The sequence below is a fragment of the Streptomyces sp. RKAG337 genome, assembly GCF_023701715.1.
Lineage (GTDB): Bacteria > Actinomycetota > Actinomycetes > Streptomycetales > Streptomycetaceae > Actinacidiphila.
On record NZ_JAJOZA010000001.1, the window covers coordinates 5,217,893 to 5,273,023 of the forward strand.

A 55,131-nucleotide genomic window follows, 5' to 3' on the forward strand; every position below is an offset into this window, starting at 1 on the left:
CGCCCAACGCCAGGTGAGGCGTCAGGTGTCTCCCCTCGCAGATGTTCCACGCCGGGTACCGCAATGCGGTCTTCGAGCCCCGTTTCGTCCCCGATCCGGGGGGTGTCTGCTGACTCGAATTCCAGAGCAATCTGTTGAGGAAGCGCAGCTTGGTGGGTCTTCTGTCCTGCGTGGAACGTAGCCATCTGAGGTCACCTCCCGTATAGGTGATGGCTGGTGCTGGTAACGGCGGCCCTCAGCTGTGCGGCTGAAAGCCCCCTCGCTCAGGAGGGAGATCCCGTTACGTGTTGGTTCACCTCTGGAACAAGACGCTAGTTTTCGCACTTCCGGACGATCAGCGCGAGTTGGTGCAGTTCACACGTAAGGGTGGCGCTTCTTCCGTTTACCGGAGGATTGGGCACCGGTTGTGATCCGTGAGCGGAACAACACCTTCCGGACTTGGTGGATGTCTCATTGCGGGGTAAAAGGTAAGAATCACCCAGTTGTCCCTCGGGTTCCTCTCTGCCCCAGGAGTCCCTTCACGTTTCTTCGGCGCCGCAGTACTGCCGCGGTCGCTCTTGCAGTCGCCGCCGCGCTCTCGCTGCAGACCGACGCACCCGGCCGGTCGGGTAGCCCGGCCCGCGGGCCGGCGGCCCGTCCGGTACCTGCCGGACAAGGGTCCGGCGCGTGTCCGGCGGGTGTCCGGTACTCGTCCGGTACCGGTCTCCGGGCCGCCCGCGATTCCGGTCGGCGCGGGGGAGGGCGGTAACCTTCCTCCCGTGCCCTCACTGTCCGACGTCATCGCCGCGCTCGAAACCCTCTGGCCCCCTCACCAGGCCGAGGAGTGGGATGCCGTGGGCCTCGTCTGCGGTGATCCCGAGGCGGAGGTCACGCGGGTGCTGTTCGCCGTCGACCCCGTCCAGGAGGTCGCCGACGAGGCCGTACGGATCGGCGCCGACCTGCTGGTCACCCACCATCCGCTGTACCTGCGCGGTACGACGACGGTCGCGGCCACCGGCTTCAAGGGCCGTGTCGTGCACAAGCTGATCAAGAACGATGTGGCCCTGCACGTCGCGCACACCAACGCCGACCGCGCCGACCCCGGAGTCTCCGACGCCCTCGCCGGCGCCGTCGGGCTGCGGATCACCGGGCCCCTCGTACCGGACGCGACCGATCCGTCCGGCCGCCGCGGCCTCGGCCGGATCGGCGAGCTGGACATCCCGCTCACCCTGGCCGAATTCGCCGCCCGCACCGCCCGCGGCCTGCCGCGTACCGCGGCCGGGCTGCGCGTCGCCGGGGACCCGGAGCAGCTGGTCCGTACCGTCGCCGTCTGCGGCGGTTCGGGCGACGGCCTCTTCGGCGACGTCCGCGCGGCGGGCGTCGACGTCTACCTCACCGCGGACCTCCGCCACCACCCGGCCTCCGAGGCCCAGCAGCAGGGACTTCTCTCGGACGGTAGGCCCGCGCTGGTCGATGCCGCACACTGGGCAACCGAGTGGCCGTGGTGCGAGCAGGCCGCGGGCCAGCTCGACGAGATCTCGGACCGGCACGGCTGGGCCCTGCGGACGTATGTGTCGCACCAGGTCACCGACCCGTGGACGGCCCACGCCCCGGCCCCGGAAGCTCTGTCCAGCACCTCTTCCGCCCGTTCTTCCCGCCAGTCGCCCGAAGCCACCCTTCCAACGAGCGCCTCGCGCCCGCAGTCTCACCCAGGAGCCCCCCGCTGAACGCCGCCCCCGCCGACCAGATCCGCCTCCTCGAAGTCCAGGCGCTCGACTCGCGTATCCAGCAGCTGGACCACAAGCGGCACCACCTCCCCGAGCACGCCGAGCTCGACCGTCTGAACGCCGACCTCACCCAGCTGCGCGACCTGCTCGTCGCCGCGCAGACCGAGGAGAGCGACACCGCCCGAGAGCAGACCAAGTCCGAGCAGGACGTGGACCAGGTGCGCCAGCGCGCCGCCCGCGACCAGCAGCGGCTCGACTCCGGTGCGGCGGCCTCCCCGAAGGACCTGGAGAACCTGCAGCGCGAGATCGTCTCGCTCGCCAAGCGGCAGAGCGACCTCGAGGACGTCGTCCTGGAGGTCATGGAGCGCCGCGAGACCATGCAGGAGCGGGTCCAGGAGCTCTCCCACCGGCTGGAGTCCGTGCAGGCCAAGGCCGTTGAGGCCGAGACCCGCAAGTCCACCGCGCTCAACGAGCTCGACGCCGAGGGCTCCAAGGCGGTCAAGGAGCGCGAGATCGTCGCCGGCTCCGTGCCTGCCGACCTCCTGAAGCTCTACGACAAGCTGCGCTCCCAGCAGGGTGGCGTCGGCGCCGCCCGGCTCTACCAGAAGCGCTGCGAGGGCTGCCGTCTGGAGCTCAACATCACCGAACTGGGCGAGGTGCGGGCGGCTCCCGCCGACACCGTCGTCCGCTGCGAGAACTGCATGCGCATCCTGGTCCGCACCGCGGACTCCGGCCTCTGATGGCTCGTGGTTTCGTCGTCGAGGCCGACGGCGGGTCCCGGGGCAACCCGGGGCCCGCGGGCTACGGCGCCGTGGTCCTCGACCCGGCCACCGGCGAGACCCTCGCCGAGGCCGCCGAGTACATCGGTCACGCCACGAACAACGTCGCCGAGTACCGGGGTCTGATCGCGGGACTGCGGGCCGCCAAGGCCCTCGATCCCGAGGCCTCGGTCCGGGTCCGGATGGACTCCAAGCTCGTCGTCGAGCAGATGTCGGGGCGCTGGAAGATCAAGCACCCGGACATGCGCCCGCTCGCCGCCGAGGCCAAGTCCGTGCTGCCGGCCGGCCAGGTGACGTACGAGTGGATCCCGCGCGAGAAGAACAAGCACGCGGACCGGCTCGCGAACGAGGCGATGGACGCGGGCAAGAAGGGCCGGCAGTGGGAGCCCGGGGCTCCCGTCGTGCGCAGCGAACTCGGGCTGGGCGGCGGCGCCGGGATCGCGGCCCAGGGGTCGGACCGGTTGTCCGAACGGGGGTCGGGCCGGTTGTCCGAACGGGGGTCGGGGCCGGCTCAGCGGCCGGCCCAGGGGCCGGTTCAGGACGCGCTTCCGGAGACCGCTCCGAGCGCGGGCTGGTCGGCCGCGGCCGACCTCGGGACGCCCACCACCTTCGTCCTGCTCCGGCACGGCGAGACCGCCCTCACGCCCGAGAAGCGGTTCTCGGGCAGCGGCGGCACCGACCCCGACCTGTCGGAGAAGGGCCGTTGGCAGGCCCAGCAGGCCGCGATCTCGTTCGCGGCCGGCGGCACCGTGCAGGCGATCGTCAGCTCCCCGCTGGCCCGCTGCCGGCAGACCGCGGAAGCCGTCGCGACCCGCCTCGGCCTCGACGTGCGGATCGACGAGGGTCTGCGCGAGACCGACTTCGGGGTCTTCGAGGGGCTCACCTTCGCCGAGGTGCGGGAGCGGTATCCGGCCGAACTGGACGACTGGCTGGCATCGGCCGAGACCGCCCCGCCGGGCGGGGAGAGCTTCGCGGCGGTCGCCCGCCGGGTGGCGCTGTCCCGCGACAAGCTCCTCGCGCGCTACGCGGGGAAGACGGTGCTGCTCGTCACGCACGTCACCCCGGTCAAGACGCTGGTCCGGCTCGCGCTGGGCGCGCCGCCCGAGTCCGTGTTCCGCATGGAGCTCTCGGCGGCGTCCGTGTCGGAGGTGGCCTACTACGCCGACGGCAACGCCTCGCTGCGCCTGCTGAACGACACGTCGCACTTGAGGTAGTCCGCGGGTGGGGTCCGGTCAGGTGTGTTCACGGCACCACGTGTCCTACGTTTCCTGCCTGCCTGCCTGCCTGCCTGCCTGCCTTGCCGCCGCCCGGCGCGTCCGGCCCTCCGGGGTTCAGCCGCGCAGGGCGGCGGCTTCGCGGGCGAGGGCCTCGACGCGACCCCAGTCCTTGGCGCGGAGCGCCTCGGCGGGCAGCATCCAGGTGCCGCCGACGCAGCCGACGTTGGGCAGCGCCAGATAGCGGGGCGCGGCGGCCGCGTCGATCCCGCCCGTGGGGCAGAACCGCGCGAGCGGCAGCGGTGAGGCGAGCGAGGTCAGATACGCGGTGCCGCCGGCGGCCTCGGCCGGGAAGAACTTCATCTCCGTTATGCCGCGTTCCAGCAGCGCGACCACTTCCGACGTCGTCGAGACGCCGGGCAGGAAGGGCAGCCCCGAGGCGCGCATCGCTTCCAGCAGCAGGTCGGTCCACCCCGGGCTGACCAGGAAGCGGGCCCCGGCGGCGACCGCGGCGCCGACGTGTTCGGGCGTCAGCACCGTCCCCGCTCCGACGACCGCGTCCGGAACCTCGCGCGCGATGGCGGCGATGGCGTCCAGCGCGGCGGCCGTCCGCAGGGTGACCTCGATCGCGGGCAGCCCGCCCGCGACGAGGGCGCGGGCCAGCGGCACGGCGTCGGCGGCGTCCTCCAGGACGACGACGGGGACGACGGGGGCGAGGTCGAGGACGGAAGTCATGCCCGTCATCCTGCCTGCGGCCCGGCATCCTGCGCAACGAGCGTTGCGCAGGGTGCAATGGCAGCGTCGTGCAGGGTTCCGCCGCGGGGTTCGCCCCGGGCTCAGTGGATCTGGGTCACCAGCACGTCGAGCTTCCCCGGCGCCTGCTCCTCGATCACGAAGCCCAGGTCCCGCAGCGTCGCGGCGAGCTTCGCCGGTGTCTTCGGCTTCGCGCCCGACTCCAGGAGGGCGCGCACCAGCCGGCCCTTGGTGGCCTTGTTGAAGTGGCTCACCACGGACCGCTTCTCGACGCCGTCGACGACCGTCACCTGCAGCACCCGCACGGTCGCCGTCCGCGCCGCGAGCTCGCTGCGCGGCTTCGGCTTCCACGCGCTCGCGTACGCCGACGAGCGCAGGTCCAGCACCAGGCCCCCGCCCGCCGCCTCCGGAACGACGCCGGCCATCGGCTCCCGCCAGTACGCCCCGAGCGCGCCCAGCGCGGGCAGCTTCACCCCCATCGAGCAGCGGTACGACGGGATCCGGTCGGTGATCCGCACCGCGCCCCACAGCCCCGAGAAGACCAGTAGGGAATCCTTCGCGCGCCTGCGGGCGGCGGAGCTGAGCGTCGCGAGCCCCAGGGCGTCGTAGAGCACGCCGGTGTACAGCTCCCCGGCCGGCAGCGTCGGCGCGGTGAGCAGCCCGGCGTCCTTGGCGACCTCGCCGCGCAGCCCCGGGCTCAGCCCGAGCGCGTCCGCGGCCTTCTCCTCGTCGCCCGAGCACAGCTCCACCAGCTCCGCCAGCACCGTCGACCGCGTTCCGGTCAGCCCGGGGAGCGAGAGCGACGCCAGGTCGACGGCGGGACCGGCACCCACGGTGGCCTTGCCCTCGGACGGCGGAAGCAGGACGAGCACAGCAGTTCTCCCTCGGACGGACCAACACGAACCGGGAGCAGCCTACGGCCCGTCATACGCTCACTTCATGCCCCGCCGCCACCTGCTCGTCCCGGCCGCCGACGGAACCCTGCTGCGCGACGCGCTGCGTGCGCTGCGCGTCCGGCTCGAGGTGCCGGAGGAGTTCCCGGCCGCCGTGCTCGCCGAGGCCCGGCGGGCCGCCGACCGTCCCCGGATGCCGGAGCTCGACGCCACCGACATCCCGCTCTTCACGATCGACCCGCCGACGTCCACCGATCTCGACCAGGCCATGCACCTGGCCCGCCGGACGGGGACGGGGGCCGGGACCGCGCCCGGCGGCTACCGGGTGCACTACGCCATCGCCGACGTCGCGGCCTTCGTGACGCCCGGCGGCGCGCTCGACGCCGAGGCGCACCGCCGCGTCACGACCCTCTACTTCCCCGACGAGCGCGTCCCCCTCCACCCGCAGCTCCTCAGCGAGGGCGCCGCCAGCCTGCTCCCCGGCCAGGACCGCCCGGCCCTGCTGTGGCGGATCGACCTCGACGCGACCGGCCGGGTCACCGCGACCGACGTCCGCCGGGCCCGGGTCCGCAGCCGCGCCAAGCTCGACTACGCGGGCGTCCAGCGCTCCATCGACGACGGCACCGCGGAGGAGCCCGTCGCCCTCCTCAAGGAGATCGGGCTGCTCCGGGAGGGGCTCGAACGGGACCGCGGCGGCATCTCCCTCAACGTTCCCGAGCAGGAGATCGAGCAGCGCCCCGACGGCGACGGCTACGTACTCGAATACCGCGCCCCGCTGCCCGCCGACGGCTGGAACGCCCAGATCTCCCTGCTCACCGGCATGGCCGCCGCCGACCTCATGATCCGGTCCGGCACCGGCATCCTCCGTACGCTCCCCGCCGCCCCTCAGGGCGCCGCCGACCGGCTCAGGCGCGTAGCCGAAGCCCTCCAGGTCGACTGGCCGGCCGGCACCCCGTACGCCGACGTCATCCGCTCCCTCGATCCGCGGCGCCCCGACCACGCCGCCTTCCTGCAGGAGTGCACCTCCCTGCTGCGCGGCGCCGGCTACACGGTCTTCGACGGCGCCGCCCCCGAGCACGCGGAACACGCCGCCGTCGCCGCCCCCTACACCCACTGCACGGCCCCGCTGCGCCGCCTCGTCGACCGCTACGCCGGCGAGCTCTGCCTCGCCGCCGTCGCGGGCGAGCAGCCCCCGGACTGGGTCCGCGCCGCCCTCCCCGGCCTCCCCAAGGAGATGACCGCGGGCACCCAGCACGCCAACCGAGCCGAACGCGAATGCGTCGACCTGATCGAGGCCGCCCTCCTCAAGGACCGCGTCGGCGAGATCTTCGACGCCTTCGTCATCGACCTCGACGACCGCGAACCCGGCACCGGCACGATCCATCTCGACGACCCCGCCGTCGTGGCCCGCATCCAGTCCCCACCGTCCGCCCCCGCTCTCCACCTCGGCCACCACCTCCGAGTCCGCCTCACCGAAGCCGACCCCAGCACGTCAAAGGTCCTCTTCGCCCCGGCATAGCCGCCCAGGCGCGTCGACTAGGATGGGCGGCACGGCGGACGAGCCGGCCGGGCGGTCGCGGCGGGATCCTTGTGATCCTTCCGAGGAACGTCCGGGCTCCACAGGGCAAGGTGGTGGGTAACGCCCACCCGGGGTGACCCGCGTGCCAGTGCCACAGAAAACAGACCGCCGGGAGCCGCAAGGCCCCCGGTAAGGGTGAAACGGTGGTGTAAGAGACCACCAGCGTCCAGGGTGACCTGGACGGCTAGGTAAACCACACCTGGAGCAAGGTCAAGAATGGGCCGCCGTAAGGCGGCTCTGCGCGGATGACTGAGGGCTGCCCGCCCGAGTCCGCGGGTAGACCGCACGAGGCCGGCGGCAACGCCGGTCCCAGATGGATGGCCGCCTCCCCATGGCCCGCAAGGACCACGGGAGACAGAACCCGGCGTACAGGCCGACTCGTCCGCCGCCTTATATCGCCGCAGGTCAGAGCACGTTTTGCAGGGCGGACATTCCGACCGGGTCGAATCTGGGTCGAATTCGCTGTCGAGAGTGTCCTCCTCCACACGCGGCTTCGATGCGCAACCGTGGAAACCCTGACCAGGGGCGATGCTCGGATGAAGACCCGGCAGACGCTACTCCCCGTACATCCGTGTTTTGTCCGGAGGAGTCGGAGAGGACGCGATCACCGCACGACGGCTTCTTGGCTTTGCCGCGACCCAGACCCATCCGCTGCTGGTGTCAGTTCCGAATAAGGGGTGTGAGTTGATCCCGGCGTCCTTGGCGAAGCCTCGGTCGCTGTTCCTCCCAATGGCACAGGAGCCCCTCCTCCCATACGGCACCGGACTGCCGCGGGGCTCCGTTTGGAGCAAGCCATGAACAAGACTCTCCTGCCCCTGGTGGGTATAGCCGCGTTCGCCGTACCGTTGGCGCTGCCCGCGATGGCGTCCGCACAGGACTCCAGCGGCGGTGCGAACTATCAGGCCACCCTCGACCCGGTGGCCACCAACATGGTCGACGGATCCGGCACCGCCACCGTCACCCTGTCGGGCAACCAGGCCACGGTCTCGGTGACCGCCAACCAGCTGCTCGACGCCTCCCCGCACGCCCAGCACATCCACATCAAGGGCTCGGGCGAATGCCCGAAGGCAGACGCGGCCCATGACCACAACGGGCACAAGGCGATCAGTACCACCGACGGTCTGCCCGCCTACGGCAAGATCGGCACGTCCCTGACCACCAAGGGCGACACCAGCCCGAACAGCGCGCTGGCCATCGACCGCTTCCCGGCGACCGGCTCGTTCCACTACACCCGCACGATCACCGTGACACCGGACGTGGCGGCCGCAGTGCGGGCCAACAACGCCGTGATCGTGGTGCACGGCATCGACTACAACCACAACGGCAAGTACGACAACGTCCTGGGCGCCAGCGAGCTGGACCCGAAGCTCCCCCAGGAAGCCACCGCGCCCGCCATCTGCGGCGCCCTGAACTCCATGCCCACCGGCGGAGCGGGAACCGGTGACGGAGCCACCCAGGCATCTCAGGCGTCCAACGGCAGCAACAGCGCCGATCTGATCGCCACCGGCCTGGGCGCCGCAGCGGTCGCGGCACTGGCCGGCACTCTGATCCTGCGGCGCAGGAACGCCGCAGCCCAGCGATGACCGACGGGACCGGGCCCGGCACCAGGCCCGAGCCGGATCCAGAAGCAGCCGCCCCCCGTCCGGCGGGGGGCGGCACCCGCCGCCGCACCATCATCGGACTCACCGCGGCACTGGCCCTGGCAGCAGCCGGTGCCGCCGTCGCCCTTACCGGCGCACCCAGCAGCAGCGCCCCGCCACCCCAGCCCCCAGCCGTGGCGGCCCCGGCCACCACGGCGCACCCCACACCACTCCAGCCACCCGGCACACCGGTGCCGCACTCCTCAGCCGGACACGTCCTCCCGGCTTCCGTGCCGGTGTCCCTGGACATCCCCGCCATCGGCGTCCACACCACGCTGCTGTCCCTGGGCCGCAACACCGACGGAACCGTCCAGGTCCCCTGGAAGCCGCTGAAGGCCGGCTGGTACAAGGACTCACCCACTCCCGGACAGCTCGGCGCATCCGTCATTCTCGGCCACGTCGACTCCAAGGAGACCGGGCCAGCCGTCTTCTACCGGCTGGGCGCCCTCACCGCAGGCACCCGCATCAGCGTCACCCGGAGCGACGGCACCACCGCCGCCTTCACCACCGACTCCGTGCGGGCCTACCCCAAGGACGACTTCCCCACCCTCGACGTCTACGCCACAAACGCCGACCGACCCCAGCTCCGCCTCATCACCTGCGGCAACTGGGACCCCGAAACCCACACCTATCTCGGCAACATCGTCGCCTTCGCCACCCTCACCGACGCCGCCTAAGATCACCTTGTCCGGGAGCCAAGCGGCCAACCGCCGTCCTGACTCACCTGCTCAGAGGGCGACTGCACGAAACACCTGTCAAGGCGGGGGACCGTTCGGACAGGTCGGCGTCATCGAGTGGGCAGATCCCCTGGATGCGTTGGGCGGCGTCACCGACGCCCCTTAAAGGAGACGAAATGTTCGGTTATCGCGTTCCCGCCCCCGACGAGGCGATGCTGATTTCAGGCGGCAGGCGGGGACTGGAAGGTGCGCCGTTCCGCGTGGTGACCGGGCACGGAAAGTTCGTGCTCCCTGTCTTCCGCAAGACCCGCTTCCTCACTCTGGCGATGTGCGAGGCCGAGGTCGCCGAGACCTGTGTGACCAAGCAGGGCATCGCCCTGTCTGTGACGGCCGTGATCGCCTTCAAGGTGGGCAACGACCGGGAGAGCATCGTCAACGCCGGTCAGCGGTTCCTTTCCGACCAGGACCAGATGTCGGTACTGACCGGCCGGATCTTCGCCGGTCATCTGCGCTCCATCATCGGCTCGATGACGGTCGAGGAGATCGTCACCGAACGGCAGAAGCTCGCCACCGAGGTCCTGGAGACCTCCAAGACGGAGATGGCGAAGATCGGTCTGACCGTCGACTCACTGCAGATCCAGTCGATCGACGACGGCAACACCGGATACATCGCCGCGATGGCCGCACCGCACAAGGCCGCCATCCAGCGGCAGGCCCAGATCGCCCAGGCGCAGGCCACCCAGGCCTCGGTGGAGGCCGAGCAGGTGGCCGCACGGAACCAGGCCGAGTACGCCCGGCAGACCGCCGTGGTGAAGGCCGAGTACTCCGCCCAGGTGGACCGCGCGCAGGCGGAGTCCGCGCAGGCCGGCCCGCTGGCGATGGCCCACGCACAGCAGGAAGTGCTCATCGCCCAGACCGAACTGGCCCAGCGCCAGGCCGAGCTCCGGCAGCAGCAGCTGCGGGCCGAGATCGTGAAGCCCGCCGAGGCCGAGGCCGAACGGATCAAGGTGCTGGCGATCGCCGAGGCCGAGCGGATGAAGATCCAGGCCGAGGCCGCGGCCTCGTACGACCGGGTGGCACTGGACCGGATGCTGATCGACCAGCTGCCGCTGATCGTCAAGGAGGCCGCCGGCGGCCTCGCCGGGGCCAACGTCAACGTCCTCAACGGCGCCGACGGCCTCAGTGAGATCGCGGCGGGACTGGTCGGCCAGGGGCTGACCATCCTGGACTCGGTCCGGAAGAACCTGAGCGGCTCCACCGAGTACCCCCGTCCGGGCAAGGACAACGGCCTGCTCGAACTGCAGGGTTACCTGAAGCCGGCCGGCGGCCCCGCGGAGCCCGCGAAGCCGAAGCGCACCGGCAAGGACACCGAGAAGGACAAGCCCACCGACGGCCCCAACGCCATCGACTAGACCAGTGGCCCCTTGCAAAGACGGGGACACCTGCCTATGGCGCGCAGCCGTGCCGACGCCTGAATGCGTCACCTCGGCATGAGCAGCGTGGCGAGGCTCAGCTGCCTGTCGTGGGTCGTCCTAGTTCGACATCGTCGCTGGCGTGGGCTGTGACACAGCCGCTTCTTGTCGTTTCTGTTTCCCGTGCGCCCGCAGTGTCGCTCCGGCCAGCACCGCCATTGCTGCGGTCCCGTAGGACCAGGATTGGAGTAGTTCGCTGGGGAGCGCCATGGCAGTGCCGATGTAGAGCACGGTGCCCGCGAGGGGGACGGCGAGCCATTCCCAGCGGCCGTCGAGGGCGACCAGCGCGATCATCAGCAGGGCGTACCAGTAGTAGGAGGGCGAGGTCAGGAGCAGTGCGGTGCCGGTGACGAGCAGTGCGCCGCTCCACGGCCGGTCGGGGTCGCCGCGGCGCATGACGTAGAGGGCCGTCAGCGCGATCAGGGCCACCGCGACCGGGGCGGCGACGTCGTCCGGCAGGAACAGCCGCAGCAGCGCGAACCGGCGGACGCTGCCTGATTCGTACCCTTCCTCCTGCAGATAGCCGGGCAGGTAGCCGAGGACGCCGAAGCCGGAGGTCAGGATGTACGGCAGATAGGTGAGCGCGATCACCAGGACGGCGGGCAGCAGGACGCGCGCGGCGTCGCGGGGGCCCCGGCGGGCGAGGGCGCCCGGCAGGACGACCGCGGGCAGCAGCTTGACGGCGATGGCCGCGCCGAGCAGCGCGCCGCGGCGCGGCAGGACGGACGTTCCGAGCGCGAGCACGGTCAGCAGTACGCCGAGCGTGTCGACGTGCGCGTCGTTGACGGCTGCGAAGGACACCGCGGGACACCAGGCCCACAGCGCCGCGCGCCGTGGATCGCCGCGCCGCCGCAGGACGAGGAGCAGGGCGGCGCTGGTCCCGACGGCCAGCAGCGCGCCCGCGATCTGGGTCGGCTTGTGGCGGGCGCCGTCGGGCGACAGCGCGTGGACGGCGAGGAACCAGCCCTCCGCCACCGGCGGGTAGATGGTGTTCACACCAGGCCGGTTCATCAGCGTGCAGAAGCCGCCGCCCAGCGGGTGGAGATCCGGGGCTACGCAGACCTGTCCAGCTGGGAAGAGCCAGCGGTCGCGCAGCCCGGCCAGTTCCGGTGCGGCGGGCGGATGGGCGTACGGGGAGATGCCCGCGGCCTGCACCCGGCCGTCCCAGGCGTAGCGGTACATGTCGCTGCTGGTGCGCGGCGGCCCGCTCAGCGCGGCGAGCGACAGCGCGGCGCTGCCGGCGAGCACCAGGATCACGGCGGCGCGCACGGGCACCTTACGGACCGCCCACACGGCTCCGGCGAACAGCACCCAGGCCGCCGCGTACCAGTACAGAAGGTGCCGCGGGTGCGCTTCAGAACCTCCGATGCGGATGGTGATGGCGACGACGGCGGTCAGCGCGGCGACGAGGACTGAGGTGCATACGGTGCGGACTCCCACACCGCCCACCGTGGCAGGCGGAGCCGCCCTGTGCGGACTGCGACATGGCGGTGTCCTTAATCCGTAAGGGCCGATCAAGGGTGGTCTTCAGCCTGTGGGAGCGCATGGCTCAGCTTCGGGCCAGTTCCGCGAAGTGGCGGCCGGCCACGGACCACTCCTCGACCGTCGTCCAGCAGGTGCTGTCGGCGGCGGATCGCAGCGCGGCCGCGCCCAGGCGCGCCCAGGGGAAGTCGCGGCCGTACCGTCCCCGGCCGTCCTCCACCCGTACGGTGAAGCGCTCGTCGACGTCGTAGGCAGCCGCCTCGACGAGCAACCGGCCACCAGGGGCGACCAGTTCGCCGACCCGGGCGAGCAGCGCCCGCGCGTCGCCGCCGATGCCGACATTGCCGTCGATCAGCAGCGCCGTACCCCAGCGGCCTTCGGCGGGCAGCCGGTCGAAGACCGACCGGCACAGCACCGCACCCCCGATGCCGCGGGTGCGGGCCACGGCCGCCGGGCTGACGTCCACGCCCAGGACCGGGACCCCGGTGGCCGCGATCGCCGCCACCAGCCGGCCGGGCCCGCAGCCGATGTCGAGCACCGGGCCGCGCCGGCACCGATACAGCAGCGCGGTGTCGGCGGCGTCCGGCGCCGCGCACCACCGCTCCACGTCCAGCGGCAGCAGCCAGCCGTCGGCCCTGCGCAGGAACAGCGGGCCTCGTCCCGAACGGATCGCGTGCGCGTACGGGTCGTCAATCCAGGGGGCGGGGGTCAGGGGGCGCTCAGTGATCGTCGCGCTCGCGACGTCCACAGCCGTCACCGGGCCGCCGTCCGGCCGGCTCCGGCGAAGCCCGGGGGCGTCAGCACGCCCTCCGGGCGGAGCTCGGCCGCCCGCAGGGCTGCGGTGAAGCGCGAACCGGGTGCGCGGGCGGCGACCTCGGTGGCGTCGGCGGCGGTGTCCACATCGCGCAGCACCGGCAGGTCACGGACGCGCAGCCCGGCGTCGGTGAGGCGGCGGCGCTGGATCTCGCCCGTCCGGTCCGTCGACATCGGCACCCCGGGGAACAGTGAAGGGTCCGGTTCGGCGAGGCCGATCGCCCAGAAGCCGCCGTCCTCCGCCGGGCCGAACCATGCGTCGCAGCCGTGCCAGGCGTCCGGCCGCAGCGCCGGCTCCAGCAGGGCCGGGGTGAGCTGCGGGGTGTCCATGCCGACCAGGAGCGTGGGCCCGGCGCAGTCGGCGAAGGCCGCCGCCAGCCGTTCGTCCAGGCCGCCGGACGCCTGCGGAACGACGTCGAAGCCCGGCGGCAGCCAGGGACCGGGCGCGCCGTCGAGCACCAGCACCCGGCGGCGGGCCGGGGCGCGCAGCACGGCGTCGAGGGTGTCGGCGAGCGCCGCCTCGGCCAGCGCGGCGGCCTGCCGGGGCGAGTACGGCGGGGTGAGCCGGGTCTTGACCCGTCCCGGTACCGGTTCCTTGGCGATCACCAGCAGCGTCGTCCCGCCGGGAGCGCCGGTCATCGGGCGGCCTGACCGGCGGGAACGGCCCGGGTGGGCTGCGCGGGCGCGGGAACCTCGGCGGTCCGGCCGTCCGCCGCCGGGCCGACCGCCGGCTGCCGCAGTACGGCGCTCATGTCCTGGACCGCCTGCCAGGTCCCGCGCCAGGTGCCGGTCACCTTGGAGCGGCCGGTCCTGGGCGCGTACGGGACGTCGGTCTCGGCGATCCGCCAGCCGGCGTCGGCCGCCCGGACCAGCATTTCGAGCGGATAGCCGGACCGGCGGTCGGCCAGTTCCAGACCGAGCAGCGCGGTACGCCGCGCGGCCCGCATCGGGCCGAGGTCGTGCAACCGCAGGCCGGTGCGGCGGCGGATCCGCCGGGCCAGTTCGAGATTGGCGACCCGGGCGTGCGGCGGCCAGGCGCCACGGGAGGTCGGCCTGCGGCGGCCGAGCACCAGGTCGAGATCACCCCGCAGCACCGGGTCCGCGACGGACGGCAGCAGGGCGGGGTCGAGCGAGGCGTCGCAGTCGCAGAAGCAGACGATGTCGGCGGTCGCGGCGAGCAGTCCGGCGTGGCAGGCGGCGCCGAAGCCCCGCACCGGCTCGCACACCACCGTCGCTCCGAGGGAGGCGGCGAGGTCGGCGGAGCCGTCGGTCGAGCCGTTGTCGACGACGATCGCGCGCCAGCCGGACGGAAGGCGCTCCAGCACCCAGGGCAGGGCACCGGCCTCGTCCAGGCACGGCAGTACGACGTCGACGGGCGGTGTCGTTGGGTTGGTCACGCTCCTCACCCTACGAAGCAGAACCCGACATCTAGCCCATTTAACCCTTACGAAAATCGGACGTCCGCATTCCCAGTTTCATAGGCCTGCTCCGGTCACGTTGTTGTCGCAGGTCCGGTTCAGTCAGACGTGCTCACACCGTTTCAGGCGTCGTCATCCGGCGCCTTGTGCCCAGGTGGAGGTTGAGGACCTGGTCCGGCAGATGGAGAGTCAGTTGGCGGTGAGTTTGGATCCGGCTGCGTGGGTGGCTGGGGGCGCGGGGTGCGTTGGCGCCACATGGAGGTGATCAGGCAGAGGGCTGAGGCGGCGAAGAGGGCGGCGGTGATGAGCAGCCAGCGGCCGAGGAACACGTCGGAGGGCAGGCTCGTTGCCGCGTGGTAGCCGGGGACCTTGTTGAGGATCAGGGGGTACCAGGTGATCAGCAAGAGCAGGGCGACGAAGGTTGGCACACGCAGGTAGTTGATCCACTGCTTTGTGGTGCGGTGTTTCCCGGTGCCGCCGCGGGAGCCGAGAAGGGCTTGTGTCGCGCGGTCGGTGAGGGTGTAGAGGGGGAGCAGGACCAGGTCGTGGATGAGGGCGGCGCCCACGAACCAGATCGCGATGCGGAGCGTGTCGCCTTGGAGCAGCCGCGTCCCGGCGTAGGCGGTGAGGGCGAAGGAGCACAGGATGATCAACAGGTGCAGGGGGGATGCGCCGTAGCGCTCGCCGACGCTTTTCACAGCGTGCTCCCGAAGGTGAGTCGGGTGACCCATTTGGTGTTGTGCACGCCGGGGTTGGCGGGGACGATGATGCGGGCGGGGTAGCCGTGGTCCGGGGTGAGGTCTGCGCCGTTGACCCGAAGCGCCAGCAGCGACCGGGTGTCGCGGACCTGGTTGTCCCGCAGCACCGTTGACCGGAAGGCGCCGCCGCGCTGTACGGATTCCACCGCGACGCCCGGTGGGCTGGTGTGCAGGCCGACGAGCGCGGCCAGGTCGGCGAGCCGCACGCCGGACCACTCCTGGTCGTCGGTGGACCACCCCTCCACGCACGCGATCGGCAGCGAGGCTCCGTGCTGTGGCAAAGCCAGGACCTGGGCGCGGGTGAGGACGATCTGCCGGGCGCCGGCGCGCACGGTCAGTCGCCAGTCCGGCCCGATGTCACGGGCCTGGATGCCCACGTCGGCCGCCGTCTTGTTGATCTGGAAGCCGCCCGGCCCCGAGCCCGGGTTCGGGCCGCCGTGCGGTGCAAGCAGCGCGGTGCGGCGCAGTGGCCCGCCGATGCTCTGCCCGGCCGTGACGACGAGCAGGGTCGCGGATCCCAGGCCCACCATGCCCAGCGCGCCGCGTCGCGACATCGTCGGCGCGGCCGGCCGCGGTGAGACCAGACCCGTCTCGTCCGCGGGTTCGGGCTCGGTCCGCTCCAGCGGGGTGCGCAACTCGGTACGCAGCCGGCGGCTGCGCAGGGCGCGGACCATGGTCGGAATGCGGAAGGCGATGTGGACGACGAACGCGCCGATGAAGACCCACGCCCCGTAGAAGTGCAGGGTGTAGAAGGAGCCGGGGAAGATGTAGTGCAGCTGGATGTTGAGAATGCCCGTGATGAACTCGAACAGCACGCCGCCCACCAGGAGCAGCAGCGACAGGCGCTCCAGCGCGTGGCTGACCGAGCGCACCGGAGGCCACGAGAACAGCTTGGGGATCACCGACCACAGCTTGGCCAGCAGGATCGGGATCAGTACCACCCCCAGCGTGACGTGCACGCCTTGCAAGAGCCGGTAGAGCCAGTACGGATGGGTCGGCCAGGAGAACAGGTAGAACCCCAAAATCCCCTTGTCCGGGGTCTGGTCATTGACCGGAGACAGATCCGGGTTGTACGCGGCGTAGGACAGCAGCCCGGTCACGAACAGCACCGAGATACCCACGAGCAGAATCAACCCGAACACCGATGTCAGCCACGGACCGCGCAACGGGCTGCGCCAGAACCCCGGCCGGGCAGGACCCGGCGGCGGTCCCGCAGCCAACAACGCACGCACCCGACCGGGCCGCTCAGGCTTCGCCACCGGGTTGGCACTGGCGGGGGAGGTATCGGGCTGCTTCGTAGCTTTGGGTGAGGGTTCCGCCGCTGGCTGCCCGGGGCCGCTGTCTGTCGGTGTGCTCGCCCCGTCCGCCGGAGGCTGCGGCTGCGGTTTGGGGGGTGGGCGGCGGGCGTCCTGTCCGTCGTCAGGGGCGTCCATCTCGGTTCCTTCCCAGTTACACACAGTGTCCGAGAAGACCGTATGTCGTAACCATTGACGCACGGCGGCAGCGACTCCTTACGATTCGCGCCGTTCTGCCCGCAAGGGGCACCGGGTGCGTCACTGGCTGGAGCGCACTGCGGCGCCGATCGCCTGCAGGACACAGAAGTGGGTTGTCGGGCACCGACCAGCGGCGGAGACTTACCCCGGCCTGTCGGGGAGCCACAAGAGCAGGGCACCGTCTGCTATCTCTGCGAGCTGCCTTCTGCTTCGTGGATGGCGCGGGCTGCGTTGACCAGGCCAATGTGGCTGAGGGCCTGCGGGTAGTTCCCAAGAGCTTCGCCCGTGGCACTGGAGACTTCCTCAGCGAGTAGGCCCACATCGTTGGCTTGGGCCAGAGCTCTTCCGAACACCTGCCGTGCTCCGGAGACATCACCGCTTATTGCCAGGGCGTGGGCGAGCCAGAAAGTACACAGCAGGAAGGTGTCCTCCTGCGTCGGCATGTCGTCTTTGAGGTAGCGCTGTACCAGCCCCCGCGCGTCCGTGAGTTGCGATCGGATTGCTTGGACGGTTGACCGCACGCGGGGTCGTTGCCGGGAAGGAATCCCACCAGGGCCAGCACGAGGGCGGAGGCGTCCAGTTCCTCGCTGCCGAAAGTCAGGACCTGCCGGCGCAGGTAGTCCGTGCTGCCGTCGGTGGCCCTGGGGAGAGGTCCGGCCGCCCTCCAGTCCGGTGCGATACCGGACAGTTCACGGGTGGCAGTTCTGCACAACGTGGATGCGCGCGACAGCACTGACGCCATGCGGCGGGTGGGTCGACGAACGGTGGTGCTTCTCCGCCACCCACAACAGCGGGGTGGCGGCCGGCCGGTCCCCGGGGCGGCGGACGTGCGGAGTCTGTCAGGTCCCGCAGGCGTCGGTGCTTATCGCGGGCCACCTTTTCGGGCGGTGGTGGCCCCGGCACCCATTTCGGCTTCGGCCTGTGCGGCGATTGCCTCCTGGCGGGCCCGGTCCTGCGGGTCGAGATAGTCCAGGTGGTTCCAGCGCGTGGTGTCGTAGCCGGTGTCGGCGTTCCACGGGTAGACCGCGCTCCACAGCCGGTTCCACGCGCGTTGCAGGTCCTGCCGGGAGCTCAGGCGGTCCCGGCTGTCGAGGAAGATGTCTTTGGCCAGCTTGTCCAGGTGCCAGCGCGCGGTGTTGGCCGCGTCCTGCACGAGGCTGTCCAGGGCGAAGGCCATCTTGTAGCCGGGCGTGCCGTAGTGATCGTCGCGCTGCTCGGCCAGCCGGGGCGCGAGGAAAGCGTCGATGGCCTCGATGTCACCGCCGGTGATGTCGTCGGTGTAGTGCAAGGTGCGGTCCAGAGCGGCGGGGTCGGTCACGGGCGGAGGATTCCCCTCGGTCGCGGCGCCGGACCGACGGGGCGTCATGTCCGGTCTGCTGCATCGAAGAGGGAATGTTATCCGAGGCGATGGACCAGGAGAGGTCGCGACGAACTCGCGTCACGGTTTAGCGGACAAGCGGCATCCGGACGCCGGCTGCCCCGGCGAACAGGGAGAACTGGATGATCGCTGACGCGCTCCGGGAGGTGCCCGGCCCTGAGGACGGGCGATTCCGCCGACCGGTTGTACTCGATGGCATCGCGTCCGGCACGCTGGAACGGTCTGCCTGGCTGAATCAAGCTCTGGACCGGTGTGGTTATCCTTCCGGGCCTGCGGGGGTGTGAGAGACCGGGGCATGGAACCGGTCCCGAAGGCGTTGCCGCGACGATTCATCCTGGCCACCTGCGTCGGCCTCCTGATGGCCGGCTGCGCCCGATCCGCCGAACCGGCCAAGGGAGAACCCGGCGCTACTCGTACGGGCCGGACGCCCATCACACCGACCACGAACGCCGTGCCACTTCCACCAGCAGCCGCGGCGGCACCCCCCGCGGCAGTGCCCGTTCCCACTGAGCCAGCTGAACCCGCTCTACGTACGCCACCGTTGTACGAACTGTCGAACCCGGATCGCACGGCCATCGCGCTGACCTTCGATGATGGGCCGAACACGGAGTACACCCCAAGGATCCTGGCGCTTCTGGCCCACTACGACATCCGCGCCACGTTCGTGGTGGTGGGTCAGAACACCGCCGACAACCCGAGTGTCCTCGCACGGATCTATGAAGCCGGGCATCAGATCGCCAACCACACCTGGTCCCATCCCGACCTGCGCCGTCTGTCGTCCGGGGGCGTCCGCGATGAACTGGAGCGCACCAGCGACGTCGTCGAGTGGGCCACCGGTGGATGCCGTACCCGTTGGTTCCGTGCTCCTGGTGGTGACTTCTCTCCCAAGGCGCTGGATGCGTGTTTCCAGCTGGGGATGAGTCCTCTGGCGTGGAGCGTGGATCCTCAGGATTGGCGATGCCCTGGCCAGAATTACATCACCTCGACCGTGTTGAGCACGGTCAAGCCGGGGGCCATCATCCTCAATCATGACGGTGGCGGAAACCGGGCCCAGACCCTTGCCGCTCTCCATGACTACATCCCACGCCTGTTGGACGCCGGTTACACCTTCACCACGCCGTGACCGCGCGCGACCGACCCAGCACAGCGGAGGCCAGGAGACAGGTCCCGGGGTTAAGGCCCTCCTAGGCGACCGCGCCGTCAGGGCTTGGTGAGGTTGGTGTAGAGCTTGGCCCAGGCGGTGTCCTGTGCGGTGGCGGGCTTGGTGTCGCAGAAGGGCAGCGTTCCCTTGGAGGTGTAGTACTTCATCATCGCCAGGACGGCCAGGGTCTTGGCATCACTTCCCCCGGTGTAGTCCTGGCTGGGCAGCACGTTCTGGTGGGTTCGGCAGGTGGGTTTCTTGCTGTCGGAGGTGGTGTCGAGTGTCCCGGTGCGTGCTGCGGAGGAGCCGCAGCCGGTGAGCGCGAGCGCGCCGAGCACGAACAGGGTGGACCAGCGGGTGCGAGCAGTCGATGCCATGGTGGTCTTCCTGTTTTCTGGAGTGATGGCGAGGCCGAGGTGCCTGTTCACAGCGGCATGGCGCGCAGTGCGGTGCCCATCCCGACGGCCAGGATGAGTAGTGCGGTGCCCAGCGGGGTGATGCGTGCGCCCCACGTCGCGAGTCGGCCGGCACGTCCGCCGTTCAGGGCCGGGATTCGGTCACGCAGTTTGAGCAGGACCAGGCCGGCGACGGCCAGGGTGGCGGCCATGCCCAGGCCGTAGCAGAGGACGAGGACGACGCCGAAGGCGGTTCTGCCCAGGGCGATGGAGCCCAGCAGGACGACCAGGGCGGAGGGGCTGGGTACGAGGCCGCCGGCGATGCCGATCCCGATGAGGCCGCCCTTCCTGCGGCCGCTCGACCCACCGTGATGACGGTGACCGAACAGCCCATGGCTGTGCCCGTGCCCCCCATGGCTGTGGCCGTGTGGGTGATCGTGGCCACTGTGGCTTTGGTGGCGCTGGTGAGCAGTAGCGCTCGATGCCGCATGGCCGTGGTGTGCCTCGGATCCCGTGGCGATTGCCGCCTCTGTCGTCGTGCCGGCCACGGCGACAGCCGGGTTTCCGACAGAAGCCGTGACGAGTTCGCCGGCTCCGACGGGCTCGGCGACGGCGGCGACCGCCACATCATGGCTGTGCGGATGATCGTGGCCGTGCTCGTGCTCGTAGTTTCCGTGGGTGTGGCCGTCGTGTGCGGGGGCCTGGTCTGCGGACCGCGCCCCAGCCCGGGTGCGCGCGGTGCGCAGGGCGGCGGGTAGGAGCCAGATTCCGGCGGCGATGATGACGAGGCCGCTGATGGTCCCCAGCCAGGCGAGTGCCTGTTCGCCGACGAGTGCGGAGGACACGCTCAGCGCGGTGCCCAGGACCAGGACCGACGCGGTGTGGGTGAGAGTGACGGTCGTGGCAACGGTCACCGCGTCGCGCGGCCGGCCCTGCCGGCCCGCGAGGTAGGCCGCCATGATGGTCTTGCCGTGTCCGGGCAGTGCCGCGTGCCCCGCACCCAGTACGAGAGCCAGCAGCACGGCGAGCAGTCCGACGGGAAGGGTGAGCCGGTCCCGGTCGGTGAGGGACCCCAACCGTGCGTCCAGAGTCGCGTACCAGCCGCCCAGCAGTCCCGAGCCCGGCGCGTTCGCCGCGACGGCCCCCGGGCCGTTGCCGAGGGTGACGCGGGTGTGGCGGGCGTCGGGCGGGTTGGACAGCAGGTCGGCGGGGTACTTCCGCAGCTCGTTGGAGATGGAGGCGGCGGGGACGTCCGAGGAGCCGATCCGCGTCCCGGCGCTCTGGGCGGTGATCTCGTGCCAGCCGATGTGGGACGGATCGACCCCGGTGGTGAGTTCCAGGGTTCCGGTGGCGCCCAGGTCCGCGGGCGCGCTCAACCGGCATTCGAGCCGGCCGGTGTCGAGACCGGCCTGTCCGCGCACGAGCCGGTAGTCGGTCGTCATGACCTGGAGGTGCAACGAGGCGGCGCGTGAGGACCTGGTCCCCTGGGGTTGGGCGGTCGCACGGATCGCGCGGGCGACCGTGGCGCAGGCGGTCCGGGCGTGCGCGGCAGCTTCGGCGGCGCTGAGCCGGCCGTCGCCATCGCTGTCCAGGGCGGGCATGGCCTGGAGGGTGGGGATCTCGGCCGTGTCCACCACTACCAGGTCATCGACCCGGTCGGAGTGGACCGTCAGACCGTCGTACCGGTTGACGGTGAAGTTCCCCAACGGGTGTGCCGACGCGGCGGGTGCGGCCAGGGACAGCAGCACCGGAATCCCGGCGAGCAGAAGTGCGGCGCGGCGTGCGTAGGCGTGGAGGCGGGTCATCGTTGTCCTTGGAGGCGGGCCAGGCGTGCGCGGGCGTCGGGTGCGCGCAGCGGGGAGAAGGCGGGGTTGGCCGACAGGGCGCTCGTCAGGTCGGTGCGTGCGGCCTGGTCGTCGCCGACCGTCTGCTCGATGACGCCGCGGTGGTAGCGCAGGGTGGCGTCGCGCCACCCGAGCCGGTTGGCTTCCCGGGCCAGGGGCAGCGCTTCTTCGTCGCGGCCGGCCCGGTGCAGGGCCCAGCTCAGTGCGTCGGCGACCAGCACACTGTGCCGGCGGCCCCATTCGGCGGTGAGCAGGGTGACGGCGAGTTCCGGGTTGCCGTGGTCGGCCTGGTACTGGCCGAGGTTCAGGTCGTCGACGACACCGTTGGCGGCGAACAGCCTCTGCTCGGCTTCCAGGACGCGGTATTGCGCGCGGGCCTCCGCGGTACGGCCCAGGGACTCGAGCAGTTCGCCGAGTTCGAGCACGTACTGAGGTTGGGGAACGCGGGCGATGGCTGCTTGGTAGTCGGTGACGGCTTTGGCCGTTTGGCCCAGCGCGGCTTCGGCGCGGGCTACTCCCGCGAGGGCGGCGGTGTAGGTCGGGTCCAGCGCCAGCGCTTTGCGGTAGTGCTCCAACGCCGCTGCGGTGGCACCGGTGTTGAAGGCCAGCTCGCCCAGGTAGTGCTGACAGAAGGCCTGGTCAGCCGGGTTGGAGGCGTCCTCCAGTCCGCGCTGGAGGGCCTGCGCCGCCTCATCGGTCCGGCCCTGCAGCTCCAGCGTGTAGGAGGCGCGGGTGAAGGACGCGGTCGAGGGGTGAAGATCCAGCATCCGCTGAACGGCGGCCTGGGCTCCGGCGTCGTCGCCGAGTTGGGTGAGGGCATCGGTCAGTGCCCCGTAGGCGGCCCATGCGTACGGGTCGCCGGCGACGGCCTGATCGGCCCACGTGCGGGCCTGGGTGAACTGGTGCCGGGCGTTCGCGAGTCCGGCCATGCCGGTCTGCGCGGCCGTGTTGATGTCCGGCTGCAGCGTCAGCGAACGCCGCAGCGCCGTTTCCGCCTTGGGGTACAGCGTCGGGTCGACGGTGAGCCGGGCCTGCTCGACGTATGCGGAGCCCAGTTGCGCCCACGCTGCCGCGTCGGCCGGCTGCCGGCGCAGCTTGTCCTGGAGCTTGCTCACCACCGCGCCGATCGACAGCGCGGTATGGGCCGAGCCGGCCGCCGGGGCGGGTGCCGCTGCGGGAGGAGGGGGGTTGGAGTGGTGTTCCAGCGCCGCGAATCCGGTCAGGCCGGCACACAGCGCGGCGGCGGTGGCGATCAGGGCGAGGCGGCGCATGAACGACATCCCTCTCTGGACGATGGACGATGGACGATGGACGATGGAGGACGATGGAGGACGGGCGTGCTGAGCCGTGGACGAACCGATGGGCGTACGCGTTCGTCAACGACGGGGTCCGGTGGACCGGTGCGGGCAGATGGTGTCGGCCCGCACCGGCCTGTGGGGCTGGCCGGGACTAGCCGGCCTGGTTGACCGAACCGGTGTACGGCAGAGCGACGTACGGGAACGTGGTCCCGAACGGGACGCCCGGCCCGTTGACGCCGTCACCGGCGGCCAGCGCCTGGATCAGGTGCCCGGGAGTGGCGCCTTCGAGCGCCTGGATGGCGATGTCGATGACGTCGTCACCCATGCGGCGGCCGTTGGGGAAGCCCTGGAAGTCACCGTTGAGCACGCCGAGCCGGTCCGGGTTGGCCGTCACCGGCGTCGACATGTTCAGCCGCAGTTCCTCGGCGGGAACGAACCGCTTCTTGTTGACGTCGAGGTTCATCAGCTGCGAGTTCAGGTCCACGGCCAGCGGCCCGTTGGCCGCCTTCGCGATGCCCGTCAGGAAGATCTCCTGCAGGTCCTTGCGCGGGGTGGCGGGCGCCGGGATGCCGTAGATGCCCTGGATGAGCTTGGGCAGCTCAGGGTCGAGGACCTTCGCGACGACCTTCGGCTGGTTGTGGTCCTGCGACGGCGGCAGCGCGTTGAAGGCGTTCTTCAGCCCGGCCGGCACCACCGCCTCGTTGACCAGCGGGTTGCCCAGACGTGAGACCTGCACGTACTTACCCGTGGGGGTCTGCTTGCCGGGGCTGAGCTGCATCGTGCGCCGCTCGGTGGAGCTCCACACGCCGATGACCGGGTTGCGCTTGGCGTTGCCCTTGAAGGCGAGCTTGGACTTGGGCACCTGAATGGACAACGTGTTGACGTTGTAGCCGTTCAGGGTGTTGTGCCCGGTCTCGGAGAGATCGCCGCCGTAGAGCAGGTCGAAGACCCGCAGATCCAGGAAGAACGGGTCCGCGGCCTGTGTGGCGACGGTCTGACCGCCACCGGGCAGCTTTTGCGTCGCCTGGTTGCGGAGCCTGCCGTAGTTCGGCATGGATGCCTTGCCGACGTTGGACGGCGTGGCGATGCCGTCCGCGACGAGCGTGACCGGCTTCTTGCCCGCGCGGATCTCCTGCAGGCTGTAGTGCTGGCGGAACAGCAGCGTCTTGTCGTTGAGGTTGTTCACGACGCCGTTGTTGTACAGGAACGTCTTCTCGCCGCGCCGGTCCTCGTTGCGGAACGTCCACCGGTAGGTCAGGTCCGGCTTGCCGGTGCCCTGGCTGTCGATGTTGATGTCGTAGTGCGCGTCCTCAGCGAACGGATAGAAGTTCGGCCCGCCGTTCGGCTCCTGGAACGGGATCCAGTTCGCCGTGAGCGTCACCGTGTCGGACTTGCCCTTGTCCGGGCTGGTGAACGCGTACAGGTCGGTGTTGTCGACCTGCGGGTCGGCCGCGACCAGCGGTGCTTCGCGGTGGCTGGACGCCTGGCCGACACCGGATCCCGGCCCCGCCAGTGCGGCGCCGGCGACTGCCGAACCGAGGGCCAGCAGCATCGCTGCCGACTTCCACCGGCGGCTGCCGGCGGGTGCTGCGTTTGCGGTCATGAAGAGTCTTTTCTCTCAAGAACGTGGGGACGGTCTCGGAGGATTGGGCCTCCGGGTCCTCTTCGGAGCCAAGCGCACTGCGGATTGGTTCCGATACGAAACTCCACTCAATGGGGAGTGTTTTCCAGCCACCTCGCCGGTGGATTTTTTGGAACTATTTTCTACACGGGAATCGAGATGCCCAGGTCATGTACTAGGGCAGGGGTGTTGAGTGACCGTTTCTTCCCGTATCCCGCACCACGCAGGGCGGTTATGCGTTGAATTTCCCTCGGTCGGGGACCCAGCCAGAGAGGAAATGCAGAGCAGCGCCGTTGCCTGAACCAGTGCAGCCATTCAGGGGACGGCATCGCCCAGTCGCACAGACGGGCGAAGTCGCCAGTGCTCGAACTTTCGATTCGGCGCATTGCTCATTCTTTACTGCGAATCAGTTGCAGGTAGGAACTTCACGCTTCTACGGTGAGTGGGCTACGCCTGACCGGACCGGAAGAAAGCAGTCCCATGGCGCTCACCTCAGTCCCCGCTCCTCCTCCGTCAACTCTCGCCGCTCCGGTGTCACGCTGGACGCGCCTGCGCACATCGATGACCCGACAGGAGTGGACGCGCCTGGGTGGCATGGCCGCGTTCATCTTGGCGCTGCATGTGATCGGCTGGTTCACGCTGGTGGTGATCGTCGCGCCGGAGCACTACACGGTGGGAGCCAAGGCGTTCGGCATCGGAATGGGCGTGACCGCTTACACACTCGGGATGCGGCACGCCTTCGACGCCGATCACATCGCGGCCATCGACAATACCACCCGCAAGCTCATGGGTGAGGGCAAGCGCCCGCTCTCGGTGGGCTTCTGGTTCTCCCTCGGCCACTCCAGCATCGTCTTCGTCCTGGCGTTTCTCCTCTCGCTGGGTATCAAGGCCCTCGCCGGACCGGTTGAAGATGACAATTCGAAGCTGCATCACCTGACCGGGCTGATCGGCACCACCGTTTCCGGCGCCTTCCTCTACATCATCGCGGCTATCAACCTGGTGATCCTGGCCGGGATCTGGAAGGTCTTCCGGAAGATGCGGACCGGCCACTTCGACGAAACCGCGCTCCAGGAGCAACTGAACAACCGTGGTTTCATGAACCGGTTGTTGGGACGGGTGATGAAGTCGATCACCCAGCCCTGGCAGATGTATCCGCTCGGTCTGCTGTTCGGCCTGGGATTCGACACGGCCACCGAGATCGCCCTGATGGTCATCGCCGGTTCCGGGGCTGCTTCGGGCCTGCCCTGGTACGCGATTTTGTGCCTGCCGGTCCTGTTCGCCGCAGGCATGTCGCTGCTGGACACCATCGACGGATCATTCATGAACTTCGCCTACGGATGGGCCTTTTCCAAGCCGGTCCGCAAGGTCTACTACAACCTCACCATCACCGGGCTGTCCGTTGCCGTCGCCCTCATCATCGGCACCGTCGAGCTGCTGGGACTGCTCGCGAACCAACTCGATCTGCACGGCCCGTTCTGGGACTGGGTGGGCAGCCTGGATCTGAACATCATCGGCTTCCTCATCGTCGGCCTGTTCTTCACCACCTGGCTCATCGCCATCGCGGTGTGGAAACTCGGCCGCATCGAAGAGAAGTGGACGGCCGGTCTGTCGACTGCCGATGAGGCAACGGACTGAACCGGTAGGGCAGGTGTTGCGATCACGCGCCGTGCTGCACCGATGGTGCAGCATTGCGGCATGCCGATCACGCCGAGTGCTTTCGCCCATGTGCGTCTCACGGTCACTGACATCGACCGGTCGCGGGCGTTCTACGACGAGGTCTTCGGCCTCCCGATGGCGTTCCAACTGCCGTCCGATGCGGATGAGGAGACTCGGCGACAACTCTCGTTCCTCTTCGGAGGCGTGATCTACCAGCTCGGTCCCTGCTGGGATTGCGTCCGGTCGCGAAGGACCGTTTCGACGAGGACCGGGTCGGCCTCGATCACCTCAGCCTTGCTGTGGCCGACCGCGGAGAGTTGGAAGCGGCGGCGGCTGTCCTGGACGGCCGCGGCGTCGCCCACGAGGGCATCAAGGACATCGGTGCGGGCTACATCTTGGAGTTCCGGGACCCTGACAACATCGCGCTGGAACTGTTCGCTCCCAAGGGCTGACCGGCAGGCTTCGCGCCAAGACCAGGTCGGCATGGCGCGGCCGGTACCGGGGAGCGGGCGGCATCGTTGTGCTCGTGCGGAGGTGATCCGCGGTAGTGCTCAGGAGGAATGCATGTTCGTACGTTCCCTTCGCGCGTCGGCACTCGGCGCGCTGGCACTTGCGGCCATCGCGCCGGTGGCCTCGGCCGCACCGAGCGGACCTACCGACACCGTCCGCGGCGACCACCTCAGGGTTTCGGTCTCCAGCTCGGGCAGGGCCCTGAACGACGGGGTCGTTGACCTCTACTGCCATCCCGCGTCTGGGGTGCGTGCGGATGCGCAGTCCGCCTGCGATGCGCTCGACCGGCTGTCCGAACCGGGAAAGGAGTTGTTCGCACCCGTGGCCGGTGAAGTGCTGTGCACGCTGCAGTACGGCGGGCCGGCCACCGCGCGGGTGACCGGAACGTGGCAGGGCAGGGCCGTCGACGCGGAGTTCTCTCGCGCGAACGGCTGCGAGATCGCTCGCTGGGACACCTTCACTCCACTGCTGCCCGCGATGACGTCGCAGAGCCTCGACGTCGTAAAGCGGTGACCACGGGGGCCTCCTGCTTACGGTGTGCTGGGCAGCGCGGCGAGAATCGCCCGCGCCTTGGGGGCGTGCAGCGGGTTGAAGCGGGAGTTGATGGCCAGGGCCAGAGTCAGATCCTTGCGCGCTGCCGCGTTGTCGCCGAGGGACTGTTGGATCAGAGCCCGGTGGTAGTGGAAGAGGGCACTACGGGTGCCCTGGGCGAGTGATGCGTTCGATTCCTCCAGGGCTTCGTCGTCGCGGCCGTTCGTGTGCAGGGCCCAGGCCAGTGCGTCGTGGGATTCGAGGAACGGACGGGTCCGCAGACCTTGGCGGGCGATGGTGAGGGAGTCCTGCGGGTTGCCGTGGTCGGCTTCGAACAGCGCGGCGTCGGAGTCGAGGGCGACTCCGCCCGCTGCGAAGAGTTTCTGCTCGGCCCTGAAGACCCGGTACTGCTGGTTCGCCTCCGGGGTGCGGCCAAGGGACTGGTAGAGCTCACCGAGCGCGAGGACGTACTCGGGCTGGGGAACTCGCTGGACGGCCTGGGTCAGGTCGGCGATGGCGGCGTCCGTCGTGCCGAGTGCCGCCTCGGCCTGGGCCTTGGCCTGGAGCAGGGCGACGGAAGAGGGGGCCTCACGCAGTCCGGCCTGCGCCTGGGCCAGTTCACCGGCCGGATCGCCGGTGTTGAAGGCGAGTTCGCCGAGGTAGTAGTGGGCGAAGCCCCGGTCGGCGGGCCCGGCCGCGTCCTGCAGAGCGCGCTGCATGTCGGTGCGGGCGGTGTCGGTGTCCCCGCGCAGTTCCGCGACGTACGAGGCACGAGACAGCGACGGTGTCCCCGGCTTGAGGTCGACCATGCGCTGCACGGCGTCGGCAGCCTCGCTGTAGCGGCCGAGTTGGGTGAACGCGTCGGCGAGGGTGCCGTACAGCGAGGAGTTGTACGGATTGACCGCGACGGCCTGCCGGGCCCAGCTAAGTGCGGGGGTGAAGTGGTGGCGGGCTGCCTCCAGGGCTGCCATGCCGCCCAGCGCGGTGAAGTTGTCCGCCTTCTCCACGGCCAGCGAGTGCTGGAGCAGTTCCTCCGCCTTGGGGTAGTACGACGGGTCCGCGGTGGCTTTCGCCTGCTGGACGTAGTCCAGGCCGAGTGTGGCGAGCGCGACGGCATCCTGCGGAGCCTTGCGCAGGTGGTCCTGCAGCCCGGTGATGTCCGCCGCGAGCGGGTCAGCGACCGGGTCGCTCACCGCGTCGGCGGCGGGCGTCCCGTGCTCGGATCGTGCGGCAGGCCACGGAGAGAGGCCGAGGCCGCCGGCGAGGAAGAGCCCCACTCCCAGGGCGCTGGTGATCGCCGCGAGCCGGATGTGGTGCCGGCGTGCGGGGCGCATGTGTTCGGACTCGGTCAATTCCCGCTCCGGTCTGGGACATCTGATGGGGAGGCGGCTGATGGCGGTGCCGCGGGTTGTGGGTCGGCGGGGGTCGCGTAGACGACGATGTTGTCGCGGTACTCGTGCAGGGCCTTGTCGTAGGTGCCGCCGCAGGTAATGAGTCGCAGTGCGGGGGCGCCGGCGGTGGCGTAGACCTGGTCGTCGGGGAAATCCTCTTTGTCGTACTGCCGCAGCGCCCGGACGGTGAAGGCGAGGTGGGAGTGGTCCTCGCGGTCGATGGTGATCGCGTCCCCGGGTCGCAGGGAGGACACGTTGTAGAACGCGGCCGGGCCGGTACGTGAATCGACGTGGCCGACGATGATCGCGGCCCCGGGATCTCCCGGACGGGGGCCTTCGCTCCACCACCCGACCTGCTGCGGGTCCTCGGGGACACCGAGGTGGCCGTCCTGCTGCACCTGCAGCTGGGTCAGGGTCTCGTCGAGGTCGATCCCGGCTATTCGGATACGCACCGGCGCCGGAGCGGAAGCTCCGGCGGAGGCGGCCCGGTCCCCGCCCTGGGTGACGGGGAGGGTTCCGACGTCCGCGCTCCTCGCGGGTCCTGGGCCGGTGGTGATGAGGGCGCGGGTGCCGAAGGAGGCCAGCGATATGCCCGTCAGGACGGCGAGGGATGCGGCCACTCTGCGGGGGCGTGCCGGGCGGAGCCTGCGCAGCCCCCGCGGCCGCCTGCGCTCCGGTGCGGAGCGCAGGCGGCCAGGTGCGGCGGGGGTGGTCACGGACGGCCTGCGTGCCGGCGCCGGCGCAGGTACAGCATTCCGGCCACGGCCAGCAGGGCGCCGCCGCCCAGTGCGGTGGCGGGAACGACGGTGGATCCGCTCAGGGCCGTGCCGCCGAGGCCGGCTCCGATGCCGCCGTCGGGCCGCTGCGAGTCGGCCTGGTTGACCGCGGCGGTGTTGGGCAGCGCCACGTAGGGGAAGGAGGTACCGGTCTGGCGGTAGGGCGTGTCGACGCCGTCACCGGCCGCGAGCGCGGGAACGATCTTCCCGGTCTGCGCGGCGCCTTCCAGGGCCTGCAGCTCGATGTCGACGACATCGTCGTTCAGGCGGCGGCCGTTGGGGAAGCCGGCCAGGTCCTGGCCCAGAACCCCCAGGCGGCTGGGGTTGTCGGACGGCGGCACGGCCATGTTCAGCCGCAGCTCCTCGGCGGGGGTGAAGGTGTCCTTGTGGACGTCGGCGTTGAGCAGCTGCGAGTTGAGGTCGGCCTTGATCGGTCCGCAGTCCTTGCACACACCGGTCAGGAAGATCTCCACCAGGTCGTCGCGGGGCGCGGCCGGGGCGGGAATGCCGTAGATGCCCTGGACGAGTTTCGGGACGATCGGGTCCTTGACCTTGTCGACGACGGGCGTGACCGTGTGGTCCTTGTCCGGGGTCAGCGCGTTGAAGGCGTCCTTGTACTTCAGCGGCACGACCACCTCGTTGACCAGCGGGTTGCCGAGCCGGGACACCTGGTGCCAGCCCGCCCCGGTGGGCGGCCCGCCCCTGGCGTCGTTGCCCTGGCTGCCCTCGTTGTCCTGGGACTGCGTGCCCTCGTTGCTCTCGTTGCCCTTGGACTGCGAGCCCTCGTCACCCTTGCTGCTCCCGGCGGTGACCGTGACGCCCTTGCGGTCGGTGGTGGACCACACGCCGATCACCGGGTTGCGGGTGGCATCACCCTTGAGGGCGAGGTCCTTCTTGGGGACCTGCAGGGCGATGGTGTTGACGTTGTACCCCGCGAGCGTGTTGTGTCCGCTCTCCTTGAGGTTCCCGCCGTAGAGCAGGTCGAAGACCCGCAGGTCCAGGAAGAACGGGTCGGACGCCTGGCCGGCGTAGGACTGACCGCCCTCCGCCAACGGCACCACGGCCTGGCTGCGCAGCGACGCGTAGTCGGGCATCGACGCCTTGCCGGTGTTCGACGGGGCCGCCGGCGCGTCCTTGAGCAGGGTCTTGGTGTTGCCGCTCGCGTCGGTGACGGTCAGGTTGTACGTCTGGCGGAAGTTCAGATTCGCGTCGTCCACAGAATTGACGACGCCGGTGTTGTAGAGGAACTGGTTGGCGTCGTCGCGGATGTGGTCGGTGAACGTCCAGGTGTAGGTGGCGTCGGGCTTGCCGTCTCCATTGCTGTCGATCTTGATGTTGTAGCGGGCGTCATTGGCGAACGGGTAGAAGTTCGGTCCGCCGTTGGGCTCCTCGAACGGGATCCAGTTCGCCACCAGGGTCACGGTGTCGGGCTTGTCGGGGCTGGTGAAGGCGTACACGTCGGTGTTGTCGACCTTCGGGTCACCGGCGGTCAGCGGTGCCTCGCGGTGGCTGGAGGCGGAGCTGACCCCAGGAGCGAGGGTCGTCAGAACGCCGGCGGCGACCAGGGCGAGAGTGCCCAGAGCCGCGAAGGTTCGCTCGGCGGGGCGGGTCGGACTCTTACGGCGTCGCGGACGGGATCGTGGCATGGGACATCCGTTCCAGGTTCGAGCCGGTGCCTGCCAAATGGCCGGCGTGACGGCGGGGTGCGGCGAGCGCTCGGAGCCGCACACGGAGCCATACGCAGAGTGCCCGTTATGTGACTTAAGCTACGAATAAGGCACCATGGACTCAGGGCCCCCGCAACGCTCCTGGGCCGAACGTGGCCGCCCGGCCCCCAACCGTGACGCCACCCGAGTGACCGGCATCCACCTGCGGTTACCACACGGCTGTTGCGGGCATCGTCGGCCGGCGGTGTCGCGGGCGAGACGTCTGCGGGGATGTCTTCGGCCTGCCGACCGGGGTGTTCCGGGCTGTGGGCGTCTTCGCGCACGCCTGCCGTCAGGCACTGGCCCAGACAGCCGTCGTCCCGGGCACAGGGAGGTCCGAGTACCGCCGCCTATATCGCCATCGGCGCCCAGTCGACCGCATCGGGCGTCACCGTCCCGGTATCTGGGTATTGCGTCCTTCGCTGGATGGTTGTGCGGGAGTGACCGTTTCCAGCCCGGGCACGTGGGCGGTCGCACTCCTCCCGCAGCCCAGCTGAGGCGAAGGGGGAGCGGATGAGCCCACGGTTTCCCGACCTGAGGGATCTCGGCCTGCTGAGCAGTGCGGAGTCGGGGGCACTGCGATGCCTGAACCGCGCGCACCTAGAGCTGCGGGGAGAGTGGGAATGCGCCCGCGCCCTGACACGAAGACTGCTGGCCAAGGCCGACCTGGAGGAGGGATACACCGGACAGGTCCCAACGCCGCACCATCAGCTCGCGGCGCGGGCAGCCTCTTCGGCAGCGGCCGTCTACGAGCGGACCATCGGGGAGATCACCTGGCGGTACGCCAGCGCGGCCACCGTCCTGGGCATCACCGTCTGGGACCGCCTGATCTGCGGTCGACCACCCCTCAGCACCCAGACCCTGGAACTCCTGGCGGCGGAAGAACCCACCTTGGGCCAGTTGCGCGGCATCTTCTCCGGCCCCTACGCGCGACTTCTGGAGTTTCGGGCCGATGAGCCCTGGCGGTCCGCGGGCAAGGAGCAGGAGGACCTGCTCGGTCTACTGGAGACCGCCTCCTTCAACGTCACCCACACCCAGACGGACGGCCGGTATCCGGACGAGTCCGAAGCCGCCGACTTCCGGCTGACAACGGCGTCGCCCCACGACGTCGACGCCTTCTGGGAAGACCTCCTCCCCCCAGTGCTGCATCTGGCGGAAGCAGTGCCGTTCGCCATCGCGCAGCGACTCAGGAGCGGCAGCTCAACCAGACGCTGACCCCAGGGGACAGCGCGTACCGGCCGTCGGGGCAGCTCCTTCCGGCGACGCTGCCCCTCCCTGCTTTGGCATCCAACGACCGCATCCGCTATTGCTCTTGGCTCAGGTATGCCGGTATCTCGTTCGGCGCCGCAGGCCACCCGGATGGCTACGACGATTGCACCAACCCCGCCCACACACCCTGAGGGCGGCTTCTGTGGAGGCCACAAACCACAAACGGACCCGCGCATCATGAACAAGGGTTCGTGGAACGCGGGCGAATGCGCGTGCCGTGTTAGGTCGGCAGGAAGGCTTCGTCCGGTGCTGTGGTCACCGAACGAAGCCCCCGGCCTTCCCAGGACAGCGGGAAAAGCGGACCGTGCACCAGCCACATACCTCTGGAGGGGCGGGGCACACGATCCGGCAGAAATTGGATCATCCGTAGGCCGGCCGCGCACGCCGCACCGCCGTACGACGTTAGACCGGCAATCCGATCAGGCGCGCCCCACGCGCCGGAGCGCGATCAGTGGTCGCAGTCGTCCATGCCGGCGCCGTGCATGTCGCTGCCCTGGTGGTCTTTGCCCCACTGTGCCTGGCCGCTGTGGTCGTCGCCGCCGCGGTTGTCCTGACCCCAGTTGCCCTCGCCGCGGTTGTCCTGACCGCCCTGGTCGCCCATGCGGTGGTCGGAAGTGTTCTCGCAGCGGTTGCCGAACGCCGGGTTCAGCGCACCGAGCACGCTGACGGTGTTGCCGCACACGTTGACCGGAATGTGGATGGGCACCTGGATCAGGTTCCCCGACAGCACACCGGGCGAGCCGACCGCATAGCCCTCAGCGCCGGCGTCGGCGGCGGCCAGTCCCGCACCGCCGAACAGGGCGGCACCCATAGCGGCGACGACCGTGGCGGCCTTGGCGATACGCATCATGAAGACTCCCTGAGGGTGAGACAGCTCCGCACCGGGTGCGGCACGGACCTCACGATCAAGACCACACTCAGCGCCATGGACCGCTCCCCAACACGCCTATTGCGTCCGGGTTGGAACCATATTCCACCGCAACAGCTCTCTTCCGGTGCTGTCGACCCGTTCAATCGACCGTGCGCGGGGCCTTCCCGGGTGCCTTCGATGGTGACGCCGTTCCATAACGCCACATGGTTCTTGATCCTCCGGGCGAACGGGCGGGACGCGGGTAGTGCCACGCCGCATCGGGGTTCACCGCACCCTTCGCATCCAACAGGTGGTAGTGGGGGGCACCCTCCCAAAAACACAGCGACGCAGTCGGGGGAGCCCCGGAAGTACTCCCGCCATAAGCTCGGACGGGTAGTAGTCCGCCCCTCCCAGCCGACTCTGCGCACAGGGGCGTTTCAAAGTCCCGATGATCATGTGGGTCTGCAGGTGGTAGTGGCGTGGGGCGTCGAGGGTGACCCGTCACGGAACAACGAAACTCCGGTTGAACGGGGTGGCTTTCCCAAGTCGCCCTGCCGTGCCGGAGTTTCGATGTGTCGTCAGTCTGTCACCGGCTGTCTGGTCAAGCCGTCCACCTTGGCAGGTGTCGCAGTACTTCCGCTGGTGGAGCGGATGCTGCCTGATCCCCGTCGGCGGCGCGGTGTGGGTCACTCGTTCGTGGCGGTGCTGGTGGTCGTTGCCTCGGCGGTGGTGGCTGGCGCACGCTCATACACGCCGATCGGACAGTGGTCCGCGAACGCCCCACAGCACACCACTGGCCCGACTGGGTGCCCGAACAGTGGGCGCGTTGGGCGTCCGCATCCCGCCGAGCGCCGCCACGATCCGACGGGCCATCGGCCCTGCCTGTCCAGGGCGGCCTGGCCGACCTGGCCGGCGCCGATGGAGACCCGCGTCAATAGGACGTCCACCGGCCAGACCGTCTACGCGATCACCGACCTGGCCTCGCACCAGGCCTCACCCCAGTCAACTCGCCAGGGCACATTGGACCATCGAGAACCCGCTGCACTTCGTCTGCGACACCGCCTTTCGCGAGGACGCCTCGAAGATCCACACCGGCCACGGACCCGACAACATGGCGACCCTGTGGAACCTGGCGATCAACACGCTCCGCGACGCCGGACACAGCAACATCGCCGCTGGTCTCCGCCAGGCTTCCTACGAACCCTTCACCCGCCCGCTCGACCGCCTGGGGCATCGCCTGACAGTGATGATGGTCCCGGGTGATGCTGCTGGCGGGCCTGACCCTCCGCCTGACTGGCGTTTCGAATGTCCCGTTCGGGATTTGTGGGCCCACCGCGAGCATCACCACGCACGGCCGAGGGGTGTGCCAAGGTGGGATCACCTGTCACGAGGGAGAGCGGAAATGCTTGGTTCGTCTCCTGTTATGGCGTTCTTGCCGTCTACGGATCCGGTCCGGTCACGGGCCTTCTACGAGGGCGTGCTCGGTCTGACCGTATCCGCATCCGACGGGTTCGCGTTGGTGCTGGAAGGCGGAGGCACGACGATCCGGGTCACCCAAGTCGAGACGTTCGAGCCCCAGCCGTTCACCGTCCTGGGCTGGGTCGTCCCGGACATCGCCCAGGTGATGGCACAACTCGCGCAGCACTCGGTCGAGTTCGTGGTGTTCGAGGGCATGGGCCAGGACGCCGATGGACTCTGGACCGCTCCGGGCGGCCACCGCATCGCCTGGTTCAAAGACCCGGACGCCAACCTGCTGTCACTCACCCAGTACGCCTGACCCAGCGCACTCGCAAGATCCAGGATCTTTGCAGCGCCCCTGCGCTGCGCACCCCCCTCGTGGCTCACCACGTGATTCCACACCGCACGCATCATGTGCTGTCCCTCGCCTTCCTTCACTGTCAAGGTCGCCGAGCACGGTTGACGAGAGGGCGCTCTCAGTTCCGGGATGAAGACCGGGACAGAAGCTCACCGCGGGCAGCTCGCCTCTGCCGGCTCAAGAGATTCGCGGCCCGGGAACGAGAAGGGAGTGGCCCCAGGGGACGGAGGCCGCTGATTCGGCGTCATGCCGGCCAGCGCCGGACACCGAGCTAGCGGACAGGTACGGGACGGCCTCGACCAGCGCGGTCCAGTGCTGGTCCGCCTGCCCCGGGACCATCCGGCCCGCCCGCAGCCATTGCGACACCAACGCCTCGTACAGGGGCGTCACGCCCGGAGGGAGAACCATTCCCCCGCCTGAAGGCTTACGCCGCCGACCGGAAAGACCCATCCCGTCCTGACCTGTCACCGTCACACCTGGCTCAACGAGACCCCAGCCCCGACGGTCACCGTCCGAGCGGGTGACGCCGATCGGTACGGCCGACGACGGGCCACCGGCCAGGTCCCAGAGCTTGTTGACGTGGCCGGGGCGGACAACCGGGACGGTGCGGCGGGCTGTGGGGGGCGGTTCAGGGGATGCGGGGGGCGCGATGGGATCCCCTGCCGGGCAAAGCGGAAACTGGGCGGTCGGGGGTGGTGCGGGCGACCTGAGGGTGGCGTTGCTGCCAGTACGGGTTGTCGTGCGGGAGGCTGCCGCTGACCCTGCCGTACATGCCGAAGGTGGCGACCAGCAGACCCATGGCGAAGCTGAACAGGACGTTGGGGATGCGGAATGCCAGGTAGTTGAAGGAACTGTCGAGCAGCGCCAGGTTGACGAATCCGCTGAGAATGAAAATGGACCCGACGGCGATCTCGATCGTCGAGGCGATGTTCCCGCCGACGACCGACGCGCCGATCAGGAGAGCGCCGAAGACCAGCGACAGGACGCTGAGCAGACCGTTACTCGACAGGCCGGCCACCATACGGCCAGTGGTGTCCAGGAACGTCAGCTGGTCCACCAGCCCTAGGACCCCGAACACCAGCAGCACGACGCCGCATAGGCCCGCGCCGACCCGGTACACCGTGCGAAGCCGGTGATCAACGGGCATCTCGTCTTTGAGCTTCACGATGACCTCCAGGCGTGCGCCCCGACGGGCTGCTGCCCACCGGTTTCCATCAGGCGCGTCGACGGACGGGATTCGATGGGCCATGCGTCGACCGCTCCTTCCACCATGCTTCTCTTTTGGTAACTTCGCATGATCGAACAACGAACCGTAAGAATTAGGTCATAACAGGCGTGCGTGAGCCGTGGGCGCCGAAGCAGGACCACTGACCATGTGGTGTTCTGGAAATGCGTTGCTGGGGCCGTGTTTCCCCTCGCCGATATCCCCACCGCGCTGATCGGGCAACCCCACCGCTGGGTTCTGGCGGTCGCGTTCCTCGCGCAATCCATGGCCTTCGCTACTGGGAACCGGTTTCTCTCCTGTGGGCGCCGCTCTGTATGCAGCGCTTAGCGGTGTCGTGACATGACGGCGCTAGCTTTGCCTGGAGCGACGTGACTACGCGGAGGCGCGGCCCAGCTCATGTCTTGGCCCTCAGATGAGGAGGGGCCAAAGAGGGGAGTGCCTTTTTCTTGGCTCTGTTCCGTTGAGTGTGTCGGACCACGGTGTACTGCCAGGCATGGACAGCGACGGTCGCTACCTGGGCACGCTCACCGCTGGCACGGTCGCCGAAGCCCTGGCCGAAGGAACGGGCGGTGGACCCGGTGTCCCGTCCACGGCGGGCGAACTGGCCGAGTTCCCCGGCCCCGTCACGGTCGACATGTCCCTGGCCGCCGTCCTGCACGTACTGGTGGCCGCTCCGGGCACCGGACTGCCGGTCCTGGACCAGGAACACACCCAGGTGGTGGGATCGCTCACCCACCAAAGCGTCCCGCGCGCTCTGGGTCCGCCCTCCCCGGTGTGACCGTGCCGCGGGCCCGGCCGTTTCCTGGGCCCGCGGGACTTCGTATCCGGCGGCCCCTTGGGCGCGGTCGCGTGGGAACACCGTCAGGAATGCGCCAAGAGACCGTAAGGGTCGTGTAAGTTCGGTGACGGTGTGCCGGGAAGACTGGTCGGCGATCGCTTTGGCGATCCTTCTGCCGACCCAGGGAGCTTCCTGTGGTACTTGTTCGCGGTGTCCGGTCTTGCCGCCCGCTCCGTCCTCTCCACCTCCCTGCTGTTCCTGCTCGCCGGTGCCGCTGTGGGTGACGGCGCTCTGGGCCTGGTGCACATCGCTCCGGACAGCCCCCTGGTGACCGCGACCGCGGACCTGGCGCTGTTCACGGTGTTGTTCACCGACGGCATGCACGTCTCCTTCCCGGCCTGGTTCGGGCCCAAGGGCTTCGCCTCGGTGGTCTACGGGCTGCTGGTGCTGCAGGCGGGCATCCCGCAGGGCGAACAGGCGTACACGCTGATCGCGGTGTGTATCGCGGTCTCCATCGCCGTGCACTCCAGCAGCGGCGTCATCGCCCGCCTGTTCCACGTCGACGACCTGATCGGTATCCCCGACGACGACGACGAGGACGAGGACGACGACACCGCTGGCGTTGTGGAAGGCCGCGATCCGCAACCACCGGTCTCCGGACCGGCCGCGGACCCGGAAACCGGCCCGAAGAACGACGCCGACCCCCACAGCAAGGAGCCCCGACGTGCGCGCACGTGATCTGGCTGAGCCGTACCCGAGCGTCGGAGTCGGCGATGACGCCCTGACCGCCGCCCGGCTGTTGGCCGAGGAGCGCTTGCCGGCCGTCCTGGTGCTGGACGGGCACGGGATGCCCGGGGCGATCCTGCCCGCCTCGCAGTTGGTGCGCCTGTTGGTGCCGAACTATGTATTGGAGGACCCGGCGCTGGCCGCGGTGATCGACGAGGCCCACGCCGACCGGCTGTGCCAGGCACTGGCCGGCCGCACGGTGGGGGAGGTGCTGCCGAGAGAGGCCGGAGCACCTCCTGTCGCGGACGCCGATGACACGGCGGTGGAGGTCGCGGCGCTGATGGCGACGTCCCGCAGCCCCCTGATCGCCGTGGTCGAACACGACGCCGACCGCCGACACGGCGAGGACAGGCTGCTGGGCGTCATCACCGCCTCCCGGCTCCTGGAACGCCTGCTGGCCACCGCATGAGCAACTGGCACGCCTGGGCGGCGCTGGCGGTATTCGCCGGCGCCTACGTCCTGATCATCACCGAATGGGTCCACCGGGTGGCCGCCGCCCTGGGCGGCGCGGCCCTCATGCTCGCGCTGCGCGCCACCGACGCGGACGCCGCCTTCTTCTCCACCGATTCCGGCATCGACTGGAACGTCATCTTCCTGCTGCTGGGCATGATGATGATCGTGGGCGTGCTGCGCCGCACGGGACTATTCGAGTTCCTGGCGATCTGGGCGGTCAAGCGTGCCCGCGCCAAGCCGTTCCGGGTCATGGTGATGCTGGTGGTGATCACGGCGGTGGCGTCCGCGCTGCTGGACAACGTCACCACGGTGCTGCTGGTCGCCCCCGTCACGTTGCTGGTGTGCGAGCGGCTCAATCTGCCCGTCGCCCCGTTCCTGATCGCCGAGGTACTGGCCTCCAACATCGGCGGCATCGCCACCCTGGTCGGCGACCCGCCGAACATCATCATCGCCAGCCGCGCCGGCCTGAACTTCAACGACTTCCTCGTCCACCTCGCGCCGCTGGCCGCGATCCTGACCGCTGTTCTGGCGGTCATGTGCCGGTTCATGTTCCGCCGTGCGTTCGTCTACGACGGGAAGCTCGCGGCCGAGGTGATGGCGTTGAGTGAACGCGAGGCGATCCGCGACCGCAGGCTGCTCGTTCAGGGACTGGCGGTGCTCGTCCTGGTGGTGGCCGCGTTCGTCCTGCACCCGGTCCTGCACTACGAACCCAGCGTCGTGGCACTGCTCGGCGCCGGGCTGCTGGTCGCCATCAGCCCCGTCAAGACCAACGACGTCCTGGCCGATGTGGAGTGGCCGACCCTGGCGTTCTTCGCCGGACTGTTCATCATGGTCGGCGCCCTGATCGAGACCGGCGTGATCAAGGAAGTCTCGTCGGCCCTGGCCGACGCCACCGGCGGCAACGCCCTGGGCGCCACCATGCTGCTGCTCGGCGCCTCCGCCGTGTTGTCGGGCATCGTGGACAACATCCCGTACGTCGCGACGATGGCACCCATCACCGCCGACCTCGTCCACACCGTGGGCGACACCCACGGGCACGTCCTGTGGTGGGCCCTGGCAGCGGGCGCAGATCTGGGCGGCAACGCCACCGCGATCGGCGCCTCCGCCAACGTCGTCGTCCTGGGCATCGCGGAACGCAACCGCACCCCGATCACCTTCTGGACCTTCACCCGCTACGGCGCCCCCGTCGCGGCCGTCACCATCGCCGTCTCCGGCCTCTACATATGGCTCCGCTACTTCGCCCTCGCCTGAAAGATCAGCCAAGCGACGGCAACCGAGGCATCCCAGCCCGCAGCCCCTCCGCACCATCCACCCCAGGCAGGCCCCGTTGAACGCCACAGTCCTCTGGACGATCCTGGCGATCTGCACCGCCGTTCTGCTGCCGGTCGGCGTCCTGCTGACAACCGGCACCCCGCTGCCCTGGCTGGCACCGTGCTGCACTCGGCGCCGGATGCTGGGCGTGTGCGCGCTGCTGTATTACGGGGCCACGGCGGTCACCACCGTGGCGCGCCTCGTCCACTCCGACACGGACACCCTCCTGCTCTGTACCGGCATCGGCATAGCCATGACGCACGCGGCACTGATCCTCACCACCATCGCCTCCACCGGAGAACTCCGGTCCGCTCGCGCCCTGCCGTGACCCGACAGAGCCATCCGGACCGGCGCAGCCACAAGGAGATCACCGTGCCGGAACGAGGATGGAAAGCGTGGCGCGCAGCCCGCGCCCTGCGCCGTATCGTCCATGTCCACCGCAATGACCGTGAACGCCTCGTCGTGAGCTTGCACGGAGAGATCAACCACGCCAACGCCGCACCGATCGGACAACTGCTGGCGGCGCTCCTGCAGGCTTCACCCACCGAGGCACACCTCGACTTCGCGCAGGTTCCCCGCTTGGGCACGGCGGCAGCCTCGGTGTTCTTCCCCCTGATGGCCGCCGCCCGCGCCCACCGCACTACCCTCATCGTCCACCGCGCCGACCCAACCCTACGCGCCGCGCTTCACGAACTCGGCCTGGACCGAACAGGACTGTCCTACAGCGGCGATCCCATCTGACGCCGTTCGCCGATCGGCGCGTGGGCAGCGTCTGGAGGCGCGTGACTGCCGTGTCATGATCTCGCTGGCGTCCGGCGTGGGTCCGGCGCGCGGGAGAGAGATCATGAACCTCTACCTTGCTCTGCCCCTTCTCCTCATAGCGTCGCTCATCGCCGCCGTCGGCCTCGCGGCGGTCACCCGTGGCTGGGTGCTGCCCAGGAATCGGCGCCACATCCGCAACCCTCGTCTCTATGGATGGGGCCAACTGATAGTGGCCTTCGCCCTGTGCTGGCAGCTTGTCTTCGGCATGCTGAGCCGCGATCCCGAAACCCGGGCGTGGGGCACACTGACCGGCGCGGTGATGCTTGTGGCCGGCTTCATCGTCGCGTTGACGGGCCAGCTCACGAGTAGTAGACGCACGGGCAGCAGCACGCGGTAGAGGAGCGGGGTGGCAGGGGGATCGCCAAGGCAGCGTCTGTTTGTGATCTGCTGCGCTGAGCGGCCCTTAGCCGACCTTGGCGGGGTCTGTGGAAGGTGGGCCCGTGGAGGGCCAGGTTCCGGTGAGGGAGGCACTGCGGCTGCTGGACGAGCCGAACCTGGCTGTCCGGGTGCCGGAAGGTGGCGCCTCAGGCGACACGCGATCGCGCTGAGCAGCAGTATGGAGAGCGAGGAGAACCCCGTCGTGCGGGCACGTGGGGCGCGCCGGCATCGCAGGCAGGACAGTGTCCGGCCCGTGCGCACAGCCGGTGCGGTGCTGCCTGCCGCGCCGGGTCAGCCAGGCGATGTCGGTGCTCGGGGGTCACGCGTACGGTCAGGCAGCCCCCGCCGAACTCGTCCCCGGAGCGCCATCCAGCCCGGACCGCTCGACACCACCCATCTCCTGGGTGAAGGCCAACGGGTCGCTGTCGAATCCGCGGATCATCTCGTGGAACTCCCACTCGCCGGAACTCAACCTGCTGAACTCCGCGACCGCGGTGGCGGTGGAGCCCGCAACCAGCGTGAAGTCGGCCGCCAGCAGTTCCGTGTACCCCTCAACGACCACTACGGCGGCGTTCTCGATGGCACCGAAGGTGCGACGCCCGCCGTCCTGATGAATGACCACCCCCACCACGACACGCCCGTAGGAGGACGCCAGCCGGTCGAGTTCCAGCACCATGACCTCGACGAAGCCGAAACCCTGTCCGGTCTGGCTGTGCCGGGTCATGTTGATGGTGCCGTCCGGTGATCTGCTGTCGTAGTGAACGACGTATACCGGCCGCCCGTGAAGGTCGTCCACGGAATAGGTCGCAGCGACGATGTCGAGATGCCGGGGCGGTTCCCCGAGGGGGCTGGGGTCCCACTTGAGTCTCACATCGATCTTTCGGAGCCCCTTGTTCACGCTGCTCACCGGACGCTGCCTCCCCGCTGCCGACCGCCCCGGGGCCACCTGGCCCCACCTTTCAATTATGGTCTGTGACGAGCCACTTGATACTTCGTTAACACCTCTGCGCCATGGCTGCCCAAGCATCGGCCCCGGTCGTCATTCCTTGGGGCCGACCGACCTGTGATGTCGATGGGCGGCCCCAAGAAGGCGGAGCGGGCATAGCTTGCTCAGTCTGAAGCAGCCCGCAGAGTCTCGGCCGCATGGGTCAGCCGCTCAACGATCTCTCGACACAGCCCGCCGCGCTCGACGTTGACCGAACCGGAGAGGGCGGCTGTACGGATGTCCTCTTCGATGGCGATAGCCCGGGCAAGGATGCTCTGCAGCATGTTCTCCGAGGCGAGATCGACCAAAAGGGGTCTGCCGCACGATCGGGTGACGTCTGATCTGGCTTGCCCTGTGGGGCGGGTGGGAAGGATGTCGCTGTGCCCAAGCCTTATCCGGAAGAGTTCCGCCAGGACGTCGTGCGGGTTGCGCGGAACCGTGGTCCGGGTGTGACGGTCGAGCAGGTGGCCGCCGACTTCGGAGTCCACGCGATGACGCTGTTCAAGTGGATGCGCCGGGCGGACATCGACGAGGGGACCAAGCCCGGAGTGACCGGCCAGGAGAGCGCGGAACTTCGGGAAGCGCGCCGGCGGATCAAGCTGCTGGAGCAGGAGAACGAGGTCCTGCGCCGGGCTGCGGCCTATCTGTCGCAGGCGAATCTGCCGGGAAAAGGATCTACCCGCTCGTGAAGGAGCTGGCCGTCGGCGGGGTTCCCGTCACGGTCACGTGCCGGGTCCTCCAGCTCGCCAGACAGCCCTACTACCGCTGGCTCGACAAGCCGGTGACCGACGCCTCGATCGAGCAGGCGTATCGCGCGAACGCGTTGTTCGACGCCCACCGCGAGGACCCGGAGTTCGGCTACCGCTTCCTGGCCGACGAAGCCCGTTCCGTGGGAGCCGGCATGGCGGACCGGACCGCGTGGCGGATCTGCCGGGACAACCGCTGGTGGAGCGTGTTCGGCAAGAAGCGCGGCAAGGGCAAGAAGACTGGACCACCGGTGCACGACGACCTCGTCCGCCGCGACTTCACCGCCGACCGGCCGAACCAGCTCTGGCTCACCGACATCACCGAACATCCCACGGCTGAAGGGAAGCTGTATCTCTGCGCGGTCAAGGACGTCTTCAGCAAGCGGATCGTGGGCTACTCCATCGACTCGCGGATGAAGTCCCGCCTGGCTGTCGCGGCCCTGGACAACGCGGTGGCCCGACGTGACAACGTCGCCGGGTGCGTTCTGCACAGTGATCGCGGGTCGCAATTCCGGTCCCGAAAATTCGTTCGGGCGCTAGACCGGCACCGGATCGCAGGCTCGATAGGGAGGGTCGGGGCGGCAGGCGACAACGCGGCCATGGAGTCCTTCTTCAGCCTGCTGCAGAAGAACGTCCTCGACCGCCGGAAGTGGAGCACCCGCCAGGAACTGCGGATCGCGATCGTGACCTGGATCGAGAAGACCTATCACCGACGCCGCAGGCAAGCCGCGCTCGGCCGGCTCACCCCCGTCGAGTACGAGACCGTCATGACCACACCGGCCCTCCAAGCCGCGTGACCAAACCTGTCACCCAACCCTGCACCAGACCCGAGACAGTCCCGAGCTGGGGGCGGTGGCCGTTGCGGTGTCCGGGTGGATGGTGAAGACCCGGTCGAGGCCGACGATGCGCAGGATGCGGGCGGTGTTGGCGGGAACCGCGGCCAGGGCGATCCCGCCGCTCTGTTCCATGGCCAGGTTGCGGGCGGCCAGCAGAGTCGTGATGCCGCTGGAGTCGCAGAATTCCAGCCCGGCCAGATCCAGGACCAGCAGCTCCCCGGCTTTCAGGCTGAGGTTGCCCAGTGCTGTGCGGACTTCGGGTGCCGTCGCGTAGTCGAGGTCACCGGCGATCTCCAGTACGGGACCGGTCGCGGCATCTCGGAAGCTGATCGTCAGCGCACTCATGTCAGGCGTTCACTCGCGGAGGTGGGATCGGGGATCGGAAGGAGGGCGGGCACGCCGAGGGCGAGCAGCGCGGTGTCGTCGTCGAGTCCGTCGCCGAAGCCGGCGAGGAGCCCGGTCAAGGCGGTGATCAGGTCCTGTGGGCCCGCTGGGGGCCGGGCGGCGGCGAAGGCGCGCAGGGCGTCCTCGCCGTAGAGCTCGCGGTCGGGTCCGGTGCGGGCCTCAGTCAGGCCGTCGGTGTAGAGCAGCAGCGTGTCGCCGGGGAGCAGTTGGGTGCGGGCGGGGGTGAACTGGGCCTGAGGCAGGACGCCGACGAGCATGCCGCCGGGGGTGGGCAGGTAGTCGGCGGTGCCGTCGGCGCGCTGGATCAGTGCGGAGGGGTGGCCTCCGGAGGCCAGGTCCAGGCCGACCTGGCGGTCGCCGGGTTGCAGGATGCCGAAGATGGCGGTGCAGTAGCGGGTGTCGCCACTGGTGTACCGCTCGTGCAGCACGGTGTTCAACGTGGTCAGTACGGTGACGGGGTCCGGGTCGTGCAGGGCGGCAGCCCGCAAGGTGTAACGGGTCAGGGAGGTGACGGCTGCGGCTTGGGGGCCCTTGCCGCATACATCGCCGAGGAAGAACGCCCATCGGTCGGTGTCGAGGGGGAACAGGTCGTAGAAGTCGCCGCCGAGCAGGTCCGGGGAGGCCGTGTGGTAATACGAGGCGGCTTCCAGGCCCGGAACTGTGGGCAGCGCGGCGGGCAGCAGGTTCTGCTGCAGGACGGCGAGGGCTTCCTGGAGCCGTTCGCGGTCGGCCTCCGCCTGCCGGCGCGCCTCCTCTGCTTGCTGCCGCGCCTCCTCTGCCTGCCGGCGGGCGTCTTCCGCCTGCCTGCGGGCCTCCTCGGCCGCCTGGCGGCCGCGCAGCAGCTCCTTCTCGTAGGCGCGGCGGTCGCGGGCGTCGAAGACGGTGGTGCGGATCAGCAGCGGCTCGCCGTCGTCGCTGGTCTTCACCTTCGAGGTGACCAACACCGGCATCCGCAGTTTCCCGGCGGCCTTGAGCTCCAGGGCGATACCGCTGACCTCGCCCTGCATCTGCAACATGGGGGCGAAATGCGTCTCATGGTAGAGCTTGCCGCCCACGGTGAGCAGATCGGTGAACCGCATCAGGCCCACCACCTGCCGCCGGGACAGGCCCAGCCAACCCAGCAACGTGGTGTTGATCTTCGCGATGGTGCCGTCCATCAGCGTCGACAGGTAGCCGCACGGAGCCTGCTCGTACAGCTCCTCCGCACTGTCCTCCAGCAGCGAGCTGAACACCGCGTCCGTGGCGTCCAGATCCTCCTCCCCATCCGGGTCCTGGCCTGTGCGGCACATCATGGGGCCATTTTGATGAAGTCGACGATCGCCCCCGCGGTGGCCTGCGGTGCGCTCAGCTGTGGGCAATGCCCCGTCGCCTCCAGCGTGACCAACCGGCTCCCGGGGATCGCCTCGTTGACGTAGGCACCGACCTCGCGAGGGGCGATCACGTCCTGCTTGCACTCCAGCACCAGCGTCGGCACCGTCACCGTCTTGAGGTCCTCACGACTGTCGGACAGGAACGTCGCACGGGCGAAGACCCGCGCCATGTCCGGATCGGTCGCACAGAACGACGTCGTCAGCTCCTCACCGAGCTCCGGCCGGTCCGCGTTACCCATGATTACCGGAGCCATCGCCGCCGACCAACCCAGGTAATTCGACTCCAGCGACTCCAGCAGCTCATCGATATCGTCCGCGCTGAACCCACCCCGGTAACCCTCCTCGTCGATGTAGCAAGGGGAGGGAGCCACCATCACCAGGCGCGAGAACCGCTGCGGCGTCCTGGCCGCCGCGAGCACCCCGACCATGGCACTGACCGAGTGTCCTACAAAGGTCACGTCCCGCAGATCCAGCTCCTCGCAGACCTCCAGGACGTCGCCGGCGTAGCCGTCCAGCGAGCTGTAGCGCTGCTCGTTCCACGCAGAAGGGTCCGACCGTCCGGAGCCCACATAGTCGAAGAGCACCACCCGGAAGTCCTCGGCCAGCCTCGGAAGCACCAGGCGCCACATGTTCTGGTCACAGCCGAACCCATGCGCCAGCAGGATCACCGGCCCGTCCGCACAGCCGGTGACAGTGATGTTGTTCCTGCGACGGATATCCATACCCACCAGCTTTCCATCCCCACCGGAAGCAGGGACCCGCGGGCCCCCATTGGGCCGAGGCCGTCATGAAAGCAGCTGAGCAGCAGGACCGGCAGCATCGGCGGCCTGTGCGAGGTCCTGGACGCGGGGGCTGGCCGCGGCGTGGACAGCGTCCACGATGCCCTCGATGGTCCCTCAACCGGGTGGGAACCGTTCCTGCAGTGAGGTCAGCGCCCATGCCATGGCGTACAGCATCATCGGCAAGCGGCCCTTCACCGACCTCTGCCAATGGGGCCGACATACCGCCCCGCTGAGTCTGACCGCCGAAATCCAGCACCGACTGCTACCCGCGTCCATGGCCTGAGCAGCAGCCCAGTTCCCGGTCGCCAGCGTCCTGAAGCCGGCCGAGTTCGTCGGCCGCGGAGGGCCCGCAGGTCCTCCACGGCGTTCATAGCGGGGTCGAGTTGCCCGGGTCGATCGCCGAGGTTGCCGCCGCGTGCATCGTCCTCAGAGGTGAGGACCGCCAGGGATCCGGCCGTGTAGCCGTTGCTGGCCACCAGACCTCGATGACTCCTCGGTGGCCAGGTCCCGCGACGCGGCGATCTCGGCGGGGGTGGGCGCCTGTGCCGTGCGCCCTCCCATCGCTCTGCGGTACTGCGGACGGCTGGCTACTGCCGGGTTCGGCGTCATCCGGGGACCGGCGCCGGCACCGGGTCCGGTGCGACCAGGTCGGCCCACACCTGCTTGCCTGTGCCGCGCAATGTCACGCCCCATGCCCCGGTCAGCCTCGCCACGATGCGCAGCCCGTGTCCTCCGACTCTGCCCGCCTCGGGGGACTGCTCCACCGGTCGGCGGCGGGAGTCGTCGCTCACCGCGATCCGCAGCCGACGCACGTCCAAGGCCAGGGACAGGCCGATCGGGCCGCCGACATGCCGCTGCGCGTTGGTCACCAGTTCCGAGACCACCAACGCCACCGCCGCCGGATCCGGGCGCCAGGCGGGGTCCCACCGAAAGGCCTCCACCTGTCTCTGCGCCCAACGGCGTGCCGTACTGACGTCGCCGCTGTGCCGCAGGGCCGCCATGAACCTCTCCGTCATTGCCGATCACCGCCATCCTCTCTGCACGCCCGCACCGTCGCCGCGCCGGCGTAGCCACACGCGCCCTGTCCGGCGCCTTCCCGCTGTCGGCTGTCCTGTGCCCCTGGACCTTGAGCTCGTGGCACCGAAATTCGGGCGATCTCACCTCGGCCAAGAGTGCCGTAGCAAGTCGGCCGGTTCGGCTCATGCACGGGCAGCACCGAGAAACCCCTGACGCAAAGTTCGGGAAGTCGAAGGTGGTATTGCTCATTGAGAACCGGCGGACGGCGGGGGCGGGCGGGGCGGGTGGAGGTTGCCCACGGATCAGTTCCGCAACGTCCCGCCCCCGGCGTCTGTCGCCTACCCCTGGAGCACCGCCGCGACTCGTATCCGATCGGACTCCACCTTGCGGGCCCGAGCGATCCTGGGTGGGCAGACGTAAGTCAGGCCCCCGGCGGCGAATGGGTGCCGGGGGCCTGACGAGGTGCGTTGTGCCGCGGTGCGGCCGCTACCAGCGGTACCAGCGACTGCGGCCGCCGCCGGAGTGCGTGCCGCGCATGACGAAGCCCAGCAGCCAGACCACCAGCACGACGACGGCGACCCACCAAAGGATCTTCAACGCGAAGCCGGCACCGAACAGAATCAGCGCGAGCAGTAGAACCAGAAGCAACGGACCCATGGTTATCAACCTCCTGACCAGCGGATACCCCAGGTTGCATCGCTCATTCACGCGATTTTCCGCCGGTCGCTGCAAGTAGGCGCCCGCACGCCGGCCTGTGGGCGCGCTGCCCCCGAGAAGGGGCGCAAACGGCAGGTATCGACCTGGGTGGGCTGGGTAGGCGGCCGGATGCACCACCCGCACCGATCTTGGAGGAAACCTCATGGGAGCTGGAGACAAGGCCGAGAACATCGCGGACAAGGCCAAGGGAAAGATCAAGGAAACCGTCGGCAAGACCGTTGGCAACGAACGCCTCGAAGCCGAAGGTAAGGCCGACCAGGCCAAGGGTGATGCCAAGCAGGCCGGCGAGCACATCAAGGACGCCTTCAAGCGCTGACCGCCGGCACTCTCACGCCCCCGGGGCCGCAGCCGATCACAGCTGCGGCCCCCGCCCTGTCCGGACCCACGCCGGGCCTGATCAGAACGGCGCCGGGATGAGAACAGTCCGCACCGTCCCGGCTGCCGACGGGGGCGCCGCCGCGGGGAGATGACCACGGCACGCGCTGCTGTGCCGCCCCGCGGTGGCCTTAAGGACGTGCAGGTTGCCGGGCGGCATCGCAGGCCGGTGGTCTGAGGAGTGCGCCGATCGTTGTGCACCGATTGTCCACCGCCGATGAGCGCCGGGTCACGCCTCGGACCGGAGAGGTGGAGCACATCCCTCGCGATCTCCTACAGCGACCAGGATGTGGTCGAGTTCCTGCGCCGAGTGGGCCACCGCTTCGTAGGCCCGGCGGATCCTGCCCCGGGCTGAGGCATCGGGATGACACACGGGGTCTCGCGCGTCGTGGTGTCCCGTGCGGCGACCCGTGCGGGCGTAGGAAGGAGCGGGGTCGGCCGGGGGCGGCGAAGTCTCGGTCGGCCCCCTTCGGCCACACGTTTCAAGGAGACCGTGCCATGACGACCGCACGCGACATCATGACGCCCGGTGCCGCGTACATCCGGGCGGATGAGACGATCCTGCGGGCCGCACAGAAGATGACGGAGCTGGGTGTCGGCGCGCTGCCGATCTGCGGGACCCACAACCGGGTGATGGGCATGCTCACCGACCGGGACATCGTGGTGAAGGTCCTGGGTGCGAGCAAGGATCCCGCCACCGTCAGGGCCGGCGACCTCGCCCAGGACGAGCCCGTCACGATCGGTGCCGATGACGACGCCGCCGAGATCATCCGGACGATGACCTCCCACCAAGTGCGACGCCTGCCCGTCATCGTCGGCCATGACCTGGTCGGAGTGGTCGCCCTCGCCGACGTCGCGCACGCCCTGGACGACCCGCAGGTCGCCGAACTCCTGCGAGCGCTGTCCACCGACTGAGCGGAACGACGGTTCCGGAGCCCGGGGGGTTGCGGGAAAGCCGCCCTCCGTAGCCCCGGAGCATTTCCCTGAAGGGAACCCAGCGCCGGTTCAGGTGGGCTGCCAAATCTCCGGGCCGTCGCCGCGCCATTCCACAACGCCAGGATCGTGCAGGGAGGCGTGGTCCGCGTTCAGCCCGGCCAGACAGGCCAGTTTCACCACGTCGGCGGGCACCACCGCCCGGCCGACGAGCGCACCGTCCACAGTCACCCGCCGCTCCCCGTCCAGCATCGGATGCACCACGACCCGCGCCTGCTGATCCATGCCCCACACCCCCTGCCACCCCGCACCACCTCCCGCATCGGGGAGGCTACGGCCCGAACATGCCACACGCCCGTCCTTCGAACGCATGACTCGCCGGGTGAACCCCTAGGGCCGAAGTCGCGGCTCCTTGAGCTGACGAACCATCAGAACGTTGACAACCTGTTCCGGGTTGCATTCGAAATCTGAGTCTGCGACCGTCACTCACACAACTCGTCGCCCACACAGCACAGTTCGGCGGGCGGCGCCGACGCCAGCGGCAGCCACGCTCCTGCCCGGCGCCAGGTGTACCGCGCCAGCACCCACCCCTCTCATCGCCTGTCCCGCGAGTCTGTCCGGCCGGCCCATTGCGGGGCACCGACCACTTCCGCATGAACAACTTCGGAGATCAGGCACCATGAAACGCACGCGCAGCCTCGCCGTGAGCACAGCCCTCCTCGTGACCACCGCCCCATTGGGCCTGTTCATGATGGGAACCGGTGCGGCGCAGGCCGCGACCGGCACGTACTTCGTGAGCGCCAACGGCTCCGACAGCAATCCGGGCACATCCCCCCAGGCGGCCTTCCGGACGATCCAGAAGGCCGCGGACAGCGCGGGCCCCGGCGACACCGTCTCGATCATGAACGGCACCTACTCGGAGCGCACGAAAGGCTCCAACGTCATATCGCTGACCCGGTCAGGCAAGCCCGGCGCGCCCATCACGTTCGCCGCTTACCCCGGCCACCACCCGGTCATCCACGCCGTTCGTGCGTGGAACGCGATCGCCGTCAACGGCGCTTCCTACATCACCATCAAGGGCCTGGACGTCAAGGGGAACAACGACACCCTCACCCTGACCGCGGCCGAGCACGGGGCCAGCAAGACGGACCCCACGTTCAACACCAACTGCATCTCGGTGGAGAAGAACCGCAGCACGGGAGCCGGGTCCCACCACATCCAGGTGATCGGCAACGAGGTCCACGGCTGCGCGGGCGGCGGCATCAGCGCGATCGATGCCGACTACATGACGATCTCCGACAACCACGTCTACGCCAACTCGTGGTACACCGTCTACGCGACCAGCGGCATCTCCATCCTCACGCCACGCGACGTCGGCGCCGGCGACGCCAAGGTGTACAAGATCCGCATTACCGGCAACCGCGTCCACGACAACGAGACCAAGATCAAATGGGAGAAGTGCGGCTGCTACTCGGACGGCAACGGCATCATCATCGACACCCTCAAGGGCGACGCTGACTCTCCCGCCTACCGCGGGCGCGTGCTGGTCGCCGACAACGTGTCGTACGACAACGGCGGCTCGGGCATCCACTCCTACAAGAGCCAGCACGTCGACATCGTCCACAACACGGCCTACAAGAACGGCCGCAGCACCCGCATGGACAGCTACGCCAACATCTTCGCGCACGAGAGCACCGATGTGCGGCTGCTGAACAACATTGCCTATGGACGACCAGGTCAGGCCACGAACAGCAAGTACCGCAACGTTGATGTCACCTATGACTACAACGTCTACTTCGGCGGCAAGGCCCCCGAGGTCAAGGGCGCCCATGACCTCATCACTGATCCGAAGTTCGTCAACGCCGGCACCCAGGCCACTGCGGACTTCCGGTTGAGCCCGGGCTCCCCCGCCATCGGCTCGGGCGTCCCCTTCGCCGCCGTGAACACCGACATGAACGGCTCCGACCGGACCGGCCATGCACCCGACCGCGGCGCCTACAGCTTCGGGACGAACAACGCCGGCACAGCAGCAGGCACCACCCAGCCCGGCACCCAGGGAACGACCGCCCCTGCCCAGGACAACACCTCACCCGGCACGGACGGGCCGGCGGGCGCCGACGCCACCGGAGCAGGTGCGGACGTCAACTCCGGCACGAAGGCGGACGACACGAGCACCCCGCTCGCCAAGACCGGCGGCTCCGACCCCGTTCTGCCGATCGGTGTCGGCGCAGCAGTCCTCGCCATCGGAGGAGGACTTCTCTTCATCGCCCGACGCGAGCGCGCCTGACCACCCGACACCCTCGGGCCCCGAACGTGGTGTCGGCCCCCACCCCCCGTGTGTACCCCCAGGGCCGGCACCACCGCACGCTGCACCTCCCTGCACCCGCCGCGGAACGTCCCGACAGCCCTGACAGACTTAATGCCATGGGCCCACATCAGCAGCGCAGGACGGAGATGGTCCCCGGTGAGCCGGTACCCGACCCGCCGCGCGTTGCCTGGCGCAAACAGATGAGACTGGGCGTTCTGGACGCCGCCCGCGACCTGACCTGCGAGGCAGGATGGGACCAAGTCAGCCTCTCCGCCGTCGCGGCACGCGCCCACGTCTCCCGCCCCTCCGTCTACAAAGAGTTCGGCAACCGTGCCGGCCTCGGGCGCGCTCTGGTGGTCCGCGAAACCCAGCAGTTCCTCGCTGGTGTAGCCGATACGCTCTACCCAGGCCTCCCCGACTCCCAGGACTGCCTCGAAAGCGCCATCCTGTACGTCCTCACGGAGGCAGAAACCCAACCTCTCGTAAGGGCCGTCGTAGCCGCCGCCCGCGAGGGATCTGACAGCCTGCTCCCCTACCTCACCGCCCGAGCGGACCCGATCTTCGACGCGGGACAGAGGTTGCTGCAGGATTGGCTCAGCAAGCGATATCCGGAACAACAACCAGAAGCCCTCGAGACAGCAGCCGACGTGATCGTCCGTATGGCGATCAGCCATCTCCTACTACCCGCCAACAACCCAGCCTTCACCGCCCGAAGGCTTGCCACGGCAGCGCTGAAACTACTGCATGCCCTCTGACAAGGGAATCGCCGACCGGGCAGCAGGGCGACCCAACGCGCAAAGATCTCTCTTGATCCTGCGCCAACTTGAAGTGGCTGGTCAGAGGGCTGGTGTGCCGGTCTGACGGGGTGCTCAAGCTGGTCGCGGGCGGCAGTCCGCGGAGTGGATCGTCTGTCTGCTCTCTTCAGCACTCCGGGCCCGTCACTGAAGGTGCCTGAATTTTTCCGCGGGTGCTTCCGTGACTTCGACGGCGGTGGCGTGGGAGTCTCAGCGGCCGAGACCGGACACCCCGTCACCCAGGACGCTCGCGCCCAGGAGGGGCAGCACGATCACTGTGATCACGGTGCTGTTGGTGATCACGCGCCCACGCGCTGACCCCACCGGACGCACGCGGCACCGCCCGCGCAGGCCCGGGAACAGGCGCTCGGGGAGCTGTGCCTGCTCTCGGCAGTAGCGTCGGGTTCCCGACAACCGGCGTCAGGCTGCGGTAGTCATCTGACCTGCGGATGTACCGCAGTGGCGGCGCGCGATGCGCAGCGCGTCGATGATGTTCCGGGTGCCGGTGGAGACGCACAGTGTGTAGGTGGTGTCGTCCAGCTGGCGGCGCTCTTCGGGCGTCGCGCTCTTGGCGCCTTCCGTTGCCTGCAGTTCCTCGTAGCGGTCGATCAGTTGCTGCAGCGTGGCGGGGTGAGGCATCAGCATGAGGGTGTCTCCTTCAGCGCCAGGTTTTTCGTTCTTCAGCTGCCCCGGCCAGGACGTCGACCGGGGCGGGGCAGAGGCGGTTGCCCGCACGCGTGGCCACCAGCGCTGGTGGTTCCCACGAGTGCGTAGATCCCGCATGCCGGGTACCCCGCAGGCCGGGCGACATGCGGCCCTCCAGGCCGCAGTCCCTGCGCAGAACGGTGGCCAAGAGGAACCAGATTATCTATTGCGGCCACAATACTTTTTTGCGCATCATGGAACCCGCCTTGGCCGGTGCATCGCGCAGGACGCGGGAGCCCCCGTGAGAGCTGATGGCCTGCCCGCCGGACCGGAACCGGACGGGCTCTGCGGCGGGCGAGCGCAGAAAACGAAAGAGGCGGGTGTGCGGTCCAGTGCTCCGGGTAAGTGGCGCTCAGTTGCTGGACCGACCGATGAGGATGAGGAGCAGTCATGACGATCACCACGGCAGCACAGACCACCATCACCGCTCCGACCACGACTCCTGAACCGCTGCCGTGGATCGAGGACGCGGGCAAGGTCGCCCCGGCCGACGCACGGGAGCTGTCGAGGCTGTTCTTCGACCGCTTGCAGTCGCTCGAGGAAGGCACGCGGGAGTACCAGTACGCCCGCAACACCCTCATCGAGCTGAACATCGCCGTGGTCACGTTCGTCGCGCGGCGCTTCCGCAACCGCCCGGAACCGCGCGAGGACATCATCCAGGTGGGCACGATCGGCCTGATCAAGGCCATCGACCGGTTCGAACTGAGCCGTGAGGTCGAGTTCACGACCTTCGCCATCCCCTACATCTCCGGCGAGATCAAGCGGTTCTTCCGCGACACCAGCTGGGCCGTCCACGTCCCGCGCCGCCTGCAGGAACTGCGACTCGAGCTCGCCAAGGCCGCGGAAACGCTGTCGGAGCGGCTGGAGCGGGACCCGACCGTCCCGGAACTCGCGGCTTTCCTGGAGATCACTCCGGAGGAGGTCACCGAGGGCCTGGTCGCGTCCAACGGCTACACCGCCGGAACCCTGGACCTGCCCCTCGGCGGCGACGACAGCGCCGACAACGACCGGGCCCTGGCCGATCGGATCGGCGACATCGACCCGGCCCTGGAGGGGGTGGAGAACCTCCTCGCCCTCAAGCCGCTGATCGCCGCCCTGCCCGAACGCGACCGCGCGATCCTGAACATGCGCTTCGGCCAAGAAATGACCCAGGCTCAGATCGGCGCCGAACTCGGCGTGAGTCAGATGCACGTCTCCCGCCTGCTGAACCGCACCCTCAGCCACCTGCGGGACCACCTGACGTCCACGGCGTGAGAGCGCTGCCCCAGGGCCTGGGCCGTGGCCAGCCGCAGCGACATCGGACCCATGCTCGGGGTGCGGCTGCCGTAGCACGTCCGCCATCCGGCCGACCAGGTCCAGATACTCGATGGTGTGCTCGATCTGCCGCACCGCCGGAGTCTGCTCGCGGGTCTCTTCGGGGTTCTGACCGCAGTTCCGTGAAAGGCCAGTTCATCGGCCTGCATGCAGGAGTGCCTCCTGGCGGGAAGGATCTTCGCGTGGTCCTTCGCTTGATCGAAGCTGTGCTGTTTCCCAGGGACGATCAGCGTCACCGCGCATCACCGAGTGGTTATCCGGGTCTCATGCAGAGCCGGTCAGATCCGCTTGGAGATGTCGTCGTCAGCGCTCAGGGATGCTTCAGGAACCTCAAGTAGAAGGCCGCGAACACCAGGATGATCCCGATGTTCGCCATCAGCCGTGGCCAGAGTTGATGCCTGAAGAACAGGACGTCCACGCCTACCACGACGGCCACCATGGCGGCCACGTAAAGCATGACGGTTGTCTGCCTTCCCATACGTGGACTCTACTCTTCCGGCTCTGGCTGGGCGTGGAAGTTCCGGGCGTCGTTCCGCCCCTTCAAGGCGGCCTCTGTTGAGAGCCGGCATGCCCGCAGTCAGCCGAACTCCCAGCGACCACCGGGCTGCCGCCAACCCCCTCCGATCCCTCCTGCGGCCGGTTCCGGTGACGCCCGGCCGGGTATCGTGCGCACGACGAGTTGAGAAGAACCGGGTGAAGGGAGGTCCCAGCGATGGATCCCCTCTCCTCCGCTCTGTTTCCGGTCGTCGCCGTGCTGTTCGTGGTCGCGACGGCGCTGTGGGTGCACCAAGACGCCTCGGCCCACTGCGGGCGCGGGACTCCCGTCTACTTCTCGGCAGGAAGGATCGAGGTCAGCACGCCCGCTGCCTGGGCTCTCGGCTGCCTGTTCCTGTGGATCATCTTCACGCCGCTCTACATCACCTGCCGGCGTCAGGCCGACTGATCATCTGCCGTAACCGACGACAACGCATCGAGATCGTCGCTCTGCCCTGTGCCGGCTCACCTCGGCCGGGCCCGATCCACCGCGCCGACGGCAGGGCCGCCGGTCGTACGTGACCGATCGGGCTGCGAGCGTCAGTGTCCGCGTTCATGATCGTTCACGGAATCACGGTCAGAGCCCTCTTCGGAGTTGTCGAACTGGGCCTGGTGGACGGCCATCCGCGTGGAGTCGTCCCGCATCACCGTGCGCGCGATCGCCGGGCGTCGCAGCAGGCCGGTGGCGGCCTGCCCGG

General features: G+C 69.2%; 57 protein-coding genes, 1 other RNA gene and 2 pseudogenes (2 of these 60 only partly in view). 29 read left to right on the forward strand and 31 right to left on the reverse strand.

Features of this window, described 5'->3' with window-relative positions; genetic code table 11:
- A protein-coding gene (iscB, locus tag LNW73_RS23085) for an RNA-guided endonuclease IscB (RefSeq protein ID WP_250991196.1) crosses the window boundary here: on the reverse strand, nucleotides 1-185 show its 5' portion. The gene continues 1,360 nt to the left of window position 1, outside the view; only the first 185 of its 1,545 coding nucleotides appear in the window; its start codon is at nucleotides 183-185; the stop codon falls past the left edge of the window.
- Between the two features lie 573 nt (nucleotides 186-758).
- Between iscB and LNW73_RS23090 the strand changes: the two genes are divergently transcribed.
- Genes LNW73_RS23090 through LNW73_RS23100 form a run of 3 tightly spaced genes read left to right on the forward strand, consistent with a single transcriptional unit; the run spans nucleotide 759 to nucleotide 3,699 of the window.
- On the forward strand, nucleotides 759-1,706 hold the full coding sequence (locus tag LNW73_RS23090) for a Nif3-like dinuclear metal center hexameric protein (RefSeq protein ID WP_250991197.1): 948 nt from the start codon (nucleotides 759-761) through the stop codon (nucleotides 1,704-1,706).
- A complete protein-coding gene (locus LNW73_RS23095) occupies nucleotides 1,703-2,446 on the forward strand; it encodes a zinc ribbon domain-containing protein (protein ID WP_250993012.1) in 744 nt (247 codons plus the stop codon). Before LNW73_RS23090 ends, LNW73_RS23095 begins: the two co-directional genes overlap by 4 nt.
- On the forward strand, nucleotides 2,446-3,699 hold the full coding sequence (locus LNW73_RS23100; protein ID WP_250991198.1) for a bifunctional RNase H/acid phosphatase: 1,254 nt from the start codon (nucleotides 2,446-2,448) through the stop codon (nucleotides 3,697-3,699). The genes LNW73_RS23095 and LNW73_RS23100 overlap by 1 nt, the downstream gene beginning before the upstream one ends.
- Before the next feature lie 117 nt (nucleotides 3,700-3,816).
- Here the strand turns inward: LNW73_RS23100 and eda are convergent, their stop codons facing one another.
- Together eda and yaaA are read right to left on the reverse strand one after the other, a co-directional pair.
- Nucleotides 3,817-4,434, reverse strand: a complete 618-nt coding sequence (gene eda / locus LNW73_RS23105) for a bifunctional 4-hydroxy-2-oxoglutarate aldolase/2-dehydro-3-deoxy-phosphogluconate aldolase (protein ID WP_374118160.1) — start codon at nucleotides 4,432-4,434, stop codon at nucleotides 3,817-3,819.
- Nucleotides 4,435-4,535: 101 nt separating this feature from the next.
- The gene (gene yaaA, locus LNW73_RS23110; RefSeq protein ID WP_250991200.1) at nucleotides 4,536-5,324 is read right to left on the reverse strand and encodes a peroxide stress protein YaaA; all 789 of its coding nucleotides are present in this window, start codon (nucleotides 5,322-5,324) and stop codon (nucleotides 4,536-4,538) included.
- Nucleotides 5,325-5,391: 67 nt separating this feature from the next.
- Between yaaA and LNW73_RS23115 the strand changes: the two genes are divergently transcribed.
- The 5 genes from LNW73_RS23115 (at nucleotide 5,392) to LNW73_RS23135 (ending at nucleotide 10,653) form a co-directional block, all read left to right on the forward strand.
- Nucleotides 5,392-6,864, forward strand: a complete 1,473-nt coding sequence (locus LNW73_RS23115; RefSeq protein WP_250991201.1) for an RNB domain-containing ribonuclease — start codon at nucleotides 5,392-5,394, stop codon at nucleotides 6,862-6,864.
- Between the two features lie 39 nt (nucleotides 6,865-6,903).
- Nucleotides 6,904-7,309: RNase P RNA component class A (gene rnpB, locus LNW73_RS23120), an RNA gene on the forward strand.
- A gap of 409 nt (nucleotides 7,310-7,718) precedes the next feature.
- Entirely contained in the window at nucleotides 7,719-8,507 is a 789-nt protein-coding gene (locus tag LNW73_RS23125; RefSeq protein ID WP_250991202.1) for a hypothetical protein, read from the forward strand.
- Nucleotides 8,504-9,241, forward strand: a complete 738-nt coding sequence (locus LNW73_RS23130; protein ID WP_250991203.1) for a class F sortase — start codon at nucleotides 8,504-8,506, stop codon at nucleotides 9,239-9,241. Before LNW73_RS23125 ends, LNW73_RS23130 begins: the two co-directional genes overlap by 4 nt.
- 176 nt (nucleotides 9,242-9,417) lie before the next feature.
- Entirely contained in the window at nucleotides 9,418-10,653 is a 1,236-nt protein-coding gene (locus LNW73_RS23135) for a flotillin family protein (protein WP_250991204.1), read from the forward strand.
- Nucleotides 10,654-10,773: 120 nt separating this feature from the next.
- Here LNW73_RS23135 and LNW73_RS23140 read toward each other — a convergent pair whose 3' ends face one another.
- The 8 genes from LNW73_RS23140 to LNW73_RS23175 form a co-directional block, all read right to left on the reverse strand.
- A complete protein-coding gene (locus tag LNW73_RS23140) occupies nucleotides 10,774-12,153 on the reverse strand; it encodes a glycosyltransferase 87 family protein (RefSeq protein WP_250991205.1) in 1,380 nt (459 codons plus the stop codon).
- A gap of 109 nt (nucleotides 12,154-12,262) precedes the next feature.
- Nucleotides 12,263-12,952: a methyltransferase domain-containing protein gene (locus tag LNW73_RS23145; RefSeq protein ID WP_374118162.1), complete on the reverse strand. Its 690-nt coding sequence runs from the start codon at nucleotides 12,950-12,952 to the stop codon at nucleotides 12,263-12,265.
- Nucleotides 12,949-13,647: a TIGR04282 family arsenosugar biosynthesis glycosyltransferase gene (locus tag LNW73_RS23150; RefSeq protein ID WP_250991206.1), complete on the reverse strand. Its 699-nt coding sequence runs from the start codon at nucleotides 13,645-13,647 to the stop codon at nucleotides 12,949-12,951. Before LNW73_RS23150 ends, LNW73_RS23145 begins: the two co-directional genes overlap by 4 nt.
- On the reverse strand, nucleotides 13,644-14,405 hold the full coding sequence (locus LNW73_RS23155; RefSeq protein WP_374118163.1) for a glycosyltransferase family 2 protein: 762 nt from the start codon (nucleotides 14,403-14,405) through the stop codon (nucleotides 13,644-13,646). Before LNW73_RS23155 ends, LNW73_RS23150 begins: the two co-directional genes overlap by 4 nt.
- A gap of 143 nt (nucleotides 14,406-14,548) precedes the next feature.
- Nucleotides 14,549-15,124 (reverse strand): hypothetical protein, encoded by a 576-nt coding sequence (locus LNW73_RS23160; protein ID WP_250991208.1) that lies wholly within the window; start codon nucleotides 15,122-15,124, stop codon nucleotides 14,549-14,551.
- Nucleotides 15,121-16,416, reverse strand: a complete 1,296-nt coding sequence (locus LNW73_RS23165; protein WP_250991209.1) for a molybdopterin-dependent oxidoreductase — start codon at nucleotides 16,414-16,416, stop codon at nucleotides 15,121-15,123. Before LNW73_RS23165 ends, LNW73_RS23160 begins: the two co-directional genes overlap by 4 nt.
- 446 nt (nucleotides 16,417-16,862) lie before the next feature.
- Nucleotides 16,863-17,198 (reverse strand): glycoside hydrolase family 15 protein, encoded by a 336-nt coding sequence (locus LNW73_RS36705; RefSeq protein ID WP_374118164.1) that lies wholly within the window; start codon nucleotides 17,196-17,198, stop codon nucleotides 16,863-16,865.
- A gap of 341 nt (nucleotides 17,199-17,539) precedes the next feature.
- Nucleotides 17,540-17,995 (reverse strand): hypothetical protein, encoded by a 456-nt coding sequence (locus LNW73_RS23175; protein WP_250991211.1) that lies wholly within the window; start codon nucleotides 17,993-17,995, stop codon nucleotides 17,540-17,542.
- Nucleotides 17,996-18,596: 601 nt separating this feature from the next.
- Between LNW73_RS23175 and LNW73_RS23180 the strand changes: the two genes are divergently transcribed.
- Nucleotides 18,597-19,178: a polysaccharide deacetylase family protein gene (locus LNW73_RS23180; RefSeq protein ID WP_250991212.1), complete on the forward strand. Its 582-nt coding sequence runs from the start codon at nucleotides 18,597-18,599 to the stop codon at nucleotides 19,176-19,178.
- A 77-nt stretch (nucleotides 19,179-19,255) separates the two neighbouring features.
- Here LNW73_RS23180 and LNW73_RS23185 read toward each other — a convergent pair whose 3' ends face one another.
- The 4 genes from LNW73_RS23185 to LNW73_RS23200 all read right to left on the reverse strand — a co-directional run bounded on the left by LNW73_RS23185 (nucleotide 19,256) and on the right by LNW73_RS23200 (nucleotide 24,336).
- Entirely contained in the window at nucleotides 19,256-19,573 is a 318-nt protein-coding gene (locus tag LNW73_RS23185) for a hypothetical protein (protein ID WP_250991213.1), read from the reverse strand.
- 47 nt (nucleotides 19,574-19,620) lie between these two features.
- Nucleotides 19,621-21,396 (reverse strand): HoxN/HupN/NixA family nickel/cobalt transporter, encoded by a 1,776-nt coding sequence (locus tag LNW73_RS23190; protein WP_250991214.1) that lies wholly within the window; start codon nucleotides 21,394-21,396, stop codon nucleotides 19,621-19,623.
- The gene (locus LNW73_RS23195) at nucleotides 21,393-22,706 is read right to left on the reverse strand and encodes a tetratricopeptide repeat protein (protein WP_250991215.1); all 1,314 of its coding nucleotides are present in this window, start codon (nucleotides 22,704-22,706) and stop codon (nucleotides 21,393-21,395) included. Before LNW73_RS23195 ends, LNW73_RS23190 begins: the two co-directional genes overlap by 4 nt.
- 178 nt (nucleotides 22,707-22,884) lie before the next feature.
- Entirely contained in the window at nucleotides 22,885-24,336 is a 1,452-nt protein-coding gene (locus LNW73_RS23200; protein ID WP_374118165.1) for a DUF4331 domain-containing protein, read from the reverse strand.
- 498 nt (nucleotides 24,337-24,834) lie between these two features.
- On the opposite strand from LNW73_RS23200, the gene LNW73_RS23205 reads away from it, so the two are divergent.
- The 4 genes and pseudogenes from LNW73_RS23205 to LNW73_RS23215 all read left to right on the forward strand — a co-directional run bounded on the left by LNW73_RS23205 (nucleotide 24,835) and on the right by LNW73_RS23215 (nucleotide 27,033).
- On the forward strand, nucleotides 24,835-25,989 hold the full coding sequence (locus tag LNW73_RS23205; RefSeq protein ID WP_250991216.1) for a HoxN/HupN/NixA family nickel/cobalt transporter: 1,155 nt from the start codon (nucleotides 24,835-24,837) through the stop codon (nucleotides 25,987-25,989).
- A 60-nt stretch (nucleotides 25,990-26,049) separates the two neighbouring features.
- Nucleotides 26,050-26,160: pseudogene (locus tag LNW73_RS36710) on the forward strand (VOC family protein); the annotation flags it as partial.
- An 83-nt stretch (nucleotides 26,161-26,243) separates the two neighbouring features.
- Entirely contained in the window at nucleotides 26,244-26,462 is a 219-nt protein-coding gene (locus tag LNW73_RS23210) for a VOC family protein (protein WP_250991217.1), read from the forward strand.
- A gap of 112 nt (nucleotides 26,463-26,574) precedes the next feature.
- Entirely contained in the window at nucleotides 26,575-27,033 is a 459-nt protein-coding gene (locus LNW73_RS23215) for an SSI family serine proteinase inhibitor (protein WP_250991218.1), read from the forward strand.
- A 17-nt stretch (nucleotides 27,034-27,050) separates the two neighbouring features.
- On the opposite strand, the gene LNW73_RS23220 is transcribed toward LNW73_RS23215, so the two are convergent.
- The 3 genes from LNW73_RS23220 to LNW73_RS23230 form a co-directional block, all read right to left on the reverse strand.
- Complete coding sequence (locus tag LNW73_RS23220) at nucleotides 27,051-28,403, reverse strand: tetratricopeptide repeat protein (protein ID WP_250991219.1); 1,353 nt, start codon at nucleotides 28,401-28,403, stop codon at nucleotides 27,051-27,053.
- Nucleotides 28,400-29,062 carry a class F sortase gene (locus LNW73_RS23225; RefSeq protein WP_250991220.1) on the reverse strand — a complete coding sequence of 221 codons (663 nt, stop codon included), beginning with the start codon at nucleotides 29,060-29,062 and terminating at the stop codon, nucleotides 28,400-28,402. Before LNW73_RS23225 ends, LNW73_RS23220 begins: the two co-directional genes overlap by 4 nt.
- 92 nt (nucleotides 29,063-29,154) lie before the next feature.
- Nucleotides 29,155-30,864, reverse strand: coding sequence for a DUF4331 domain-containing protein (locus tag LNW73_RS23230; protein WP_250991221.1), 1,710 nt, complete (start codon nucleotides 30,862-30,864; stop codon nucleotides 29,155-29,157).
- Between the two features lie 573 nt (nucleotides 30,865-31,437).
- Between LNW73_RS23230 and LNW73_RS23235 the strand changes: the two genes are divergently transcribed.
- A complete protein-coding gene (locus LNW73_RS23235; RefSeq protein ID WP_250991222.1) occupies nucleotides 31,438-32,139 on the forward strand; it encodes a hypothetical protein in 702 nt (233 codons plus the stop codon).
- A 607-nt stretch (nucleotides 32,140-32,746) separates the two neighbouring features.
- Here LNW73_RS23235 and LNW73_RS23240 read toward each other — a convergent pair.
- Nucleotides 32,747-33,043: pseudogene (locus LNW73_RS23240) on the reverse strand (chaplin); the annotation flags it as partial.
- A 1,423-nt stretch (nucleotides 33,044-34,466) separates the two neighbouring features.
- Here LNW73_RS23240 and LNW73_RS23250 point away from each other — a divergent pair.
- Nucleotides 34,467-34,820, forward strand: a complete 354-nt coding sequence (locus LNW73_RS23250; RefSeq protein WP_250991223.1) for a VOC family protein — start codon at nucleotides 34,467-34,469, stop codon at nucleotides 34,818-34,820.
- A 667-nt stretch (nucleotides 34,821-35,487) separates the two neighbouring features.
- Here the strand turns inward: LNW73_RS23250 and LNW73_RS23255 are convergent.
- Entirely contained in the window at nucleotides 35,488-36,024 is a 537-nt protein-coding gene (locus LNW73_RS23255) for a DUF4383 domain-containing protein (RefSeq protein ID WP_250993016.1), read from the reverse strand.
- A gap of 553 nt (nucleotides 36,025-36,577) precedes the next feature.
- Here LNW73_RS23255 and LNW73_RS23260 point away from each other — a divergent pair.
- The 7 genes from LNW73_RS23260 (at nucleotide 36,578) to LNW73_RS23290 (ending at nucleotide 40,571) form a co-directional block, all read left to right on the forward strand.
- Nucleotides 36,578-36,862 (forward strand): hypothetical protein, encoded by a 285-nt coding sequence (locus LNW73_RS23260; RefSeq protein WP_250991224.1) that lies wholly within the window; start codon nucleotides 36,578-36,580, stop codon nucleotides 36,860-36,862.
- Between the two features lie 201 nt (nucleotides 36,863-37,063).
- On the forward strand, nucleotides 37,064-37,600 hold the full coding sequence (locus tag LNW73_RS36440; RefSeq protein ID WP_441349485.1) for a hypothetical protein: 537 nt from the start codon (nucleotides 37,064-37,066) through the stop codon (nucleotides 37,598-37,600).
- Nucleotides 37,587-38,057 (forward strand): CBS domain-containing protein, encoded by a 471-nt coding sequence (locus LNW73_RS23270; protein ID WP_250991225.1) that lies wholly within the window; start codon nucleotides 37,587-37,589, stop codon nucleotides 38,055-38,057. The genes LNW73_RS36440 and LNW73_RS23270 overlap by 14 nt, the downstream gene beginning before the upstream one ends.
- Nucleotides 38,054-39,352, forward strand: coding sequence for an ArsB/NhaD family transporter (locus LNW73_RS23275; RefSeq protein ID WP_250991226.1), 1,299 nt, complete (start codon nucleotides 38,054-38,056; stop codon nucleotides 39,350-39,352). Before LNW73_RS23270 ends, LNW73_RS23275 begins: the two co-directional genes overlap by 4 nt.
- Before the next feature lie 76 nt (nucleotides 39,353-39,428).
- A complete protein-coding gene (locus tag LNW73_RS23280) occupies nucleotides 39,429-39,740 on the forward strand; it encodes a hypothetical protein (RefSeq protein ID WP_250991227.1) in 312 nt (103 codons plus the stop codon).
- Nucleotides 39,737-40,153 (forward strand): STAS domain-containing protein, encoded by a 417-nt coding sequence (locus tag LNW73_RS23285; protein ID WP_250991228.1) that lies wholly within the window; start codon nucleotides 39,737-39,739, stop codon nucleotides 40,151-40,153. Before LNW73_RS23280 ends, LNW73_RS23285 begins: the two co-directional genes overlap by 4 nt.
- 103 nt (nucleotides 40,154-40,256) lie before the next feature.
- Nucleotides 40,257-40,571 carry a hypothetical protein gene (locus tag LNW73_RS23290; RefSeq protein ID WP_250991229.1) on the forward strand — a complete coding sequence of 105 codons (315 nt, stop codon included), beginning with the start codon at nucleotides 40,257-40,259 and terminating at the stop codon, nucleotides 40,569-40,571.
- Between the two features lie 372 nt (nucleotides 40,572-40,943).
- On the opposite strand, the gene LNW73_RS23295 is transcribed toward LNW73_RS23290, so the two are convergent.
- Both LNW73_RS23295 and LNW73_RS36445 read right to left on the reverse strand, forming a co-directional pair.
- The gene (locus LNW73_RS23295) at nucleotides 40,944-41,558 is read right to left on the reverse strand and encodes a TerD family protein (RefSeq protein WP_374118166.1); all 615 of its coding nucleotides are present in this window, start codon (nucleotides 41,556-41,558) and stop codon (nucleotides 40,944-40,946) included.
- Nucleotides 41,559-41,722: 164 nt separating this feature from the next.
- Entirely contained in the window at nucleotides 41,723-42,085 is a 363-nt protein-coding gene (locus tag LNW73_RS36445) for a hypothetical protein (protein ID WP_250993138.1), read from the reverse strand.
- Between LNW73_RS36445 and LNW73_RS23305 the strand changes: the two genes are divergently transcribed.
- Nucleotides 41,978-43,140 (forward strand): IS3 family transposase gene (locus LNW73_RS23305; protein ID WP_164294620.1). Its coding sequence is split into 2 segments (ribosomal slippage): nucleotides 41,978-42,262 and nucleotides 42,265-43,140, totalling 1,161 coding nucleotides; the frame shifts between segments, so codons are not numbered across the junction. The genes LNW73_RS36445 and LNW73_RS23305 overlap by 108 nt on opposite strands.
- Nucleotides 43,141-43,149: 9 nt before the next feature.
- On the opposite strand, the gene LNW73_RS23310 is transcribed toward LNW73_RS23305, so the two are convergent.
- The 5 genes from LNW73_RS23310 to LNW73_RS23330 form a co-directional block, all read right to left on the reverse strand.
- On the reverse strand, nucleotides 43,150-43,524 hold the full coding sequence (locus LNW73_RS23310) for an STAS domain-containing protein (protein WP_250991230.1): 375 nt from the start codon (nucleotides 43,522-43,524) through the stop codon (nucleotides 43,150-43,152).
- Nucleotides 43,521-44,873, reverse strand: a complete 1,353-nt coding sequence (locus LNW73_RS23315; RefSeq protein WP_250993018.1) for a PP2C family protein-serine/threonine phosphatase — start codon at nucleotides 44,871-44,873, stop codon at nucleotides 43,521-43,523. Before LNW73_RS23315 ends, LNW73_RS23310 begins: the two co-directional genes overlap by 4 nt.
- The gene (locus tag LNW73_RS23320; RefSeq protein WP_250991231.1) at nucleotides 44,873-45,676 is read right to left on the reverse strand and encodes an alpha/beta fold hydrolase; all 804 of its coding nucleotides are present in this window, start codon (nucleotides 45,674-45,676) and stop codon (nucleotides 44,873-44,875) included. The genes LNW73_RS23315 and LNW73_RS23320 overlap by 1 nt, the downstream gene beginning before the upstream one ends.
- Nucleotides 45,677-46,341: 665 nt before the next feature.
- Nucleotides 46,342-46,752: an ATP-binding protein gene (locus LNW73_RS23325; RefSeq protein ID WP_250991232.1), complete on the reverse strand. Its 411-nt coding sequence runs from the start codon at nucleotides 46,750-46,752 to the stop codon at nucleotides 46,342-46,344.
- A 487-nt stretch (nucleotides 46,753-47,239) separates the two neighbouring features.
- Nucleotides 47,240-47,410: a hydrophobic protein gene (locus LNW73_RS23330; protein WP_250988917.1), complete on the reverse strand. Its 171-nt coding sequence runs from the start codon at nucleotides 47,408-47,410 to the stop codon at nucleotides 47,240-47,242.
- 202 nt (nucleotides 47,411-47,612) lie between these two features.
- On the opposite strand from LNW73_RS23330, the gene LNW73_RS23335 reads away from it, so the two are divergent.
- Nucleotides 47,613-47,786, forward strand: a complete 174-nt coding sequence (locus LNW73_RS23335) for a CsbD family protein (RefSeq protein WP_250991233.1) — start codon at nucleotides 47,613-47,615, stop codon at nucleotides 47,784-47,786.
- A 557-nt stretch (nucleotides 47,787-48,343) separates the two neighbouring features.
- Nucleotides 48,344-48,760, forward strand: a complete 417-nt coding sequence (locus tag LNW73_RS23340) for a CBS domain-containing protein (protein WP_250991234.1) — start codon at nucleotides 48,344-48,346, stop codon at nucleotides 48,758-48,760.
- Between the two features lie 90 nt (nucleotides 48,761-48,850).
- Here LNW73_RS23340 and LNW73_RS23345 read toward each other — a convergent pair whose 3' ends face one another.
- The gene (locus tag LNW73_RS23345) at nucleotides 48,851-49,063 is read right to left on the reverse strand and encodes a hypothetical protein (protein ID WP_250991235.1); all 213 of its coding nucleotides are present in this window, start codon (nucleotides 49,061-49,063) and stop codon (nucleotides 48,851-48,853) included.
- Between the two features lie 394 nt (nucleotides 49,064-49,457).
- Between LNW73_RS23345 and LNW73_RS23350 the strand changes: the two genes are divergently transcribed.
- Both LNW73_RS23350 and LNW73_RS23355 read left to right on the forward strand, forming a co-directional pair.
- Nucleotides 49,458-51,065 (forward strand): right-handed parallel beta-helix repeat-containing protein, encoded by a 1,608-nt coding sequence (locus LNW73_RS23350; RefSeq protein WP_250991236.1) that lies wholly within the window; start codon nucleotides 49,458-49,460, stop codon nucleotides 51,063-51,065.
- A 137-nt stretch (nucleotides 51,066-51,202) separates the two neighbouring features.
- Nucleotides 51,203-51,841, forward strand: a complete 639-nt coding sequence (locus LNW73_RS23355; protein ID WP_250991237.1) for a TetR family transcriptional regulator — start codon at nucleotides 51,203-51,205, stop codon at nucleotides 51,839-51,841.
- 459 nt (nucleotides 51,842-52,300) lie between these two features.
- Here LNW73_RS23355 and LNW73_RS23360 read toward each other — a convergent pair whose 3' ends face one another.
- Nucleotides 52,301-52,525, reverse strand: coding sequence for a DUF5133 domain-containing protein (locus tag LNW73_RS23360; protein WP_250991238.1), 225 nt, complete (start codon nucleotides 52,523-52,525; stop codon nucleotides 52,301-52,303).
- A gap of 450 nt (nucleotides 52,526-52,975) precedes the next feature.
- Here LNW73_RS23360 and LNW73_RS23365 point away from each other — a divergent pair, with 450 nt between their 5' ends.
- Nucleotides 52,976-53,839: an RNA polymerase sigma factor SigF gene (locus LNW73_RS23365; protein WP_250991239.1), complete on the forward strand. Its 864-nt coding sequence runs from the start codon at nucleotides 52,976-52,978 to the stop codon at nucleotides 53,837-53,839.
- Nucleotides 53,840-54,209: 370 nt separating this feature from the next.
- On the opposite strand, the gene LNW73_RS23370 is transcribed toward LNW73_RS23365, so the two are convergent.
- A complete protein-coding gene (locus LNW73_RS23370) occupies nucleotides 54,210-54,377 on the reverse strand; it encodes a hypothetical protein (protein ID WP_250991240.1) in 168 nt (55 codons plus the stop codon).
- A gap of 234 nt (nucleotides 54,378-54,611) precedes the next feature.
- Between LNW73_RS23370 and LNW73_RS23375 the strand changes: the two genes are divergently transcribed.
- Entirely contained in the window at nucleotides 54,612-54,842 is a 231-nt protein-coding gene (locus LNW73_RS23375) for a hypothetical protein (RefSeq protein ID WP_250991241.1), read from the forward strand.
- A gap of 131 nt (nucleotides 54,843-54,973) precedes the next feature.
- On the opposite strand, the gene LNW73_RS23380 is transcribed toward LNW73_RS23375, so the two are convergent.
- Nucleotides 54,974-55,131, reverse strand: partial view of a DUF6192 family protein gene (locus LNW73_RS23380; protein ID WP_250991242.1) — the 3' portion only. 82 nt of this gene lie beyond the right edge of the window; 158 of the gene's 240 nt are visible here — the last part of the coding sequence; its start codon lies off the right edge, out of view; its stop codon occupies nucleotides 54,974-54,976.

Excerpts from the sequence above, each read along its gene's own strand:
- LNW73_RS23100 (WP_250991198.1), top strand. The coding sequence starts at position 2,446 with ATGGCTCGTGGTTTCGTCGTCGAGGCCGACGGCGGGTCCCGGGGCAAC.
- eda (WP_374118160.1), bottom strand. The coding sequence starts at position 4,434 with ATGACTTCCGTCCTCGACCTCGCCCCCGTCGTCCCCGTCGTCGTCCTG.
- LNW73_RS23115 (WP_250991201.1), top strand. The coding sequence starts at position 5,392 with ATGCCCCGCCGCCACCTGCTCGTCCCGGCCGCCGACGGAACCCTGCTG.
- LNW73_RS23125 (WP_250991202.1), top strand. The coding sequence starts at position 7,719 with ATGAACAAGACTCTCCTGCCCCTGGTGGGTATAGCCGCGTTCGCCGTA.
- LNW73_RS23130 (WP_250991203.1), top strand. The coding sequence starts at position 8,504 with ATGACCGACGGGACCGGGCCCGGCACCAGGCCCGAGCCGGATCCAGAA.
- LNW73_RS23135 (WP_250991204.1), top strand. The coding sequence starts at position 9,418 with ATGTTCGGTTATCGCGTTCCCGCCCCCGACGAGGCGATGCTGATTTCA.
- LNW73_RS23150 (WP_250991206.1), bottom strand. The coding sequence starts at position 13,647 with ATGACCGGCGCTCCCGGCGGGACGACGCTGCTGGTGATCGCCAAGGAA.
- LNW73_RS23185 (WP_250991213.1), bottom strand. The coding sequence starts at position 19,573 with ATGGCATCGACTGCTCGCACCCGCTGGTCCACCCTGTTCGTGCTCGGC.
- LNW73_RS23190 (WP_250991214.1), bottom strand. The coding sequence starts at position 21,396 with ATGACCCGCCTCCACGCCTACGCACGCCGCGCCGCACTTCTGCTCGCC.
- LNW73_RS23195 (WP_250991215.1), bottom strand. The coding sequence starts at position 22,706 with ATGCGCCGCCTCGCCCTGATCGCCACCGCCGCCGCGCTGTGTGCCGGC.
- LNW73_RS23200 (WP_374118165.1), bottom strand. The coding sequence starts at position 24,336 with ATGACCGCAAACGCAGCACCCGCCGGCAGCCGCCGGTGGAAGTCGGCA.
- LNW73_RS23205 (WP_250991216.1), top strand. The coding sequence starts at position 24,835 with ATGGCGCTCACCTCAGTCCCCGCTCCTCCTCCGTCAACTCTCGCCGCT.
- LNW73_RS23215 (WP_250991218.1), top strand. The coding sequence starts at position 26,575 with ATGTTCGTACGTTCCCTTCGCGCGTCGGCACTCGGCGCGCTGGCACTT.
- LNW73_RS23230 (WP_250991221.1), bottom strand. The coding sequence starts at position 30,864 with ATGCCACGATCCCGTCCGCGACGCCGTAAGAGTCCGACCCGCCCCGCC.
- LNW73_RS23235 (WP_250991222.1), top strand. The coding sequence starts at position 31,438 with ATGAGCCCACGGTTTCCCGACCTGAGGGATCTCGGCCTGCTGAGCAGT.
- LNW73_RS23250 (WP_250991223.1), top strand. The coding sequence starts at position 34,467 with ATGGCGTTCTTGCCGTCTACGGATCCGGTCCGGTCACGGGCCTTCTAC.
- LNW73_RS23260 (WP_250991224.1), top strand. The coding sequence starts at position 36,578 with ATGGACAGCGACGGTCGCTACCTGGGCACGCTCACCGCTGGCACGGTC.
- LNW73_RS23275 (WP_250991226.1), top strand. The coding sequence starts at position 38,054 with ATGAGCAACTGGCACGCCTGGGCGGCGCTGGCGGTATTCGCCGGCGCC.
- LNW73_RS23290 (WP_250991229.1), top strand. The coding sequence starts at position 40,257 with ATGAACCTCTACCTTGCTCTGCCCCTTCTCCTCATAGCGTCGCTCATC.
- LNW73_RS23310 (WP_250991230.1), bottom strand. The coding sequence starts at position 43,524 with ATGAGTGCGCTGACGATCAGCTTCCGAGATGCCGCGACCGGTCCCGTA.
- LNW73_RS23315 (WP_250993018.1), bottom strand. The coding sequence starts at position 44,873 with ATGTGCCGCACAGGCCAGGACCCGGATGGGGAGGAGGATCTGGACGCC.
- LNW73_RS23320 (WP_250991231.1), bottom strand. The coding sequence starts at position 45,676 with ATGGATATCCGTCGCAGGAACAACATCACTGTCACCGGCTGTGCGGAC.
- LNW73_RS23325 (WP_250991232.1), bottom strand. The coding sequence starts at position 46,752 with ATGACGGAGAGGTTCATGGCGGCCCTGCGGCACAGCGGCGACGTCAGT.
- LNW73_RS23330 (WP_250988917.1), bottom strand. The coding sequence starts at position 47,410 with ATGGGTCCGTTGCTTCTGGTTCTACTGCTCGCGCTGATTCTGTTCGGT.
- LNW73_RS23335 (WP_250991233.1), top strand. The coding sequence starts at position 47,613 with ATGGGAGCTGGAGACAAGGCCGAGAACATCGCGGACAAGGCCAAGGGA.
- LNW73_RS23340 (WP_250991234.1), top strand. The coding sequence starts at position 48,344 with ATGACGACCGCACGCGACATCATGACGCCCGGTGCCGCGTACATCCGG.
- LNW73_RS23345 (WP_250991235.1), bottom strand. The coding sequence starts at position 49,063 with ATGGATCAGCAGGCGCGGGTCGTGGTGCATCCGATGCTGGACGGGGAG.
- LNW73_RS23350 (WP_250991236.1), top strand. The coding sequence starts at position 49,458 with ATGAAACGCACGCGCAGCCTCGCCGTGAGCACAGCCCTCCTCGTGACC.
- LNW73_RS23355 (WP_250991237.1), top strand. The coding sequence starts at position 51,203 with ATGGGCCCACATCAGCAGCGCAGGACGGAGATGGTCCCCGGTGAGCCG.
- LNW73_RS23360 (WP_250991238.1), bottom strand. The coding sequence starts at position 52,525 with ATGCTGATGCCTCACCCCGCCACGCTGCAGCAACTGATCGACCGCTAC.
- LNW73_RS23365 (WP_250991239.1), top strand. The coding sequence starts at position 52,976 with ATGACGATCACCACGGCAGCACAGACCACCATCACCGCTCCGACCACG.
- LNW73_RS23370 (WP_250991240.1), bottom strand. The coding sequence starts at position 54,377 with ATGGGAAGGCAGACAACCGTCATGCTTTACGTGGCCGCCATGGTGGCC.
- LNW73_RS23375 (WP_250991241.1), top strand. The coding sequence starts at position 54,612 with ATGGATCCCCTCTCCTCCGCTCTGTTTCCGGTCGTCGCCGTGCTGTTC.